A 57,671-nucleotide genomic window follows, 5' to 3' on the forward strand; every position below is an offset into this window, starting at 1 on the left:
AACGGCGGGGCGGAGCCCCGAGGCGGGAGATCCACGGCAACCACCGCCCCGGTCGCAGCGCCCAGACACTACCCTGGGCACGTGGGTGTGTTCGATGATCTTGTAGGTCAAGAGCGGGCTGCCGTCGTCCTGAGGCAGGCCGCCTCAGCCGCGGCCGAGGTGCTCGCCGGAGGCCGAGGGGCCGGCATGACCCACGCCTGGCTGTTCACCGGCCCACCAGGCTCAGGCAGATCCGCCGCCGCCAAGGCATTCGCGGCCGCGCTCCTCTGCCCCCACCAGGGCTGCGGCCACTGCGACTCCTGCCACCAGATCGAGGTCGGCTCCCACCCAGACCTCGAGTCGGTACGCCCCCAAGGCCTCTCCTATAGCGTCAAACAAACCCGCGAACTCATCCTGAGGGCAGCCGGTAGAGCCACCCTCGGCGGCTGGCGCATCGTCCTGTTCGAGGACGCCGACCGCGCCACCGAACAAGCCGCCAACGCCCTACTCAAAGCCATCGAAGAACCCCCACCCCGCACCGTCTGGCTCCTCTGCGCCCCCGCCGCCGACGACATGATCATCACCATCCGCTCCCGCTGCCGGGTGGTAACCCTGCGCACCCCCTCCACCCAGGCCGTCGCCCACGTCCTGACAACCCGCGACAACGTCCCCCACCCCATCGCCGAATCAGCGGCCCGCGCCTCCCAGGGCCACCTCGCCCGCGCCCGCCGCCTAGCCCTCGACGAATCGGTACGGCAACGCCGCGACGCCGTACTCTCCCTACCCAGAACCCTCACCGGCGTAGGCGAATGCATCACCGCCGCAGAACGCCTGGTCAAAACAGCCGACGAGGACGCCGCCGCCGCGACCACCGAACTCAACGAAACCGAGATCTCCGAACTCCGCGCCCTCTACGGCGAAGGATCATCCGGCAAAGGCCTCAACAAAGGCCTGATCCGCGGCGGCGCCGGCGCGTTGAAGGAATTGGAGAACGCGCAGAAATCCCGCGCCACCCGAATCAAACGCGAGTCACTCGACCTCGCCCTCCTCGATCTGATGGCGCTCTACCGCGACGTCCTCGCCGTACAGTTCGGCGCCCAAGTCGAACTCGCCAACGAGGATCGACGCTCCGACCTCGACGTTCTTGCCCGAGCCGGCACCCCAGAGGACACCCTGCGCCGCGTGGACGCGATCATGCTGTGCCGGGAACGCCTGGCCGCCAACGTCAATCCGCAGATGGCGGTCGAAGCGATGACCCTCTCCCTCAGAAACCCCCGAGGCTAACCGAGCAACCTCGGCCCGGTTTCCGCGTCTCTGGAACATGCAGGCCGAAATCATGGACCTCCACAAACCCCCCGGGGAGCACGATGAGGCGATCACCGGGCTCTACGCCGAGCACGCGGTCGGCCTGGCGCGGCTCGCTTTGCTCATGGTCGGGGACCGGGAGAGCGCCGAAGACGTGGTGCAGGATGCGTTTCTCGGGCTGCACCGGCGGTTTCGCCATCTCAAGGATCCCGATAAGGCACTGGTTTATCTGCGCAGTGCCGTACTGAACAATTCCAGGTCGGTGTTGCGGCGTCGGCGGCTGCCGTCGATGTTCGCCGGGACGTACGAACCGCCGGTCTGGTCGGCCGAGTCGGCGGCGCTGCTCGGGGCCGAGCGCCGCGAGGTCATGGCCGCCCTGCACCGGCTGCCCGCGCGGCAGCGCGAATCCCTCCTGCTGCGCTACTACGCGGAGCTGTCGGAGGAGGAGACCGCCCAGGTCATGGGGGTCAGCCGGGGCACCGTCAAGTCCACCACGTCCCGGGCGCTGGACGCGCTCGGACGGCTGCTGGGAGAACGCTCGTGAACGACATCATCGACCGGCTGCGCGACGCGACTCGGGCGACCGGAGCGACCATTGACAGTGTCCGTCCGCTGGAGCTGGGCGCAAGCCGTACCAGGACCTGGTTGGTGCCGGTCGCGGCGGCCACCGCGGTGACGGCGGCGATCGCGGGCGGCAGCATGTTCGTCGCCGGCGGCGGGCTCAACTCGGCCGCTTCGGCGCCGGTGCCGCCGAAGTTCCTCGTCGACGCGCGGGACGGCATCGTCGTCAGAACCGTCGACGGCGGCGTCGAAACCGATCGTTATGACGATCTGGGGAAAGAGGAATGGTTCACCACCGTTCAGGCCGCTCAGGACAATCGGCTCTTCTACGTCGCGAGCTCTAAACGCCTGTGCGGATCCAACCTGTATCGGCTGCTGCTGGACGAGAACGGCAAAATCCTTGAGTTCGGTACGGTTCCGAGCGTGCCGCCCGAAGGGAACAGGGTGAGCGGGCTGGCGGTGAGCGGGGACGGGACGAAGCTGGCGTACGCGCTGCAACCGTGTGCCCCCGGGCAGGTCGCCGGCCTCGTGGTCGCGGACACGGCGACGGGGGAGAGCCGGACGTGGAAGTCGCCGGACGGGTTTGGCGTGACGGATCTGTCCATGAGCGCCGATGGCAGTCATGTCGCCTTCCGACCGGGTCCTCCCGCGGCGCTGGCCATTGCCGAACCGCCCGTGGTCGTGGCGACGCCCGTGCCTAGTGCGGACATCGTGCTGCCGCTTCCGAGTGGTTCGGCGCTACCTCTCCCTGAGCCGGCGGTCACGATCACCTTGCTCCCGGGAGAGGCCACGTCCACCACTCTCCCCCCGCCGGATGCCAGGCCCACGGCCACGATCACGGTCATCCCCTCGGGGAACCCGGCGGACGCCATGGTCACGACCATCCCCACGCCGAACCCGGCGGACGCCATGGCCACAGCTGTCCCCACGCCGAACCCGGCGGACACCATGGCCACGGTTGTCCCCACGCCAAACCCGACCATTACGGTCACCGCTATCCCCACGCCGTCGGCAGGGGTCAACCAGGGCAGCGGAAGCCCCCCTCCGAGCGAGCTCCCGACACCCAAGCCGATGACGCCCTATCCGACCGATGGGTCGGTAACCGTGCGAAGCATGCCATCGGGGATGTCGTCGTGCCGGTTCGTCACCCTGCCGCAGACATCCGCGCAGTGGATGTGCTCCGAGCCCGGGAACATCAAGGTCCTGGACACCAACGCGCCTGGCGACAACCTGGACCAAGCGCGCACGATATCCCTGCCCGACTCCTACGAAGGACTCTCCGGCGGCCTGTTCGGAGTCCTTCTGTCCCCGGACGGCAGCCGCCTGCTCGGAATGATGGGATTCAACGCGGTTGAGGTGGTGGACGGCACAGTAAAACGGAAGGAAGGCATATCAGGAATCGTCGCCTTCAGCGCCGAGGACGGACATGCCGAGGAGGTCCTCTACCGGACAACGCAGACGGGCTTCGCGCAGCTCCTGGACCTGGACGGAACGGGTGAGAACCTGCTCATCCAGCAGGGCAGCAAGATCGGGGCCGTCACCGATGGCGTATACCGTCCGCTGACCACGGGCGAACCCGACCCTGTCCCCCAGTTCGCCGCGGAACTCGCATGGTGATCGGACTCCACGTAAGGTGGCCGTGAGGCGTACCAGATCGAGGAGGCCGGCTCGTTGGGCATGATGATGGCCGTGAGCTTCACCCGATATGGGCGGCTCTACTACCTGGATCCGGGTGAGCACAGCCCGAAGGTCGGCGACAAGGTGCTGGTGCCGACCGATGCCGGCAACGAGGTTGCCGAATGCATCTGGGCGCCCCAGTGGGTGAGCGAGGACGTCGGCGGACTGCCGGTCTGCGCCGGGATGGCCGGAGACGAGCATCTCAGCCGCGACGAGAGCAACCGCCGCCGCCGCGCCGAGGCCAGAAGCGTGTCCAAGCGCCTGATCAAACGCCACGAACTCCCGATGAAGGTGATCGGCGTCGATTATGTGGACGAGGAGAACGTCTACACCGTCTACTTTTCGGCGCCGCACCGGGTGGACTTCCGGGCACTTGTTCGCGATCTCGCGCGTAACCTCCGGGCCCGGGTCGAACTCCGGCAGATCGGCCCGCGGGACGAAGCACGCCTGCAGGGCGGAATCGGCCCGTGCGGGCGCGATCTGTGCTGCGCCACGTTCTTGAAAGACTTCGAGCCCGTTTCTGTACGGATGGCGAAGGATCAGGACCTTCCGGTAAATCCGCTGCGGATTGCCGGGGCTTGCGGGCGGTTGATGTGCTGCCTGAAATACGAGCACCCGTTGTACGGGGAGTTCCGGGCGACCGCGCCCCGCACCGGACTCGCGGTGGACACGCCCGAAGGACCTGGGGTGGTCGTCGGGCACAACGTGCCGTCGGATTCGGTGATCGTTCGATTGAACGATGGGGGACGGCGGTGTGCGTGCTCGAAGGCGAGCGTGTGCGCGCCGCGTCAGGCGTACGAGGCGGAGTACACACAGCCTGTGGATGACGCGGCCGAAGACTGAGCGGCCTGTGGATGACGGGGACGAGAACTGAGCGAGGCTGGGTAGTGTTCTGAGAGTGAAGCGTCCCCTCGTGGTTCTGGCTCTGGTCACTCTGGTGGGCTCCGGGTGCAGCGGCGGAGAGACACCGCGGGCGTCGAGTGCGCCCAGCTCCGGCCTGGCGGATTTCTACACCCAGCAGCCGGACTGGGAGGATTGCGACGACGATTTCGAGTGCGCACTCGTCATGGTGCCGCTCGATTATGACGACCCCCGCGGCGAGCGGATCGAGATCAGCGCCATCCGATTGCGGGCCACTGGCGACCGGATCGGGTCATTGCTCGTCAATCCCGGCGGCCCAGGCGGATCCGGCATCGAGTACGCCAGAGCGGCCCGAACCCAAGTGAGCGCGGACGTGCGAGCCCGCTTCGACGTCGTCGGCTTCGACCCTCGCGGAGTAGGCGAATCCACCGCCGTGCGGTGCATGACCGGCGGCGACCTCGACGCGTACATGAGCATCGACATGAGCCCCGACACCGCCGCGGAAATCACCAAAATCGAAGAAGGCTCCCGCACCTTCGCCACCAAATGCCAGGAAAAATCCGCAAAACTCCTCCCACACGTGGGTACGGCAGACGCCGCCCGCGACATGGACGTCCTCCGCGCCGTCCTCGGCGACGAAGGCCTGACCTTCCTCGGCAAGTCCTACGGCACCTACCTCGGCGCGACATATGCCGACCTGTTCCCCAAGAGGGTCCGTGCCCTCGTCCTCGATGGCGCCGTCGATCCCGCCGTATCCGCCATCAAAATGAGCGAAGTCCAGTCCAAAGGCTTCGAAGTCGCCCTGACCGCCTTCATCAAGGACTGCCTCAAAGCCACTGACTGCCCCTTCACCAGCACCACCGTCCAGGGCGCCCTCAACGAGATCACCGCCCTACTCCAGCGCGCCGACCGGCAACCCCTCCGCAACACCCTCAACGACGGCCGCAAAATCAACGACAGCTGGCTGGCCTGGGGTATCGCCACCCCCCTCTACGACCGGAAGTCCTGGGGGGTCTTCCGTGAAGCCCTGAAACTCGCCTTCCAGGGTGACGGCACCTACCTCCTCCGCTTCGCCGACCTCCTCGTCGGCCGCCGCGAAGACGGCACCTACACCAATCAGTCGGAAGCCAACGCAGCCGTCAACTGCATAGACCACGCCGTCCCATCCGGCACCCCCGCCTTCAACCGGGCCGCCGGCAAAGCCGCCAAACTGGCCCCCCGCTTCGGCGAGTTCATCACGTGGGGCGGCCTAACCTGCGCCTACTGGCCGGTCAAGGGCCCCGACCCCGACCGCAAACTCACCGCCCCCGGCGCACCCCCCATCGTCGTCGTAGGCACGCTACGCGACCCCGCCACGCCATACGAGTGGGCCGAAGGCCTAGCCACCCAACTCACCTCCGGCGTCCTCCTCACCTACGACGGCGACGGCCACACCGCCTACATGTCCGGCTCCACCTGCATCGACGCCGCCATAGACAACTACTTGATCAACCTCACACCCCCCGCCGCAGGCACCCGCTGCTAACCCAGGCGCGACAACCACTCCAAACCCTGTAGACTCGACCTCGCTGTCCACAGCACCGCCGCCTTAGCTCAGTCGGCCAGAGCGACGCACTCGTAATGCGTAGGTCTGGGGTTCGATTCCCCAAGGCGGCTCCACTTATGACCAGGGCGTTTCCCTTATGGGAGACGCCCTGCGATCGTTTTCCGTTGCAGTTCCCGTTGCAGTTTTGGTCCTGTCGGTAGCCACGTGGCATCGGCGAAGCGTTTCTCGGGCTGATCACTGAAACGGCGATCTATCCGAGCGTTGTTCAACGCCGCCTACTTCCGGCAAGATCAACGTCATCGTTCCTTCATGTAGGTTCCGTGTTTCGGTGTCACATGCTGGTCCTGTGAGCTGGGCGTTTTGGCGGTTCCGCGCTCCGGGTCACCTTGATCGTTCCGCGCTTGGTGTCATTTCCTCGGCATCCGGCGGAACGCTGAGTTTGCCGGTGAGTAGCAGCAGCGTTTGCCGGTCAGGCCTGACGCGCGGTTCGCCGTGTTCGCAGCTCCGCCTTGCCCTCATGCCAGCGGCGCATCATCGCGCGGGTCTCGTCCCTGAGGAACTGGATGAGTTCGAGTGTCTCGTTCAGCCGGTCGGCCGCCGGTGAGTCGCCGAGGATGGCGATGCCCTCTCGGAGGTCAGCCTCGCCTCTTTCGAGGAACGGGTTCGCGGTGACCGTGGCCTCATACCAGGAGCCGTCGACGACGTAGGCGTGTCGGCGGGTTCCGGGATCCCGCTCGGTGCGGATGAGGCGAATGTGAACCAGATAGCGGACGGCGCCCGAGACTCCGCCCGTGCTGGCGTGCAATTTCTCCGCGAGTTCGGCCGCGGTCATGCGCCCGCTCTCGCTGACCAGGAGGGTCGCGAACACCCGGGCGGCGAGACGTGGAAAGCCGGCATCAGCGAGAGTGGAGGCGAACCGCTCGATGAAGCCGCCGATCTCATCGATCTCGTCTTGGCGCACGGAATTCCCCTCGACTGTGTCGCGACGAGCTTACTCCTGTAGCATGAACTTTCAGTAATCACTGAAAGTTCATGCTACATCGATGACCGAGCACGTGTTGTAGGTGGAGGAGAGAGATGAACCAGCGAGCGAAGGATCGGACGTTGTGGCAACGGCTCGCCGACCTGCAGTGGTCGAAGTACGTTCGGCTTCCTGCTGCGACGAGCAGCTACACCGTGACCCGCGACTTACGGATCCCGATGAGGGACGGCGTCGAGCTGCTCGCCGATGTCTACGAGCCGAAGGGACCGGTGTCGGGAACGATTCTCCTCACCTCGCCTTACGGCTACAACTTGGTCGGCACGGCGATGACGGGTGGAGTGTTTGCCTGCCGTGGTTATCGGGTCGTGCTGGTCCGGTGCCGGGGGACGTTCGGATCGGGGGGAACCTTCGAACCGTTCATGCGGGAGGTCGACGATGCGGCCGACATCGTCGCTTGGATGCGCGAGCAGCCGTGGTTCGATGGGCGCTTTGCCACGCACGGCTATTCGTACCTCGGCTTCACCCAGTGGGCGTTGCTGATGGATCCGCCTCCAGAGCTGGTGACCGCGGTTATTGCGTGCGCGCCGTATAACTTCGGCGCATTTGTCTACACCGGCGGGGCGTTTTTGCTCAGCACGATGTTCGAATGGTCCTTCGTCACGACCAAGCAGGAGGAGCCCATCCTGCCTCGCGTCCTTGCGGTTCTCTCTTCCCGGGGCCGCGTCCGAGAGGCCTTGGCGGCCCTGCCGTTGACCGACGCCGCCGAAAAGCTGATGGACGGGAAGGCACCCTGGTACCACGAATGGGTCAGCAGGCGGGATTTGGGCGACCCATGGTGGAAGAGCGCCGATCTGACTGACGCGCTGCAACGGGTGCACGTCCCCGTGTTGCTGCAGGGCGGCTGGCAAGACGGTTTTCTCCGCCCGACCCTGGACGGGTACGCGCGGCTGGCCGATCGCGGCGTCGATGTCGGACTCACCGTCGGCCCATGGACGCATGCTGAGGGCGGCGCCGTAGGCAGCCGCGTCCTGCTTCCCGAAGCCCTCGTCTGGTTCGACGAGCATCTGGCCGGATCAAGCGACCGGTGCCGCGCCACGCCGGTCAAGGTGTTCGTCAGCGGCCCGGACGAGGGGTGGCGCGACCTTCCGGCCTGGCCGCCGGCGACGGATGAGCAGATTTTCTATCCCCGCTCCGGCAAGATCCTGGCCGCGCTACCGGCCCACCCGGGCGAAGTCGGCGAGTTCACCTATGACCCGGCGAACCCGACCCCCACGTACGGCGGCGCCTTCGTCACACAGATTTCCCCGGGAATAACCGCCGGCTACACGGATGACAGCGCGCTCGCCTCGCGTTCCGACGTGTTGGCATTCACGTCAGACCCGTTGACCACACGGCTTGAGGTCATCGGCAGCCCCGTCGTGGAGGTAGGGCACGGCTCCGACAACCCCTTCGCCGACCTGTTCGTGCGCCTTTCGGAAGTCGATGCCAACGGCCGCTCACGCAACATTAGCGACGGATTCGTCCGGCTCGACCCTGCGCAACCTCCGGGCGTGGTTCGGTTGGAACTCGACGCCGTCGCCCACTGTTTCGCGCCAGGTAACCGGATCCGGCTGATCATTGCCGGCGGATCTCATCCCCGCTGGGAACGCAACCTGGGAACCGGCGACGACCCAGCCACCTCAACTAGGATGCAACCGTCACGCCGGACAATCGACCTGTCGATCACGCGGGTCATCGTTCCGGTCGCCCACCCACGGCATAACGCAGGGTAAAAGCAAGTCAGCGGACCTTGTCGTTGGGCGCGCGAGGGCAACCCAGACCGCGTAGGCACGGCCTTCCACAGTCGATGAGCCGTGGTCATCGCTCAAGCACGCATCCCGCATCCGTGCTGACCTTTGCAGCGTCTTCGCTGCTCGTCCCGGGTTAAGATCGTTCGTCCTCGCGGCGCTGCGGGCGCTGCATCTTAACCCGCAGATGGCACCCGATCGAGTGAGCAAGCTGACCTGCCAGTCCGCGATTCATGTCGCAAGCGACAGACAGACGACACGGAAACGCGGACTACGACATCGAAACGCGGACCCTACACTTCACCAGGACTGATCTTGCGGCCGAGTACACGGGTGGCGTTATCTGGGGTTTTCAAGCGAACTTGCTGGTCAGCCGCATTAAGGTCATTAAGGCATGTCAGGCAAGTAGACTCCGGTTGCGCGGTGAACGGTACCGGAAGGCCGCCCAAGGAACAGTACCTCTGGCGGGTCAGAGGCCCGGCACAGACGAACAACAACGCCCGAGCCGGCATGCGATGCAACCGCTTATGGCCGGGATACCTCATCGTCAATCACGAATGCGATGAGTATCCGTTCGCGTCCGCGGGCAACCGGAGTGACGCCAGTGACAAGGAGCGGAACTTCTCGGTCTGCGCTATGCCCGGCGGCGCGGCCGGCCCTAATCAGACGGCCGGAAGGGCGCTCACCCGCCTCTACAACAAGACCGGGTCCTGTACGGGCGGGACGACGACCGGCGTCATTTCGCAACTTCAACGGAGGACGGCTTGGAATTTCAACATTTGACGGAGCACTACGAGGGTCTCCTCCGGTCGGGTTCGGCCTGGCTGGGCGACGGGCTGGCCTGGACCGCCGTCCTGCCCGTCGACGGCTCATTGCCGCTGGAGGAGACGGTGTCCCGCCTGGTCGACGGTGAGGGCCCGCCGCTCGTCGAAATGGATGGCGAGGATGCGTACGAGGAGGGCGGCGTCTGGCTGGAACAGGTGGGGAACGCGACGATGATCGTCCAGACCTTCGGGAAGAACTACGTCTGGGACGAGGAAGTTCTCGGTCGGCTCACCGTGAACGCGCGGGTCTGGCATCTGGCGTGGGAGATCACGGGGAGCTCCCGGCTGATCTACGCCGCGTACGGGCGGGTCCTGGCCGTGGTCCCGCACCTGGAGCCCGTCAACGTCATGGGAGAGGACCCTGCCGCCATCGAGGCCGAGCTGGCGGCCTTGGCGCAGGTCGTCGACGCGCCCTGGCTGGCCTCGAAGGCCACGGCGATGGCCATTGTGGAAGCCCGCACCGGCGCGCGCCTGGATGTGGACTGGTTCGAGCGCCCCCATCCGGCGGCGGTCATCGACGAGCCCGAGTGACCACACGACGCCAGCGGCAGAGGGGCGTGAGCACATCTCCCGCCCGCCGAAGATTCACATCGACAGGCTTTCAGGGCGGCCTGCTCCTGCTTCACAGTGGGTCGATGGCGCATGAGGTGATCGGGGAAGAAGCCAACGGACTGGGGATCGACAGCTACGAAGAGGACGGCGGAGAAGCAGGGGACGGGCCTTCACGGCACCCGCCGAAATGAACTGACCTTGCTACGGTTACCCGCATGCAGCCGAGGCGCCTGGACATCATTGACGCCGTTGAGGCGGTTGGTCTCGCGGGTGTGGGGACGGAGGTATTCAAGGCCGGCGGCGCCGAGGTCGCTGTCGGACCAGGCGGCACGGTGATCATTGCGGAGGCCGTGGACGATCTGGCCACCAGCGGGGTGTGGAACAGCGAGACGTTCAGGCTGCTCGGCCCCGTACCCAGGGCTATCGCTTACCGGTCCTTGGGCCCTGAGGTCCAGCTGATTCATCTGTTCGTCCGGTTGGAGCATGGCGTGCTCTACCTCGGCGAGGGACACCACATGGGCAGCCGCTGGACCGACGGCGAACTCGAGGACTGTGATCTGTGGATCGATCAGCCGCTGAGTGTCGAGGTGCTCGACCGGGTACGTCCGCCGAGCACGCCCACCGCCCTACCCAGGTTGGAGTGGCTTGAGCACGTGAACGGTGACCGCGCTACAGCGTTGCGGCTATTCGTCGAGGGCTGGCACCCTGCACCCGCCCCGGCTGCGGAATCGGTCGCGCCATCGGTCCCTGTCCCCGTGGCGCTGGCCGAGTTCTACCGGCTTGCCGAAGGTCGGCCGCAGGTCCTCGGTGTCCAGAATTTCATCTGCTCCGCGGCTGAGCTGCGCACCGACGATGAAGGCCTGCTGCCGTTCGGCTATGAGAATCAAGGTGGCTTCGAATGGTTCCTGGACCCGTCTGAGGACGACCCGATCGTGTGGACGGTCGAATGCAATGGGGAACGGCAGGCCGAACGTGAACGCTTGAGCGGCTTCCTGATCCAGTTCTCGTTGTTCGAAGCCGTGATGAGCGCGCCCTACAAGGCCTGGAGTGACCCCGTACCGGAGCCGATCGCCGACGAACTGACCCGCGGGCTGCGCCGGGTGCCGCTCAAGACCTGGATGTGGCCTCTCTATCAAATGTCTTTCTATGTCGCGCCGGGTCTGGTCGTCGCCGAGGGCAGGAACGAGGACGACGACGAGGAGTGTTACGTCTCGGTCGGCGCTGTGCACCGCAGCCTGCTGCGTCCACTCACCGACCTTGGCATCCAGTGGCGGCACTTCGAAGGCTGATGAGCTGCCCGGGCCGGTTGAGCCCTGTTCAGATGCAGGAGGGTTCTCCGGTCGTGGTGCGACTCGGACCCGGGACCGGTTCTTTCACCGACGCCATCCAGCGGGGCGGGCGGCACATCGCGTCGAGATCAATCCACTCATCGCGCGGCGGTTCTGGGCCAACCTGCCGTTGGCGCTGGTCTATTACTGCCGTCGTCCCAACATCTGATCGGCGCGGTGGACGAACAGGTGTGCCTCGCGTTCCAGGGACAGGGTCCGGGCCCGTTCGACTACGGCCTGGACGGCCGAGGCGGGCGCGCCCCTCTCCTCCATCAGCCGCGCCCGCATCAGGATCACGAAGCCCTCGGGATAGCGCTGGCCATAGGTGTCGAGACACACGTCGGCCCGGCCAAGGGCCTTCTCCGCGTCGTCGAGCCGCCCCGCCGCCAGCCACATCTCGCCGAGGAGCCCGTACCAGGTGGCCAGGCCCGAGCGCGGTGGATCGGACAGCGCCGCATTGATGATCGCCTGTGCCTCCACCGCCGCGCCGACCGGGTCGTCGCCGGTCACCGCGCGGGCCCAGCACCGCGCCAGTCGCTGGTAGCTGCCGAGGAAGACGAAGGAGAACTCGGGATCCAGCGCGATCCCCCGCTCCGCCACGCTGCGCGCCCACACGGGGTCGCCGGCCAGCGCCGCCACCGTGACGGCGAATGCGGCGCAGACCGTGACCACGTACGGATCGTCGTCCGCCGCGGCCTCCAGCCGGTCGAGCTGGGCGCGGGCGCCGTCGACGTCGCCGTGCAGCCCGGTCATCAGCGCGAGCATCACGGGTGAGAGCAGCTGCAGGTCGTGCCGGAGCGGGTCGTCCTGGCGCCGGACCATCTCATCGAGCATGGCCGGGGCCGACTGGCTCAGGTATCGAAGCGCTTCGCCGATGTTCCCCACATCCCACTGGTGGATGCCCCAGGCATGCAGCCCGTAGGTGCGCACGATTGGGTCGGCGGACGCCTCGCCCTGCACGAGCAGCCGGTGCGCCAGCCGACCGGCGCGGTCGAGCCGGATGCCCTGGGAGTACGCCGCCCAGCGGGAGAAGAGGAAGTCGGTGGCCTCCCGTTCCCGGCCAAGGTCACGGGCCAGGTGCTCGGCGCGTTCGAGCACCTCCAGCGCCGAGCCGACGTACCCGGCGCGCATCCCGTCGAGCGCGATGAGCAGCGCCAGGGCGGACAGTTCCAGTTCGGCCAGGCCCGCCGTCCGGGCCACTTGCGCGGCCGACCGAAGATGGCCGGAGGCCGCCTCGAGCGCGGACTTGTTGCCAGCGCAACGGCCCGCGCGGACCAGCGCCGCCGCTGTCCGGCTCGGATCGGCCAGCGGCCCGGCCGCCCACAGGTGATGCGCGAGGCGCTCGGCCACCGACTCATCGTCGGGGGACGTGCGCTCCAGCGCGTCCGCCACCCGCAGGTGGAGCCGGGTCAGCCGCCGCTGGGACGTGGTCCCGGCGACTGCCTCGCGGACCAGGTCGTGCGCGAACCGGAACGTGTAGGGGTCACCGGCGGACGGTTCCAGCAGGCCGAGCGCCTCCAGCGGTTCGAGGCCGTCGAGACATTCCGGTACGTCCAGATCAGCGGCCCGCGCCAGCAGTGTGAGGTCGACGTCGCGGCCGATCAGCGCCGCGAGCTGCAACAGTCGGTCGGTGTCGTCGTCCAGTCCGGCGATCCGGTCGCGCACGACGTCGCGCACCGTGGACGGCACCCCGTCACCGAGCACACCGTCGTCGGCGAGGAGCCGGGACAGTTCCCGGACGAAGAACGGATTCCCGGCGGTGCGGGCATGGATGTTGCGAGCGGCGTCCGGATCGGGGTCACGGCCGGTCTCTCTGCGGACCAGCTCGGTCACCTCGTCCGGACGGAGCAGGCCGAGCCCGATCCGGCGGTGACAGGGCAACCGGCTCGCTGCGGCCAACATCCGCGCCAGCTCCGAGCCTGGTACGGGCGCGCGGTCGCGGAGCGCGCCGATGACCACGGTGCCGCCCGGCAGCCGGTCCGCAAGGTGGGTGAACAGTTCCAGCGAGGTGACGTCGGCCCATTGGAGGTCGTCAACGACGAGCACGACCGGCCGCCGGGCCGAGACCTGGCCAATGAGGGCGACCGCTCCCTCGAACAGGCGGAACCGGGCACCGCTGTCGGGCAGCACCGGTATACCGGACACCGCCCGGTCGGGCACCACGAGGCGACCCAAGTCACCGGCCTGCCACTCTGCCCGCGTCGCCACCGGCAGGCAATCGAGCACCGCGCCGACGACCTGCACCCACGGCCACATCGACGGAGTGCCCTTTCCGTCCAGACAGCGCCCCCAGATGACGAGCGCGCCGCGCCGCTCCGCCTCGGCCCCGGCGTCCTCCAGCAGCCGGGTCTTGCCGACGCCGGGCTCTCCCTCGACGAGGACGAGCCCGGTACCTCCGCTGAGCGCCGCGCCGACCGCCTGCCGCAGCACCAAGAGCTCCTCGTCCCGTCCGACCAGGCGAGTGGCGACAGGGGGCGTCTCCCTGGCGTGTACGGGCCCAAGCACCCCTCGATGCGCGGCCACCAGCGCCGGGCCGGGATCGATGCCGAGATCCTCGGCAAGCCGGACCCGGACCACCGAGAACAGCGCAAGGGCGTCGGCCTGCTGTCCGGCGGCGGCCAGCACGGAGATGAGACTCGCCTGCACGTTCTCGTGCAGCGGAGCCATCCAGGCGGCGAGGCGCAGCGAATGGAGTATGCGGGCGGGCTGCCCCAGCGACAGCGCGAGTTCCGCCGCCGCCACGCACGCGCCGAAGAACTCATTGTCCAATGCGCCGAAGACGGGCGTGGACGCCGGCCCGCGGGCCGGCCCGTCTCCCGCGGGTCCGTGCCAGATCCCCAGCGCCTCCACATACCGGTTGAGCGCCACATCAGGCCGGTGCTCGGCGGTCGCGGCCCTGGCCGCCTCGACCAGCTCCCGGAACGCGACGACGTCGAGGACGCCGGGCCCGGCCGCGAAGAGGTACCCGTTGCCGCGCCGCTGCAGGTAGGAGCCGGTCCCTCGGGCAGGTAGCTCGGGTTCGAGGAGGCGCCGGAGCGCGCCGACGTATTTCTGCAGGATGTTAACGGCCGAGGCAGGGATGTCCTGGCCCCAGATCAGATCGATCAGCTCGCTGATGCTGATCGGCTCTCCGGCCCGGGCGAGCAGCAGGGCGAGCAGGTACGCCTGTTGACGGGGCCCGGCGTCCAATTCAACGCCGTCCCGCCAGAGCCGCAACGGACCCAGAATCTGCAGCCGCAGATGTCCGCCGGTGGAAGCCATCTCGGCGTCGATGGTAGGCGAAAGTCGGTGGTCAGGGAACTGCTTGATTATCCGATTTGAGCGGTTTCGGAGCAGGTAGAGCCCTATCCACGTCGGCGCATGATGGCGCGTATGGTCAGCAGGGCGACGACGGCGACGATCTGGCCGCCCAGGATGATCCTGTTGTAGTCGATCGCCGGGTGCCAACGGACGATTCCCTCCTTGATGACGTACACGCCGGTCGGCACGACTCCCACGCCGAAGCCGCCGCCCGAGCCCTCGCCGGGCTGGTCGCCGTCGACGTGGCCCCCACCGCCTCCGCCGCCCCCGCCGACCCAGGCTGTGGGTATGACTGTTACGCCGTCAACGGTGATCGGTTCGCCGAAGGCGCGCCGGACCGTGGTGGTGTCTCGTACTTTTTCGAGGATTTCCGCTACATCCATGTCAATCTCCCGCGAGTGCAGTGTGGACGGACGAGACCGCGCTCGCCCCTTCGCCGACGGCCGTGGCCACACGTTTGGTGGAGCCCGACCGAAGGTCGCCGACCGCGAAGACGCGGGGCGCGCTCGTCTGGAAGGGCAGGGCCGATTCGGTACGGATGAAGCCGTCGTCGGCCGTGGCGACGCCGGTCAGCCAGCCCGACTCCGGGCCGGCGCCCACCACGACGAGGTCGACCGGGCGGTCGCCGGGCCGGTAGGTGAGGCCGAGTGCTTGGGCGAGCGTGCCGGAGGTCGCGCGCCGCACGACCGAACCGTGGGCGATCGCCGCCGGGAGGTCGTCGGCCGTCAGTCCGGCCGAGGTCATCAGCGCGCTTTCGGGACGGCGGAAGGTGTGTGGGAGGAGCAGCTGTTCGACGTAGGCGCGCAGCTCCAGGGTCGCCGCGGTGTCCGGCTCGCCGACGATCTCCAGGGCGCCACCGGCGGACGCGCGGATGACCTCGCGTCGTTCCTGGAACGCCGCGAGGAGCACGTCGGCGATGTCCACCTGCTCTGCGATGGCCCGGCGGAGCTGCTCCGCGCCGATTCTCACGACCGTCCCGGCGGCGACCACCCGGGCTGTCAGGTAGACGTGCTGACCGGTCAGCAGGCTGAGCTCGCCGAGGAAGTCGCCGGGGCGGGTTCGGTAGATCACCCGTTCCGGCTCGATCGCCGTCGCTTCCCGGACGATGTCCACTTCCGCCGTCGTGAGCAGGAAGAAGTCGTAGGAGTCGTCGCCGGTGGCGTACAGGTCCTGGCCGGGTTCGACCTGCTCCGCCTCGCCGTAATCGGCGAGGCGGAGGAACTGCTCGTCGTCCAGGATCCGCCCGCGTTCAGCGGGCGGCATGTCTGATGAGGTCTGCCGCCGCGCTGGGCTGGGAGATCATCGCGACGTGGGAGGCGCCGACCTCGCGGACCTCTGACTTGGCCCGCTTGGCCATGAATCGCTGCGCGGCGGCGGGCAGGACCTGGTCGTTCTTGACGACGAGGTAGTAGGAGGGGATGGTCTTCCAGGCGGGGGCGCCCGACGGCTCGCCGAGCGTGCGGGCGTCGGCGGGTCGCTGGCCGGCGTGCATGAGGTCGGTGGTCGACTCCTTCACGTCGCCCGCGAAGACGTCGTGGAAGAACTCCTTCTTGATGTAGCCGTCGACGAGGCCCTCGGCGTAGGGGCGGAAGTCGAGGGCCGCCTCGTTGAGCTTGCTGCCGGGGAACTGTGTCTGCAGCTGGAGGAGGGACTCACCCTGGTCGGGGGCGAACGCGGCGACGTACACGAGCGCTTTGACGTTGGGGTTTCCGGTCGCGGCGTTGGTGACGACGATGCCGCCGTAGGAGTGGGCGGCCAGGACGATCGGGCCGGTCAGGGTGGTGAGGATGCTGGCCAGGTAGGCGGAGTCGGAGGCCACGCCGCGCAGCGGGTTGGCTGGGGCGATGACCGGGTAGCCGTCGCGGAGGAGCTTGGCGGCGACGTCGTTCCAGCCGGACGCGTCGGCGAACGCGCCGTGCACGAGCACGACCGTGGGTTTGGGCTTGTTTCCGGGACGGGGATGTGCCTGTGCCTCAGACGTTCCCAGGACCGCGCTGGTCGCGACCGCGGCGGATCCGGCCAGCACCGCTCGGCGAGTCGTCGTCATCATGTGTGCCTTTCAACTTGTCGTTTTCACGCGGCCAATGTAGATCCCGGGCACTTGACGATCACTGAACGAGTGATTCACAAGTCATCAACTGGGCCGATTTAACCTGCGGCCATGACCTATACGAAAAGCGAAAGCGCCAGGAAGTGGGGTCTGCGGATCCACGCGCTCTGCTACGTCCTGTCCAACCTGGCCCAGGTCGTGGTGTGGTGGGTGTGGGACTCCGACCACTTCTTCTGGCCCCTGTGGTCGATTGTCTCCTGGGGCATCGGACTGCTCATCCACTATTGGGCCGTCAAAGAGAAAAGCGGAAACTGAGCGTACGTCCCGCCCGCGCTGGTCTATTACTGCCGTCGTCCCAACAAATGATCGGCGCGCTGGACGAACAGGTGCGCCTCGCGTTCGAGTGACAGCGTCCGGGCCCGTTCGAGGGCGGCCCGGACGTCCGCCTCGGGGGCCAGGCGTGCCCGCAGCAGGAGCAGCAGGCCCTCGGGGTAGCGCTGGCCGTAGGTGCCGAGGTAGAGGTCGGTCAGGTCGAGTGCCTTGGCGGCGGTTTCGAGCCGCCCGGCCGCCAGCCACATCTCGGCGAGCCATCTCGGCGTCGATCGTAGGCGAAGGTCGGCGGTCAGGAAACTGCTTGATTATCGACGCGAAGGCCGCGGCCGGCCGCCGTCCTGGTGGCTGGAAGAGGCCTTCCGCGGCCACTGCGCCGGAGTCAGGCGACCAGACGGAAGCGCTGGTTGCGGGTGCCGGGGGCGAAGCATTCCCAGGTCTGCATGTACGCGCCATTGGCCGTGGACGCGCCGGTCACGTCCAGGCAGAGCTGGCCCACGTCGGCCTTGATGCGGTACGCGCCCATGCCAGCGTCCCAGGTCAGCCACCACTTCTGGTTGTACCCACCGGAGCAGGTCCACTGCTGTACTACGGCCCCGTTGCGCGGGTTGCCATCGCGCAGGTCGAGGCAGGCGCCGCTGTGCGCCGACACGATCGTGTACAGCTCGCCGCTGGGGTGGCCCGCGCTCCGGATGTACCACTTCTGCTGCGAGTTGCCGCTGCACGTCCACTGCTGGATCCGGGCGCCGTTGGCCCGGGACCCATTGACGACGTCCAGACACTTGCCGCTGTTCAGCGGCCGGAGCTCGTACTTGATCTCGGCCGCGCTTGCCGGTGTGGCGGCGAAGATGGAGACGAAGACGGTCACAGAGCTGATGAGGCGTTTCATCGAGGTCCCTCACTGTCCTTCGAATGGGCACTGGTGCCGATTGCCATATCCCTCGGGCTGAGTCTCGGACATGTCGGTATACGTGGGGTATAGGCCCTGCTAGGAACGCGCTTTGGCGCTGCGACGGCGGCCGCGCCAACGAGGCGACCGTGTCGGCCACAACCGCAGCGACCACCGCGCCCGATGCGGACACAGGTCTCCGGTAGCGCGACGTGTTTTCTTCCAGGCGTAGCGCCTTGCGCTAGCGGCCAAGACAAAAGAGTGTCCCGCGGATTCGGGGCCTTCCGCATATGACGGCCGCCCTGAAGACATCAAGAAAATGCCCATGTACGGCGAATGAACCCCCTATGTACGGCAAATATGCGGACCCTCGCTCACCATTGTCGGCATTGGGGGAGCGCGACGGGTGCGCCCCTCCGCGGCCGAAAGAGAGGAGACGGCATGCGAGGGATCGTGCGCAATTCCGAGGGAGGGACCGATGGTCGTTGTTAAGGGGAAACGACGGCTACGGCGGGTGATCCTGACTGCGGTTTCCGTGGTCGGTGTCCTTGTCGCCGGCGCTTTCGTGCGACTGCCTGCCCAGGCCGCCGCCGCTTACATCTACCTGCCCAGCGGTTCAGGAAAGAGCGCCTGCCCGCTCGGATATGTATGCCTGTGGGAACACTCGGAGTTCACCGGGAGAGGTGTCGGCTTCTACAACTCGCAAGCGTGGTACGAGGACCTCTCCGCCACGTACAAGTTCATTCAGAACGCCGCGTCGTCGGCGTACAACCACGGGCAGTACAACGACATCCGCTTCGGCCGCTTCGGCAGTCTCGACGGCGGGACCATAGTCCTGTGCAAGGGCGACGCGATCGCGTATCTGAACATCGGGCGTAACGACGGCGCGATCCCGGGCCTCGGCTGGAACGACGAAATCAGTTCGCATCAGTTCTTTGCCGCCCCCTATTGCTAGCGAGGAAATCGAATGAAACGCAGCAGAGTCATTGTCGCCGTCGTTTCGATGGCGGCCGTGGTCGCGATTCCCTCAGGTGCCCTGGGTTCGGTCAGGGACGAGCCGCCGACCGGCTGGCAGCCATCCGCCGTCGAGGCCGTAGCCCCCGGTGCGGCGCAACTCGCGGGTGTCATCGGGGATATGGCCCGGGATTACGGCATTACCCCGGAAGAGGCGAGAAGGCGGCTGGAACTCCAGGCAATGTTGCCTCAGCTCAGCAAAGACCTGGAGGGCCGCCACCCCGGCGTCTACGCCGGCCTCTGGGTGGATCAGGAGAACGGTGGGACGGTGGTCGTTCAGGCCACCGAACCCACGGCCCTCGCCACCGACCTGGCCGGTCTCCGCGTCCGCCACGCCGTACGGGCCGACAAGGCGCGGTGGTCCCTGGCCGAGCTTCGGGCGACACGCGAGAGGCTCGCGGGCACACTCGGCCATGACGCCGACGTCAGCGTGGACGTGCCCGGCAACCAGGTCGTCCTACTAAAGGAGCCGGCGGAAGCCCGCACGCGGTCGATGCCCGCCGACGCTCAACGCGTTATCGACGACGAGCCCGGGAAGGTGGTGGTCAAGCCGAGACCCGCGCGTGGCGAGTTGAAATCCGCCTACCCCAGCACCTACTGCTCCCCGCTGGCCTGCGATTCGCCGATGCGCGGCGGGATTCGTCTCGACATCCAGCGGGACAGCACCGGCGGCAGCACGTGGGGTGGATGCACCTCCGGCTTCAATGTCACCGACGGCGGGTGGATGTACGTGCTGACTGCGGGACACTGCATCCTCAACGACAAGCATGACGGCATCGCCGACATCACTGTCCACAACGGGCTACCGGTGGGGCAGGAGGTGCCCGGCTCGATCGCGGAGTGGTCCCCACCGCGGGACTACGCGATCATTCCCTATCGCACCAGCGGATCGGACAACTGGGTGACCTACTGGCATGCCGGAAGACTCGGCCAGAACCGCGTGGCCGAGTTCCGCAGCTGCACGCCGGGCACGTCGGCCATGCCCGGCCACTCCTGCACCTACACCGCACACGCGATCACTCGCATGTTCAGCGCGAGTGAGATCTACATCGGGCAGTACCTCTGCACCACCGGCACCGGGACCGGGGTCACGTCGAGCACGCAAGGGGGGTCTTCTGGCGCGCCCGCGAACCGTATGCCGGGAACGCGCTGTGGAGCGGTGGACATCGTCACTCCGCTGACGGTGAGCGCCAAAGTCTGCACTGCTCCGGGCGACAGCGGCGGGCCGCTCTGGGATCCGGTGAATCAGGCCGGAGTCGGCATCGTCATGGACGGCGGGACGAACACCTCCGGCGAGCAGTGCAACGGGATGTTCACGACCTTCGTGCCTCTGTCGGAAATCTTCCGTGCCGCCAAGGCGAAGTCCGGGAAGAGCATCGGCCTCGTCACCTGGTATTCCTAGCCCGCGCGTTCAACACGCCCCCGTCCCGACGACGTGGGGCGCGAACGAGGCGATGGCCGGGTGGGCCGCTCGAAGATCCGTTCCAACCCCGGAATGGAGGTTCGGCGGCGCACCCGGCCCAGCGCACGGCAACCAAGCGCCACCCTCTATTGGTGCGACGCCTGGTGGAGGCTCAGACGAAGGAGCAGGCGACTGGGGCGTACTGAGAGTTCGAAGGTTGGGTCGTAGCGCAGGGGCAGCTATTTGAGCCGCGCCGCTGGCGGGCTAAGGAGCCGCGTTGCTCCTGGTCGGGCCCGACCGGCACATTGCGTGGCGGGGTGAGCGCCCGCGTGGTCGGCGGGGCCGCCCAGTCTGACGGACAGGGTTCCCAATATCACGGACAAATGCCGGCCTATCGTGCACGCCTGGGCGTTCTCGGGAGGTGATCTGGTGTTCGCAACGTCCGCGATCGAAAGGGAGCAATCATGATCAGAAAGCTCGTCGCGACGACCGCCGCATTACTGGCAGGTGCGACGCTGTTCGTCGCTCCGGCGTCGGCCGGGGCCGCCGCGTTCGACCCGAATCCCACCATCGGAGGCAACGGCCAGGCCGTTCCGGCGCCGCACTACGCGACGGGAGCACGCGGAGTCAGCGCACCCTCCTACCTGCCGAGCTGCCCGTTCCAGCGGGTCTGCATCGCGGTCCTCGACTATCAGGACAACAACATCAACACCTGGAAGATCTACGACCTGTACCAGTGCGGCGACTACTCGTTCTACGACTGGCACGCCCGCGGCTGGATCCGCAACAACCAGTCGGGCGGGGCGGTGGCGGTCCGGCTGAACTCAACGTGGAGCGTGCTCAGCCCGACCCACCCGGTGGACAACCGGTGGCTGGACGTGAACTGGGAGCCCGCCTACCACTTCCGCCCTTGTTGATCTAACCCCCCTTCGCCGTGCCAGATAGGCGGCGACGTGCATCCGGTTCCCGCGCGTACGGCTGTCGCAGTGCACGCGGGACCGGTTGCGCGAATCGTCCGTGGCGGGGCCGTTACACCCTCTTCGAACTCGACTGGCCGCTTCTGAACCCGGACCGCCGAACCGGCGTGTACGACAGCGGCCGACTTCCGTCGTAGGCTGAATCTCGCGCGTGATGGACAGGAGGCTGAGGTGGCTGAGGCGACGCTGAGCGAGACGACGGTGGCCGAGGTGATGGCCGAGTTGGCCGGGCTCGAGGACCCGAGGGCGCGCGAGGTGAACGAGAAACACGGTGACGATCACGGTGTGAACCTCAGCAAGCTGCGGGCGGTCGCGAAGCGGCTGAAGACGCAGCAGGAACTCGCGTGCCAGCTCTGGGAGACCGGTGACACCGCGGCGAGACTGCTGGCGATCCTGATCTGCCGCCCGAAGGCGTTCGGGCGTGACGAGTTGGACGTCATGCTGCGCGAGGCGCGCAAACCCAAGGTGCACGACTGGCTCGTGAACTACGTGGTGAAGAAGAACCCGCACTCCGAAGAGCTGCGCCTGGCCTGGTTCGCCGATCCGGATCCAGTGGTCGCGAGTGCCGGCTGGGCGCTGACCACCGAATGCGTGACGAAGAAGCCCGAGAGCCTCGACCTCGCGGGGCTGCTCGACGTCATCGAGGCGGAGATGAAAGACGCCCCGGATCGGCTGCAGTGGGCGATGAACCATTGCCTGGCTCAGATCGGGATCGATCACGCCGAGCACCGCGTCCGTGCGCTCGACATCGGTGAGCGCCTGGAGGTGCTCAAGGACTACCCGACTCCCCCGGGCTGCACGTCTCCGTTCGCGCCTATCTGGATCACCGAGATGGTGCGCCGAGCACGGTGAGAGTCGGCGGTAGCAAATGAGGGCGGCGACGAAGGATGCGAAGTGGTCCGCACGGCGTTCGTAGCGCCGGTGTAAGCGGCGGCAGCCGGCCTTGAGGAGTACCCGCCGACCAGGCCGCCCGGGATATCGCGGACGCCTTCACCAAGGCGGAGGACGCTACTCACCGCTCATCATGAAAACATGAAGCTGAGGGCGCATCCGATCGTGCGTGGCGGTCTGGCCCTTTCGGGCCTGGCATTAATGGCGCTCGGCCTGCTCTGGTCGGCCGTGGTCCTGGGGGCAGAGGACAGCGCCTTACGGCTAGAGCATCTGGTACGGGCTTCGCCGGTCGAGTTGGGTGCGGTGGCGGTCGTCTCGGTGCCCTTGCTGGCGGTCGGTGTCGTACGCGTGGCACGGGCGCCTCTGTTCGGTATCACCTGCACCGACACAGAGGTCAGGGTGCACAAGGTGATGTGGACTCGTCGAGTCCCGACCGAGCGAATCACCGAGATTCGCCGTACCTGGACGGGCAAGATCGATCTGCGGTGGGAGACCACGGAGGGGTGGCCACGTTGGACTCGGGTTCCCGCGTTCTCTCTCCCCCTTACCACTCGCAGGGTTTTCCGGCAGTGGCTGGAGCCGTACAACGACCAGTGCGTCGCCACGCTGCGAGGGTGGATCGAACAGGAGACCCGCACCGGCCGGACTAACCCTCACCCGTAGAGCTGGTCACATTCACGACTCTCCCTGGCGAGGTTGGGTCGATAATTCCTGCCATGTGGGTGCGACTGACCATCGGGGACTTCTCCCGGATGACTCATTTGAGTGTGAAGGCGCTACGGCACTACCACGACATGGGGGTTCTTGAACCGGCCGAGGTCGACCCGGTCTCCAGCTACCGCTTCTATACGCCGAGTCAGGTGCCGACCGCGCAGGTGATCCGCAGATTGCGGGACCTCGGCATGCCACTGGACGAGATCAAGGAGGTGTTGCAGGCCGCGGATGTCGAGTCTCGGAACCGCGTAATGGTCGCGCACCTGCAGCGGATGGAGTCACAGCTTGCGCAGGCGCAGTCCGTCGTCGCTTCGTTGCGATCGTTGCTGGAACGGCCGCCCGCGCCCATCGCGGTTGAGCACCGGTCGGTGGGCCCGGTGCGGGCACTCGCGATCTCCGAGCATGTGTCGATGCCCGAACTGGACGCATGGTGGGACGGGGCCTTCCGGGAGCTGGATGCGGCGCTGGTAGCGGCGGTCGTGTCGCCGGCCGGACCTCGTGCCGCGTTGTACTCGGCTGAGTACTTCGCGTTCGAGGCCGGCGGCGAGGTCGTCGCGTACATCCCGATCACGGATGAGGTGAGCGCCGGCGGCCGGACCAGGATGCTGGAGATCCCTCCGGCGGAGCTGGCGGTGGCCGTGCACAAGGGCGACTTCGGCAGTCTGGACCAGACCTACGGCGCGCTCGGTACCTACGTGGCAGAGCGTGAGATCGGCGTGGACGGGCCGATTCGCGAGCACTACCTGGTCACCGCGTTCGACACCGATGACGAGTCCCGTCACCTGACCGAGGTCGGTTGGCCAATCTTCCGCACCACACGGGCTTGACCCTCCTGTAATGGGAGACCCGACGGTCGGTGCGTGGACGAGATCAACCGCATGCTCGCCAGACAGCGCCAGGCCGACCTCGTACGGGAGGCTCAACGCAGCCAACTGGCACACGCCGCAAGGGCCGCCGCCCGCCTAGGGCTTCCGCGCGAGCTGTGGCTCGTGGTGCTCGGGATCTTCTTGAACTACGTCGGCTACGGCGCAGTCCTACCCTTTGAGGTCATCTATCTCCACGACGGTCGCGGGTTCAGTCTCGGCGTCGCCGGTCTCGTGGTTGGCTTGATCACTGGTGTCGCGGTGGTGACCGCGCCGCTGGCCGGCCCGCTCATCGACCGTTTCGGGGCTCGTGCCGTGGCCGCGGGCGCCGGGGTTGTCCTGGCTGCCGGATATACCGGCCTGGCGTTCGTCTACTCGCCTGCCCAGGCGTTCGTGGCCGCCGCGATCGCGGGCGCGGGAAACGGCGCTCTGAACCCAAGCCAGTCAACGCTCGTCGCGACGCTCGCACCGGCGCAGCTGCGCCATCGCGCCAACGCGGTCTCGCGGGTTGCCGCCAACGTCGGCGTCGGGATCGGCGGCGGGGTCGGTGGCCTCGTCGCGGCGTACGGCTTGACCGGGTTCGTGGCGCTGTTCCTGGCCAACGGCGTGACCTACCTGATCTATGTGTGCGTGTTGATCGCCGTTGTGCGCGAGGACGCGCGACCGGAGCCGATCACGGGCGGGTACCGGCTCGTGGTTCGTGACCGCGCGTTCGTCCAGCTCGCGCTGACGAACGTGGCGATGATCGCGGTCGGTTGGGGCGTGTTCACCTGGCTCGTACCGCCGTACGCCAAGGACGAGGTGGGCATCAGCGCGCAGCTCATCGGGTTGTTGATGCTCGCCAACGCCGCCACGGTGGTCGTAGCCCAGGTGCCGATCGCCGTGTTCGCCGAGGGCCGCCGGCGGGCTGTGATGATGGCGCTGGCAGCGTGGATGTTCGTCGCCGCTTGCCTGCTCGTGCTCGCCGCGGGCACTGGCACGGACCTGGCGATCCCGGCACTGTTCGTGGCAGCGGTCCTGGTCGGCGCCGGCGAGTGCTTCCACACGACCGTGCTGATGCCGCTCGCCGCCGATCTCGCGCCAGCGGGTCTGCGGGGCAGGTACATGGCGTCGATGGGGCTCTCGTGGTGGATCGGCCTGGCCATCGCATCGGCGTTCGGCGCCCAGCTGCTCAGCGTCTCGCCGACCGCGGCGTTCCTCGCGGCCGCGGTTGTGGCACTGGTGGCCGGCGTCTCGGCACTGACGCTGGAGCGCCGGCTGCCCGACGCCTGCCGGCTGACCCCTCGCCCCCACCGATCGCCCGATAAGTAGTGAGGTGCCGGGTTTCCACGTGGTCGCCCGGCACCCCCTGGCCATGATCAGCTCTCGGACGTGCCGCCGTTCTCGGCGATCAGCGCGTCGGCGTCACGCAGGAGCAGGGTCCTGACCTGAGCGTCCGAGACGATCTTCGGGTCGTTGACCGTCTCCACGAACCGCTCAAGCTTCTTGACGATCTTCTTCTTGTCCCGTTCGCGTCCCCTGTCCTCCGACACCATGACCTTCGAGATCCGGTCCTGCAGCTTCGCGGCCCCGGTGGCGTTGAGCTTCCCAGCGGCCTCGAAGCGGTCGATCAGCGCGGAGATGTCGTCCGTCGAGGTCTCGACGGAGAACTTCACCGTCTGCACGGTCTGGTTGCCGGTGTTGTCGACGGCGGTGACGGTGAGCGTGTGCTCGCCCAGGGCCAGCTCGTACAGCTTGAGCGTGCCCGGCTCGAACGGCTGCCCATCCAGCGCGCCGGTCACCGTCTTCACTCCGGACCCGGAGTCGATGGCCTCCCAGCCGATCGGCAGGTCCAGGCTGTCGCCGTACCGGGTGCCGTCCGCGACACCGGTGATCAGCACGGTGGGTGCGACGCTGTCTTCGATCTTGACCGTGACGGCCTTGATCTCCTCGACGTTGCCGGCCTTGTCGGTCGACCGGTAGCGCAGCTCGTGCTCGCCCTCACCCGAGATGACCACCGTCTGGGTGTACGGCGTCCACGCGCCACCGTCCAGCGAATACTCGGTGCCCGCCACACCGGACGTCGCGTCCGCCGCGGAGAGGACCACCGACACGCCGCCGACCGGAGTGGTGTCGGCAGTGGTCACCGGCGCGGTCGCGTCCACCTTGACCGCGAGGGTCTTGGCGGCCTCGACATTGCCCGCCTTGTCGGCGGAACGGTAGGCCAGCGTGTGCGAGCCATCGCCGGTGATGACGACCGGCTCGGCGTAACCGGTCCAGGCGCCGCCGTCGAGCTGGTACTCGGTACGGTCGACCCCGCTGCCCTGGTCGGCCGCCGACAGCGTGACCAGCAGCGCGCTGGTGAACCAGCCGCTCGCCGGCTGGGCCGGGTCGGTCGTCGCGGTCGTCACCGGCGCGATCCCGTCAAGGGAAAGGGTCAGCACGGCCGGGTTGTGGTCGGCCACCTTGTGCCCGTCGGTGAACCGGTCAGCGTAGTCGGTGCTGATCGGCGCGTAGCGGAAGTCCGCCACCGCGCTGTCCAACCCGTCGGTGACCAGCACGTGGTCGAGCGTCTGCAGCACGCCCTGGTAGTGCGAGCTGTAGCGGAACTCGGCCGGAGCGCTGCCCCAGAGGTTGGTCAGGCTGCTGCCGGTCTGCAGCGCGGCCAGCGGCGCCTCGGTCTCGAACTGGTTGAGGTCACCCAGCACGATCACCTGACGGCCGGCCGCCTCCAGCGACGCCACCTGGTCGCGCAGCCGGTTGGCCTGCTGCAGCTGGCAGGCGCCGGACGCGCCGCTGCCGCCCTTGGACTTGAAGTGGTTGTTCACGATCGTGAACTCCCGGCCGTACACCTTGACGTCGAGAGCCAGCGGCGGCCGGTCGTAGGCGAGGCCCGAATCGTCGCACCCCGCGGTGGTCCGGTCGAACTGGCGCAGGTTCGACACCGTCACCCCGTCCTTCACCAGGTAGCCGACGTCGATGCTGCGGGAGTCGTTGCCCTCCAGCAGGTACGCGGTGTACCCACCGAGCGTGTTCGCCAGGTCCCTGAGCACCGCCAGGTTGTAGACCTCCTGCACGGCCACGATGTCGGGACGCTTCAGCAGGCGGTCGATCGCGTCGGCCAGGCGGGCCTTCTTCTCGTCGTACTCGGCCTGGCTGACCGGGGACAGGTCCAGCCCCACGCCGACCGGGAAGTAGTTCAGCACGTTGAACGACACCACCCGGACCTGACCCGGGGCGGCCTGCGTGACACCTGTGTACGGGTAGGCCACCGGACCGTCCACGACGGACGGCAGCGCGCCCGGCTGGGGCATCAGCTTGTAGTGGCTGTAGGAGAAGGAGAGCGGACCCGTCGCGTCACGCACCTCGTCGAAAAGGTCAGCCGTGACGTAGGTGGTGGACGGAGCCGACGGCTTGTACGGGTTCCCCGGGTTGCCCGCACCCGCGTCAGCGTCAAGCGCGAGGAGCGATGCCGGCAACGGCTCGCCCTCCAGGATCCGGTCGCGGGTGGTCCCCGGCGTGAGGAAGAGCTCGCCGAACTTGTTGGTGCCGCCCGAGTTCGCCGTACCCACGGGCAGTTTCACCAGCATGTTCTCCAGCGACTCGTAGTAAGGCTTGTCGGCGCCCTGCGACTCGGCCCGCGCCCGGTCGATGACGACCGGGGCCGGCACAGCCGCGGTGCCGACCTTCGTCGGCTCCTGGCCGATCTGCTCGGCGATCTCGGTGAGGCCGAACTTCTCCTTGACCTGGCCGGTCACCCGGACGACGTCACCGGGGCGGAACGAGGAGGCCGTGTCCACGTACCCGACGAAGATGCCCTCGGACGTGGCCGGGTTGCCGTCGTCGTCGGACGGCAGCGACTGCAGGAAGATGCCGCGGTCCTCCGGGTAGGTACGGTCGTAGTCGGCGCCCACCTCGTCGTCGATGCCGGTGACCACACCCTGCACGGTGACCGTTTTGCCGGAGCACGGTGACGCGGCGCCGGTGCCCTGGATGCCGTTGATCTTCGTACAGTCCCCAGCGGGCGGCGGGTCGCTCGGGCCCTCGTTCACCCCGCCCTTGGTCAGCTCGACGTCGTCCCAGTACGTCGTCATGTTGGGGAACGGGGAGACGGCCTTGCGGTCCTGCAGGTTGCCGACCCGTACCGAGGTCACGGTGAAGTCGGTGAATCCGAACTTGGTTCTGATGTCGGCGTCGAGATCCCGGGAGTTGGCGACCCAGTCGCCGTTGCCGGTGAACTGCTCGCCGATGATGTACTTGGTCGTGGCCGAGTCCTGCGGCGAGCCGGTGTAGTCGGTGCGCGAGTTGGGGTGGAAGTAGCGCAGGCTGTTGACCTGGCCGCCCGAGGTGAACTGCACCTCGGCCATCGCGCCGGCCCAGTTCGCGGAGCGTGAGTCGGGGTAGAAGGTCTGCGCGGCGTCGTAGCTGAAGAACAGGTCGTTCGCGCTCGGTACGTTGACGTTCTGCTGGGCGGCGATGCCCTGGACGCCAAGGTTTGCACCAATCTGCCAGAACATCTCAAGTGCGAACTGCCCATCCGGGATCGGATTGGGTGGCGGAAACTGACCGGACGCGTTGAAGGTCTGGACGACCCATCGGAATGGAGCGTTCTCATTCCCTAGCAGCACTGGCGTCCACCCGGTGGGGTTGGCCGCGTTGGCGCCAGGCTGCTCGAAGCTCGGGTTCTGCAGGTACTCGGTGGCGGTCTCGGCCTGAGCGACCGTACCCGACAGGGGTGCGGCGACCAGCGCGGCCACGATCACGGCAGTGATCCGCCGGCCGAGTCCTCTCTGGAGGGATCTCATGGCTTGGCTTTCCTCCTCGATACGCGCGGATTCATGATCCGGATCCGTAGCCAAGCGATCAGGGGTGGCCGAGCGCTGAACCCTGGTCGGCCATCAACCGTCGATTTGGCACGATCTACGACTTATGCGGCGAGTCCGCGGACAGCTGTCCGGTTTGCTCCTTGATGCCGGTGTCGCGGGGGCTGGCGAACAGGCGGGACAGCGGGGAGCAGGCGGCGGCGGCCGGCTCTGCCGGGCGGCACGGCGGATGCCCATTCATTGTGGGCGAAGGGTCCACTTAGCCGAGATTCCCGGCCGCCATTGGTCCTGGGGATGCGATTCCTCGCGGGTTTAAATGGACGAATCCAAGCGATTGTCGGTCCGAAAGGGCGACTATGAACAAGAAATCAAGGTTGACCAGGCTCGTCGCCGTTCTCACCGCAGCCAGCGTGATGGTCTGTGGTCTGGCGGTCACCCCCGCGCGCGCGGCTACTCCCATCGACATCCGCGATGGCCGGCTGACCATTCAGGAAATCTTGCAGATCAACGGAATGGACGACAGCACGCCGAAGTCCGCTGAGTTCGCCTCCGCCGGTCGGGAGTCGATGACCGAGGAGGAGTTCTACGCGCTGATCGAGAAAGGACAGTTCGACAAGTTCGAGAATTGGGTCATCGTCGACTATCCGGCACCGGAAACCACCATCAACGATGTCGCTCAGCGGCAATTCCCCGGTGGCTATGGCGACGAACACCTCATAGTCTTCTCGATCGACCTTGGAGGTTGGACTATCACTGTATCCTGCGTCAATTGGGGGGGTACCCCACCCACAATAGTGTGCTCGAGCAGTGGCCGCCCCTCGTAGCATGCGGCACTGTCGTAGTCGCCCAGTTCCTTGGCCAGCGATCCCGAGAACGGTCGGCCCGACTCGCATCATCCGGCTGCGGATAACGTCCGGGGACAAAGCCATCTATTCGCTTTAGGCAGTGCGTGGTACCGCCTTGCCGCGGATGATTCGCGGCAAGGCGGGATCAGGTAAGCGGCTTGACCGGGTCTCAGCGGGTCAGCCTTCTTTCTTCGGTTCTGCAGTACGGGCAGGCGGGTGCGGGGTCGACGCAGACCTTGACGCTGTCGCTGTTGTTGGACGGGTCGAGGTCCAGTTCCTTGCCGCTTGCGGTGGCGGTGTTGGTGGTTTCGGCGACCGTGGTGGCCTTGGCCTGGATGGTCAGCGTGGCGGTGGCGCCGGCGGCGAGCGTGCCGACGGTCCAGGTGTCGCCGGCGTACGTGCCGGTGGAGGGCGTTGCCGACAGGAGGGCGAGCCCGGCTGGCAGCGTGTCCTTGACCACGACGCCGGTGGCGTCGTTCGGCCCGGCGTTGCGGACGGCCACGTGGTAGCTGATCATCCCCCCGGCGGTGACCCGGGTTTGCTCGGCGGTTTTGACCACGCTCAGGTCGACGGCCGGGTTGATCTCGGTGACGATGTCGCCGCTGGTGGAGGTCAGCGGCTCAGGGTCGGGGCCGAGGCGGTTCTCGTAGTCGACCGTGCCCTGGTTGGTGGCCTGCTTACCTGCGATAGCCCGGCCGACCTTGACGCGGAACTCGACGGTGGTGCCGTCGGGCAGGGCGTCACTGTTGGGCAGCTGGCCCCCGGCCACGGCGGTCGCGCCGTTGCCCAGCATGATGGTGATCTTTCCGGTGGCGGGGTCGAATTCGGCCTGGTCGTCGCCGGCCTGGTCGGTCTTGGCGCCACTGTTGGGGCCATCGACGACCTGGAGCGAGCCGGGCACGAAGGTGGTGCCCGCCGGGACGGTGTCGGTGAGGCGGACGTTGTCCGCCTCACCGCCGCCCTTGTTGACCGCGGTCAGCCGGTAGGTGATCTCCTCGCCGACGTCCAGCGGCCCCTGCGGACTCGCGGTCTTGCTCACGACCACGCACGGCGCGGTGCCGAAGAAGACATCGTCGAGGAAGTTACCGACGGAGGGGTTCCCCCCGGCGGCGGAGATGGAGCGGAAGGCGAACCTGGTGGTCGTCATCCCGGCGGGCACGGTGTAGGTGCCGGAGTAGGTGCCCCACTTCGCGGTGCCGTCGGAGGCGATCGCCTGCTGGGCCGGGCCCGCGGGATCACCGATGTCCAGTGCCATCGTGTCGGTTCCGAGACGGCCGCGGTGGGACAGCCGCCAGTACAGCTTCTGCCCGGGTGTGGTCGGGCGGTCCTGGTACAGGGTCGCGACCTGGGTGGCGTTCAACTCGCCGAACTGCTTTCCCTCGGCGGGCGGGACGCCCATCCGGGTGCTCCAGATCTCGATCAGGTGATCGGTGGAGGTCGTCCGCCAGCCCGGCACCGCGTTCGGGCCGCCCCGCGAGGCATCGGGGAACGAAGCCCACGCCCCGCCGGTGACGACGGGCTGTTCGAAGCCGCCGTTGGCCAACGCCACTCGCTCCGGACAAGTAGCCGGATCCGGTGCGACCATGCGGGCTGGGCCGGCGTGCGCCTGGGTCGGCGCGGTGCCGGCCAGCACCGCATCGGACAGCGTCAGCGGCAGGGCCGTCGCCGCCAGGGCGGCGACTGGGTAAAGCATCCTGCGGATGTGCTTCATGATGATGTTCCCTCTCGATGGGCGGAACTGCGTCCGTCCACCAGCGCCGGAGGATCGGCGCTGGCACCACACCGCAGGTTCGCGTGAGGGGATCACCAGAGGGGATGTGACACGTACCGCTCCGCCAATATTTGACACGATCTTGTTTGTGAGGACTCCCAGCAGTGAAGATCTGGGTCCAGGCGGCGCCGCAGGGCAAGCATGCGGGTGACCATGCCACCTAAACCGTGGAGCCGCGTCCGTACACTTACCCGGTTTTGGTCGCACCGATAAATAGATACCGGTCTGGTCCGAATTTCCACGCTCCTGATCGTTGCTCCCCGTTGTGGTCTGCTGAAGCGGAAGGAGGAATCGTGGGGCTGGCCAAGAAATGGATGATGGAACTCGAGGAGCGGGGCTTCGGAGCCACCGGCGACCACGCGGTGTGCCTGACCTGTGTTCTCAGCGACGACCTGCGGAAACAGCTCTCCGAAATGGTGTCCGCCCCGAAGTGCTCCTTCTGCGGTGAGGAGTCGCCCTCGGTGGACCTCGAGGACCTCATGCCGCTGGTGATGGACGCGATCCGGTTCTTCTATGAACGCTCGGAGGAGAGCCTGTTCTGGAGCGATGACGTCACCCGTCGCTCCAGCACATGGGAAGTCGTCACCGATGTGTGCTCCGGCATGCTGAGCGACGGAGTTGTCGAGGCGATCACCGACATCATCCCCGAAGACGACTGGAACGAAGATCCGGGGCAAATGCGACCGGACAGGGCCCTCAGTCTCGCTTGGGAGATCTTCAAGGAGAAGGTCAAACACGAGACCAGGTTCGTCTTCCTGGCCCTTCCAGAAGAACCATCAGATCACCCGGACGACTTCACCACCACCGAACTCCTCGAAACGCTCGTGAAGATCATCAAGCGTCAGAACACGATCGTGGAACTGCCCGCAGGCCACGTGTTCTACCGCGGCCGCCTGATCGACAACCCAGAGCAGGTCGAACAGTACAACGCGGAGAACCTGGGCTCACCTCCACCGAGAAAGGCGTCGGCCAATCGGATGAGCCCGGCCGGGATCTCCATGTTCTACGGAAGCGACGACGCCGAGACCGTGGTCGCCGAGATCGGCGCGCACAGCACCAGCCGGTTCGCGGTCATCGGGGGGTTCGAGGCCGTACGGCCGCTGCGAATGGTCGACCTAGCCGGGTTGCCGGAGGTCCCGAACTACTTCAGCCCCAAAGGCCGTGAGCAGTTCTTCGACGTGATGTTCCTCCGCGCGTTCGCCGCTGATCTGCGGGAACCGGTCTCCTTCAACGGCGGCGAACACATCGAGTACGTTCCCACCCAGGTCGTCACCGAGTACCTGCGCTGGCTACCCCAGCTCGCCCTCGACGGTGTGCTGTTCACCAGTCCACATAACGGCGGCCGCTCGTGCGTACTGTTCTGCGGCCCCGACGCCTGCGCCGACAGCGGCGAGGAAACCGAGGAGACCGTACTGCGACTCAGGAAGGGGTTGATACGGGTCTTCCGTGTCGTGTCCGTCCCAGCAGACCTCTGATCCCTCCAGCCATCGATACCTGCCGTCTCGCTGGCCTGCGCAAGCTCCGCTGCTGCTCCAAACGAGCAGGTCAAAGCCAGACAGGCGCTAGCCGCGAAACACGATTAGGTGCGCTCACTACGGGGATGGCCGAGCTCATCTTTTCTCAGGAGATGGTCCAAGACGATCTGACTGATATCTCTGAGCTGGTCGATCTGTTCTCGGGTCAGCAGATCGATGAGGTTCTCGCGCACGCTTTCAAGATGGCGAGGGGCGGCGGCCTTGAGCGCGGCCAGCCCTTTGTCCGTGAGAACGGTCAGCCAGCCACGGCGATCGCCGGCGCAGTGCTCACGGCGGACCCAGCCGGCCTCACTTCGGTGGCATCCTGGTGCCGCCCGGCTACACCGACCCGGCGCACGGCAATCCTTATGGAACCTCCCATCACGACGCCTTCGGCACCGTCCCCGTGGGCGAGCCCACGCGCGCGGCAGCGCGCGCCCAAGCGCAGCGGGTTGTGCGGTTCGGCCGCGCGATCGAAGGCGTTCGCCTTGTCGCGTGACAGCACTGCGAGCGAACGAGGATGAAAAGGCTGATTGATTAAAGTAGGTATCCACAGCTCATCACACTGAGAACGGATATCACGTGCAGGATCTGCGTCGTCTGGCCGCTATTGCCTCTCGTCCAGACACGCTCCTGTTCATCGGATCTGGGGTGTCGGCATGGTCGGGCCTGCCGACGTGGCGCCGGCTTATTGAACGCCTCAGTGAATATCTGAGCCGTTCAGGCCGGCAGACGGAACTGGTCGACCGGGAGCTGGCCGGCAACGATCTGCTCCTGGCCGCCAGCTACGGATTCGATCAGCTGACACCGAATGAGAGATGCGCGTTCCTGAAATCGGAGCTGGACCCGGTTTCCGCTGAGCCTTCTCCCCTCCACGAGGCCATCGTCCGGCTCGGCAGCAAGTGCTATATCACGACGAACTATGACAAGCTTCTTGAGAAAGCATTGCTTCGGTATCGTCCGGACGAGAATTTCGATGTGGTCACCTCCCTGCAACGTACGGAGGTGGCCGCGATCGTCCAGGCCAGGTCTGAGGGCTTCATCTTCAAGTCCCATGGTGACATCCACAGCTGCGACTCCATCATCCTGACCCGGGAGGACTACCGCGCCCTGCACGGCCAGAGCCGCAACATCCTGCAGGCGATGCGCACACTGCTGGCCAGCCGTCCGGTCGTCTTCATCGGCTTCGGACTGCGGGACCCCGACTTCCTGCTCATCAAGGACCTGTTGTACGCCGACTTCGGCGCCAACCCGACCGACCACTACGCGATCATGTCCGATGTTTCCGCCCTGGAGGTCGACTACTGGCGGCGGAACTATGGCATCCACCTCGTCTCCTACTCGACGAGCAGCGAATTCCGTGGCCCGAACGGGCACGGCGAGCTGCTGCGCATCCTCGATCGCGTCGGCGAATTGATGCGGCAGGACACTGTGACCAGTAAGACGGAGGCCGACGACGCCAGCGGCAGGATCCTCGCGCTGGCACGACATGCGCGTCGGCTCAGAAGCGAGATTCGGGAAGCGGACGACCTGATCCCGCTTTCCTTACGGCAGCATTTCCGAGCCGGGCCGGTCAAAGGCGAGAGCAGAAGACACCTGCGAATCAATCTGCGTGACGCCCTGACCGGCCTCGCGGACACCACGGAAAGCGTCATCGTGGATGGATCGCCTGGCAGCGGGAAGTCTTTTATCGCGCACCAGGCCATGCGCGTCCTGTCTCAGCGACTGGAGGAAGCGTGCCTGGCCGATGACCTGCCGGATCTGGGGTCGCTTCGCGTACCTGTCCCGGTCTATCTGCGCGACTACCGTGGTGATCTGGAGGAGATGATAGAGGCGGCCCTGCCGCGGGCTGCCGCGGGACATCGGTCTCGACGTGCTGTTGCGCTCAGGAGCCGGCGTCTTCTTCCTGGACGGCGTCAACGAGGCTCCCTCCTCGTCAGCAGAGGACAATCAGCTGCTCTCACAACTGAACGCCTTTCTGGCGAAAGCGAATGCCTGTCCTTCGGTCATCACCACCCGCTTCAGCGACGAACTGCGCATGACCGGTCTGCCAACCGTCTCCTTGGACCACATCAGGGACGAGTACCTCACGGGGGCGTTGACAGCCGCCGGGATCGACATCAAGACGCTCTCCGCCGCGACCTATGAGGTTCTGCAGCGACCGCTGTACTTCAACGCGTGGCGTACGGGCCTTATCGCGATAGACGAGACGACGACCATCCACAGTGTCTATGAGCAGTTGATCGATGGGATCGAGCGCCGGATCGAAGAAGAGGCGGGGCAAACCGTCTCGCTGGGCGAGATCTTCGGTGGTATCGCATTCCGGATGATCGATACAGGCGAGTTGTCGGCGCCACTCGCTCAGATCCATGCCGAACTGCGGGCCGTGCTCGATGGCGGCGCCGATATCGGTGGCCTGGTGGAGCATCTGATGTCGGCGGGCGTTCTGCTGGCGACTCCGCTGCGGCGGGTCGCCTTCTTCCACCACACTGTCGCCGAATACTTCGCCGCACGGTACCTGGCAGCGCTTGTCGCGGTGGATCGGGCGGCGATCCAGCGCTGCCTACGGAACACCGACTGGGATCAGGCGTTGTTCCTGACCCTCGGGTTCTTGCCCGCGGATGAGGTCCGTCTGGTGTTCGACGAGGTATTGCGGACCGACATCGCCATGGCCTTGCGTAGCCTCAACTATGTTGAGCATGAACGTGGCGCATGGACGAACATGGCGCTGGAGTACCTCGCGCACGATTGGGCTGGATCGGCTGACGAACATCTCGTCCTCCGGGCGCTGCAGACGCTTCGGGTGGATGCGGGTCAGTGCGAGGCTCTGGTCCAGGTCATGGGTCGTGGGGGCAGCATAGGCGGTTCGGCCGCAGGGCTGCTGTGGACGGCGAATGAGTCGCTTCGCCCTTGGCTTCTGGACCATTTCCTCGACGCCACCAATGGCTACAATTTTCTTGCCCGCTTCGCAGAGGTCATCGCGCGGATGGTACCTCCCGATGATGCACTGCTACTTCTCGGGAAGCTGGAAGAAATCCCGATAGCGCCCGATGTGGCTGAGCTGCTTCGAGCCGGGGAGCCAACAGATGAATTCGTAGGTATCATTCACGCTACCGCCGAGTTGGTCGCGTTGGTTCCGGGGAGGGACCTTATCGAGTTGGCTCGGGCAAGCACGTCCGATCTCGTTAGGGTCATAGTCGCCGACGGTCTTACGAATAGCAAGGTACCAGAATCCTTCACCTATCTGCAGGAAATGATCATTGCGGGCCGAGCGCACGCGATATCTGATCTGTATTTTCTGCTGAGGCATGGGACGCGGTCGTGGTCTCCGCCCATGCCCGATCCGGAGCTAATTCGAACTCTTGCGCAGGCCATTACAATGGGTGATCAATCCTACTGGGCCATGGTGGATCTCAGGATCCTTTCCGATGAGTTTCCCGAGATCGGACGCATCATCAGGCGCGAGGGTCGGAGCCATTCGCCCCTTGGAAAGGCGCTGCTGGCCTACGCTGCCGGCGGCGACAGCGTCTTCCTGGAGGACATTCGGCGAATATCCTCTCAGGAGGCTCTTTTCCAAGGCGATGAGATAAAGGCGCTGCGGGGCGTCAAAATTGGCTGGGCCGGCTACGAGGACACGCTGATCGAACTCCTGAGATACCGGAAGCTGCTCCTGACGCGCAGCTTACTCGATGCGAAGATTCCCAGTCGCGACGACCCTGCGTGGGTGTTGAACATCCGACTCGCCGACGTGGAGTGGTGGGTCGACTCACTGCGACTATTTGAGTCAATGGATTGGCATGTCGTCGATAGGCTGGGCAGGTTCCTCGCCGTTGCGACCGATGACACGACCCGGCAGCGGATGATTCTCCTGTTCAACACAGCGCCCACATACCGCCAGCCTTTACATGATTATGTATTTCCTAGGTTAGATGAACTCTCGCTGGATTCGTTTGATACGGGTGCTCTGGAGTGGCTGCTGGGTCAGTTGTCGATACCAAGGCCTCCTTGGGAGCTACCACTTATCGCCACCATCGCCACGGAGTCCTTCATCCAGGATCGGATGTTGCCCTTGCTGCTGGACAATCCACCATCGCCGTTGCGGGAGAACCTGACCAGGGCACTGCACAACCTCGGCCGCCTCCATCGAAGGCGATACATCCGCGAAGATGGTGAGCCGATGGCCTGAGCCAGAGCAGGCCGTCGCTGCGGGCACGGCGACCAGCCATGGGAACCGGTAGGGCGGGCTGAGACATCCGATGGGCCGGGCCATCAACCCGAGGAGTCCTATGCGGCGGACAATAGGCTGATGAGCTGGGTCACCAACGTGATGGTGTCGATCGATTCGAATGACCGTCCGAACGTGGAGGCGTTGAGCGAGTGGCTGCGTACGGAAGCTCCACTGCGGGATAGGTCGGGGCGAGGCTGCGGCTTTCTCTGCGAGATCACTGCCGAGGACACGGCATGGGGTGGGTGGAAGTACCCCGAGTGCGATGTGTGGGCCGGTGCGCTCAACCATGCCGACCTGGAGGCAGTCCTTGATCACATTGCGCGGATGCCTTGGCGGTGCCCGAACGCGCTGCAGGTCTTCATGATGGATCAGGAGGAGGCGTTCTTCAGGGTGTCAATGTTGAGGGACGGCGAGCTGCGGCAGTATGCACCGGTCACGCCTGACGAAGAAGACCCGGACTTCTGTCCCGATGACCTCTGAAACATGGCCACGGGTCACTGTGGGGGGGCGGAGTCCGTGGGCGTTGGCCGGGATCCTCAGTCCCTCGCCAAGGTGGCGATCATCCTCCGCAGTGCAACAGGTGATCGAAATGCGGCTGATTGCGGTAGGAATGAAATGTGGATCCTGATTTAGCCTCGCGCATCCTGCACAGAGTCCGTTTCGTCGTCCGGCTGTTGCTTCTGCTGCTCCTCCTGTGTGGTGCGTTGGTCACTAGTGCGAGTTACATGCCTTCCCCGCGGACGGTCGAGCAGTTTCGCAGTGCGGTGATGGCCGGTGACGTCGACCGGGTGAGCTACCAGATCTTCGGCCCCGACGAGTTGGCGTCCCTGGTGTGGTCGGAGTCGCCGCTGGTATGGCACGAGGTGAGGGGCAGGATCGCCGATTCTGAGGGGCTGTACACGCCGGAGCGGCTCATGGCCGACGTGCGTCGCGCGTCCGTCCGCCCGTCCGTGGTGCAGCATCGTGGGCAAGAGCCCGCTGTGAACAATTCGATCTTTCCTGACTGGCCCTTCAAGCTTCCCGGCGGTTCGAATCTGTGGTGGGTCGCCGCCGTCTGGGTGGCCGCCTTCGTTGCCATGCTGGGTTCCACTCCTCGTCTGGCCAATCGATGGGCATGGTTCTGGCTGTTCACCGTCGGACAAGTCGGGGCACTTCTGTTCCTGATCATGGAACCGAGGCCTCTGTGGAAAGGCCCCGGCCCCGCCGAAGGGCTCACTCCGACCGAGCGGCTAGAAGGTGGCCGTGGCTGCCTGTACTCGATCCTCCTGGGCTTCGTCTCCGTGACCGTGGCTCTGGGCGTCGGTCAACTCGTCAAACTGCTCTTGGGCTGAGGTGTCGCGTTGTCAGAGGAGGCCTTCTATCCATGAGGGCGGGCTCCACCCAGAAACGAGGGGATGGGTCAGGCCGTCAAGGCGGGTGGCACGTCGGTCACCGAGGTCGCCGTGACCCCTGGCGGGGGTCACGGCCATCGGTCTTGGTCAGCCGCTTCCGAATTTGGTCACGAGCCACCAGCCCTTCACGTAGCGCACCCCGAAGTGGCAGGGCATTTCTTTCCGCTGTTTGCCGGGTTTACCAGCGGTTCGCGAGTTGGGGGGCGATCAGTTCGTTGTAAATGTGGTGTACGGCGCTGAGTGCTTCGTCCGATAGTGGGGGGAGGGCGGCTGCGGCCGCGTTGTCTTGGGCCTGCTTGGGGTTGCGGGCGCCGGGGATGACCACGCTTACTCCGGGTTGGTCGATGATCCAGCGGAGTGCGAACTGGGCCATGGTGGTGTTGGTGGGGACCAGTGGTGCCAGTTGGCGTACCGCCGTCAGGCCGGTGGTGAAGTCGACGCCGGAGAAGGTTTCTCCTACGTCGAATGCTTCGCCGTTTCTGTTGTAGTTGCGGTGGTCGTTTTCGGGGAACTCGGTGTGTTCGTCGTACCTGCCGGACAGCAGGCCGCTTGCGAGGGGTACTCGGGCGATGATGCCCACGCCGGCCTTCTGTGCTGCGGGGAGCACGTCCTCCAGTGGGCCGAGTCTCAGCATGTTCAGGATGATCTGCACGCTGGCCACGCCTGGCCGGGCGATCGCGGCCAGGGCTTCCGCTCGGGTCTCCACGCTGACTCCGTAGGCGGCGATGCGTTCTTCCTCGACGAGGGTGTCGAGCGCGTCGAAGACTTCGTCGGTGGAGTGCACGATCGTGGGCGGGCAGTGCAGTTGGACCAGGTCGAGGGTGTCGACGCCCAGGTTGGCCCGCGAGCGGTCGGTCCACGCGCGGAAATTGTCCAGCGTGTAGACCTCCGGGCGTTGCGGCACCCGGCGGCCCATCTTTGTGGCGACTGTGAGGCCCTCGGTGGGGCGCGACTTGAGGAAGGTGCCGATCAGCTGTTCGCTGCGGCCGTCGCCGTAGACGTCGGCGGTGTCAAAGAAGGTCACACCGCTGTCGAGGGCCGCGTCGAGTACGGCGAGCGCGGTGTCCTCGTCCACCTCACCCCAGTCGGCACCGAGTTGCCACGTGCCGAGCCCGATCACGGACACGTCCTGATTCAGCCGGGCAATCGTTCGCTGTTCCAACGTCTTCCTCCGTAGTGAGAGCTGTCCGCTACCAAGGATCGGGGCAGGTTTGGGCGGCGTCCAATCAGGGTCTTGAATCATGGAGTTGCGCGGGGCCAAGAGATCGGTCAGGAATCGAGAAGCGCCGCTGACCGGGCCGTACCTAGTGTGACCGGCATGGACATCAACTCACAGGACCAGCAGGCAGGCAAGCGCAAGCCCGGTACGCCCGGGGCGTTCTCACGGTGGATGCAGCGGACGATGAACGCTCGTATAAGCCGAAAAATCCGACGTGGCCGCGGCGAGCTCATGGGCATGGACGTACTGATCCTGAACACGGTGGGCCGCCGCAGCGGGCAGCCGCGGGAGACGCCGGTGGCGTGGTTCGCCGACGGTGCGGACGCGTGGCTGGTCGTCGCATCGGGCGGGGGGAGCCGGCACCCGGACTGGCACGCCAATCTGATGGCGCACCCCGACCGGGCGTCGATCGAACTGCCTGGCCGCGAGGCCATGCCGGTGACGCCGCACCGGCTCGATGGCGCCGACCGTGAGCGGGCATGGCAGCGCATCGCCGCCGCTCAGCCCCGCATCGCGAAGTACCAGAGCAAATCCGACCGGGTATACCCGGTGATCCGACTCACCCCGCGGTGACCGCATAGGCCTGCGGTCGCGGATCGCAGGCCTGGAGTGACCCCGTCCCGGAGCCGATCGCCGACCCTGCGTTACCGGGTGCACCACCAGCACAATGTTCTCGCCGAAAGGACACGCTCTCGCCGTCCCGTACTCCGTGACCTGGCCATCGGAAACGCCAGTCAACCAGGACAGTCCGGAAACATCCTGGAAAGTGATCCTTGACACACATGAAACAAGGATGCAACCTTTGCACTCTGAGTTCAATCAGTACAAAGGACGGGAGCCGGCGCGTGTTTGGACTTATCAAGGATGGGCGGGCCGGCAGCGCGCGCTCGGCTTCGACGATCGCGGCTGTCTTGACAGTCATGGCACTTACCGCATGCTCGGCGGGCACGCAGGAAGCCGCCACCAAGGACGACGCCGGCACCGGTGCGGCGACCAACGTCGGCGTCACCGACTCCGCCGTGACCATCGCCTACATCGGCGATCTGTCCGGTCCGGACGCCGCCGTCGAGCTGACCTACTACGAGGGGATCAAGCTGGCCATCGACCGGGCCAACGCGAGCGGCGGCATCAACGGCCGCACGATCGACCTCAAGGCCGGCGACACCCGCTTCGACACCGCTCAAGCGGTGACGCTCTTCAAGAAGTACACCAGCGAGCAGCCCTCCCTGGCCCTGCTGGGCATCAACGTCTCCTCCATGTTCGAGGCGCTCACCACGCGCATCTCCGCCGAGAAGGTGCCGGTCATCGGACCGACCGGCGTCACTAAGGTGACTCTCGCCAACCCGTACATCTACAACGCCCAGGCGGACCTGCCGACCAGCGCGGAGGCGATCACCAAGTTCATCTCCAGGCAGCTTGGCGCCAATGCCAAGGTGGGCGTCGCCCGCATCAGCACCGCCTCCGGCGACGAGTGGTTCGACCTGTTCCAGAAGGAAGCACCGAAGATCCAGGCCGAGGTCACCGGTCAGCAGAAGATCGAACCGGCGGCAGTGGAAGCCGCCGCCCAGGTCGCCCAGTTCAAGCGGGACAAGGTCGACGCTGTCACGCTCCACGCCGGCAGCGGCGGCGCGATCGCCCTGCTGAAGTCGATGCAGACGGGCGGGCTGAACGTCCCGGTCTTCTCGACCTTCGGCGCCAGCGGGCCGACCCTGTGGAAGAGCGCCGGCACGCTCGCCGCGAGCACCTACGCGTTCGACGCCTTCGCCCCGCCGGACAGCGACGTGCCCGGACGCGCGGACCTGGAGGCCGCGATGCGGACGGCGGGCAGCTGGGACAAGTTCCAGCAGGACAAGAACTACGCCGAGGGCTGGGTGATCGGCAACGTCGTGGTGGAGTCGCTGAAGCGGGCCGGAAAGGATCTCACCCGGGCGTCCTTCATCGAGGCGCTGCGCTCTCCGGAGGGATTCCAGACCGGCGGTTACAGCGCCGATGTCAACTGGAGCAAGAAGAACGGACTGGCTGACGCCTCGGCGGTGAAGGCGTTCACCTTCGACCCGGGCACGCAGCGAATCGTCGAAGTGACGAACCCTTGAGCGTCTCCGCGCCTGGAGCAGAACGATGACTGACTTCCTCAACGCCGTCTGGAGCGGTTCCGGATTCGGCTCGCTGTACGGACTCGTGGCGCTGGGCCTAGTCGTGATCTTCAAGAGCACCGGAATCCTGAACTTCTCGGGTGGTGCCCTGATGGCCGTGGGTGGCGTCGTGGCGGCTGGCCTCGGCGCCCAAGGGTTCTGGGTGGCCGCCGGAATCGCCGTCGTGGCGGTCGCGGGGGTGGGGGCGGTGGCCAACCTCACGGTGATGCGTCCGCTCCTGGGCCGCGGGCTGTTTCCCGGTGTCATGGTGACCATCGGTCTGGCCAGCGTCATCGAAGGCACCAGCGGCCTCCTCTTCGGACGCCAGCCACGCTTCCTCCCGGATCCGATCGGAGTCCCGACGTTCGATCTCCCCTTCGGGACCTCGATGTCCAGCACGCTGGCGGTCGCCCTCGGGTTGTCGGCCGCGGCGACCGTGCTGCTGGCGATCGCGTTCAACCGGACCTCGGTCGGCCTCCAGCTTCGGGCTGCGGCCGTTCGCCCGGAGGTGGCCTCGATGTTCGGCGCAAACCCCGGGCGAATTTTCACCTACGCGTGGGCGGTCGCCGGCGGTCTGGCCGCGCTGGCCGGTGCGCTGCTCGCCTCGCTGACCGTCGCGGACATCTCCATCGCGACATTCGCCCTGCGCGCCTTCGCCGCCATGATCGTGGGCGGTGTCGACAGCCTGGGCGGGGCGTTCCTGGGCGGCATCCTGGTGGGTGTCACCGAGATGCTGGCCGGGACGTACCTCGGGGATGACTTCCGGCTGCCCTCGACCATGGTCGTGCTCATGGTGTTCCTGATGGTCCGGCCCCAGGGACTGTTCGGCACCCCGGAGGTGGTCCGGCCATGACGCAGTCCATCGCTCCGCCCCATCTGGCGGACCCGGCGCAGCCGCGGGCGGGTGTGCGGCGGACGGGCCTTGCGGTGCTGGCCGTCGCGATCGTCGTCGCGTTGCCGCTGGTGGTCTCGCCGTACTGGACGACGGTCGCGACGAACGCCGTGCTCGCGTTCGCGATCGCGGCGCCGCTCAATCTGCTCACCGGCAATGCGGGGCAGTTCTCGCTGGGTAACGCGGCGTTCCTGGTCGTCGGCGCGTACACGGGCGCGTTCGTCACCTTCACGTTCGACATGGAGCTGCCGATCGCCATGCTGGTGGCGGCGGCGGCCGGCGCTCTGGTCGGATTCATCGTCGGACTTCCGTCGCTGCGCCTGCGCGGCGCCTATCTCCTCATGTCGACCCTGGCCGCGCATTACATCCTGGTGTTCGCGGCCCTGAAGTTCCAGACGAGCCAGTTCGGCGCCGCCGGAGCGATCTTTCCGCCGCTGCGCGTCGCCGGCGTGGACCTCAGCGGTGATCGGTCGATGTACTTCGTCATCGCGGCTTTCGCGGCGCTGATCGGATTGATCATCACCAATATCATGCGGAGCGGCCACGGCCGGGCGATCGAGGCGGTGAAGGCCCGGGACGTGGCCGCCGCGGCCTGCGGGATCTCGGTGGCACGCACGAAGTTGTGGGTGTGGTCGCTGTCCTCGGCCATGATCGCGGCTGCGGGAGTGCTGCAGGCGTACTACCTCGGCTCCGCCAGCGTGGAGTTCTACACGCTCAACCTGGCGATCACGTACGTCGCGATGATCCTGGTGGGTGGGCTCGGCAGCCTCGGCGGTTCGCTCCTCGGCGCGTGTTTTGTGACGCTCGTGCCGGTGGTCGTGAACCATCTCTCGGAGGCGTACGGCGGCGGGGGCGTCCTCGCTCATCCGCACGAGCTGCAGACCGTCATCTACGGGCTCATCATCATCGCCTTCGTCCTCCTCAAACCCGATGGGCTGATCGGTTTCGTCCGATCGGCGGCCCGCCGGCTACGGAATGGCGGGTGACGTGGTGGAGCAGCAGTTCCTTTCGGTTCGCGACCTCGACGTCGCCTACGCCAGCGGAGCACACGCCCTGCGGGGCGTGTCCATCGAGGTGGGCGCGGGGGAGCGAGTGGGAATCGTCGGAGCCAACGGCGCGGGCAAGACCACGGTGGCCCGGGCCGTGACGGGCCTGTCCGCTGTTTTCAGAGCCACCGTGCGCCAGGGCAGGATCTCGCTGGCCGGCAAGGACACGACGCGGTGGCCGGCGTGGCGGGTGCTCGCCGCGGGGGTGGTCACCATCCCCGAGGGCCGTGGCGTGATCAGCAATATGACGGTCGAGGACAACCTGCGGCTCGTGCTCGCGGCGATACCCCGTAGGCGTCGCCCCGCCGTCACCGAGGCCTACACGATGTACCCGGTGCTCGGAGAGCGTCGCCGCGCCATGGCGGGACTGCTGTCCGGCGGCGAGCAGCAGATGCTGGCCGTCGCCCGCGCTCTCCTGGTCAGACCCCGCCTGATCGTCGCCGACGAGTTGTCCCTCGGACTCGCGCCGCGAATCGTCACGGAGATCCTCGACGGGTTGGCGGCGCGGGCGGCGAACGAGGGAACCGCCGTGCTCCTGATCGAGCAAGCGGTCGTGATGTCCCTGCGGTTCGTGGACCGCGCGTACGTGCTCGACCAGGGCACGGTCGTCGCCCAGGGGACCAGCGACGAGCTGCGGCAGGCCGGCGACACGACGGCCCGCTACCTCGGGGTCGCGGACCTGAGCCGAGCGGAGGAACTGCTGTGACAGGCGAACTCGTGATCGACCGGCTCGGTCTGCGCTTCGGCGGAGTGGTCGCGCTGCGCGAGGTCTCCATCCGGCATCATCCGGACGAGGTGCTCGGCATCATCGGCCCCAACGGCGCCGGCAAGACCAGCCTGATCAACGCGGTCACCGGCATCTACCCGCCCAGCTCGGGTTCGGTCTCCTACCGGGGAACGCCGCTGACCGGCCGGTCACCGGAGTCGATCGTGGCCACCGGGATCGCCAGGACATTCCAGCACAACCAGCTCTGCGGCGACCTGACCGTACGCGAGAACGTGCTGCTCGGCTGCCATCCTCGGCTCGGGTACGGCATGGGCAAGGCCGCCCTGGGGTTCGGACCGGCACGGCGGGCCGAACGCCGGCTGCGTGGCGAGGTGGAGCCGCTGCTCGAACTGCTGAATCTCGGGCAGGTCGCGGCTGAGCAGGCCCATTCACTGCCCTATGGCCTGCAGAAGAGGGTCGAGATGGCCCGGGCGCTGGCCTTGCGCCCGACCACGCTGCTGCTCGACGAACCGGCCGCCGGGACCAGCGACGAGGACCGCGCCGCCCTCGTACGGATCATCAAGCACCTGCGCCAGGAGGGCGCCTGCTCGGTCGTGCTCATCGAGCACGACGTGGGCCTGGTGATGGAGGTCAGCGATCGCGTCGCCGTCCTCGACTGGGGCGAGTGCATCATGGTCGACACCCCGGAGGCAGTCGCGGCCGACGCCCGAGTCCTGGCCGCCTACCTCGGTGTCGATGACACCCCGAGAGACCTGGCGCCTTCCGATTCAATCTGAAATCGAGGTTCTATGTCCGACTTCCTGGACCGCACCCTGACCGGCATGCTGCGCAAGCAGGCGGAGGCGGCGCCCGAGAAGGTGGCCCTGACGATCGTCGGCGAGGATCTCACCTACGCCGACCTCGTACGCCGATCCGACGCCATGGCACGCGGCCTTCAGCAGCTCGGCGTCGGACATGGCTCCGTAGTCGCCGTGCTGGCGGAGAACTGCGCCGACCAGGTGGTCATCCAGTTCGCGACGGCCCGGCTGCGGGCCATCGAGGTGATGATCAACACCGCGTACCGTGGCGTGTTCCTGTCGCACCAGCTCCGGGTGAGCGGCGCCGAGGTGATCGTGGTCGATGACGCGCTGGTGCCGACCGTGCTGGAGATCCTCGGCGAGGTGCCCTCGCTCCGCCACCTCGTGGTGCGGGGTCACCAGAAGCCCGGCGTCCCCGGTGTGACGGTGAGCACCATCGCCGAGCTCCGGAACTGCGACGACGGGCCGCTGTCTCTGGTGGATCCCCGGTGGACCGACCCGTCGACGATCACCTTCACGTCCGGCACGACCGGCCCTTCCAAGGGCGCCACGATGACCCAGAACTACCTGTGCAACTTCGCGGAGATCGAAGCGCAGATCTGGTACCGAAGTCCCGAGGACACCTTCTACTCGTGCGGGCCGCTGTTCCACCTCGCGGCGAAGGGCATCGCCGTGCTGGGCGCGATGCGACGCGGCGTGCGCTGCGTCCAGGACGAGCGCCTGAGCGTTTCCGGGTTCTGGCGGCGGATCAGGGAGGAGAACTGCAACGCGACCCTCATGCTCGGCTCCGTGGCGATGCTGCTGTGGACCCGGGAGCCGTCCGACGACGAGGGCATCGACACCGTCGTGGGCGTGCCCGCGCCGCCTCCATCGCTGCAACCGGCGATGGAAGAACGCTGGAAATGCAAGTTCGAGAGCGTGTACGGCCTGAGCGAGGCGGCCCCACTCTCGCGCACGGGCCCGGACATCCCGTTGCGACCGGGATCGTCGGGAAAGATCGTGCGGGAGTACTTCGACGTGCGCATCTTCGACGACAACGACTTCGAGCTGCCGCGCGGCGAGATCGGCGAGGTGGTCGTCCGGCCGATGCAGCCCCACTCGATCTTCGAGGGCTACTACGGCGAACCCGAGGCGACGGCCCACAAGTTCAGAAACCTGTGGTTCCACACCGGTGACCTGGGCCGCATCGACGAGAACGACTACTTCTACTTCGAGGACCGCAAGGACGACTATCTGCGGCGGCGCGGCGAGAACATCTCGTCGTACGAAGTGGAGACGGCGATCATTCGCCACCCGGCGGTGTTGCAGGTCGGTGTGGTGGGCGTACAGAGCGAGATGGCCGAGCAGGAGGTCAAGGCCAGCGTCGTGCTGAGGGACGGGGCGACCCTCGGCTACGAGGAGTTCATCGAGCACTGCGTCGCGACCATGCCGTACTTCGCCGTCCCCCGGTACGTGGAGTTCGTCGGCGAACTGCCGTTCACGCCCAGCGGCAAGATGCAGAAGGAGAAGATCCGGGCGGCGGGCACGGCCGGATGCTGGGATCGGGAGCAGGCGGGGATCCGCCTCAGCGGGAAATCCCGAACGGTGACCGCATGAACGGGCCCCTGGCAGGGTTGCGTGTCGTCGAGATCGGTTCGATCGGCCCCGGGCCGTTCTGCGCCATGATGCTCGCCGACATGGGCGCCGAGGTGATCCGCGTCGACCGCCTGGACGGCGGCGGACCGGTGGGGCCGAGCAGTGACCATGCGCACGAGCTGATGAATCGCGGTCGGCGTTCGGCCGGCGTCAACCTGAAGCACCCACGTGGTCCCGGTGTCGTGCTGCGCCTCGTCGAGCAGGCCGATGTGTTGATCGAGGGTTTTCGCCCGAGGGTCGCCGAACGCCTGGGGATCGGACCGGAGGTGTGTCTCGCCCGCAATCCTCGGCTGGTTTACGGCCGGATGACCGGCTACGGCCAGGAGGGTCCTGGTGCGGATACGGTCGGCCATGACCTCAACTACATCGCCGCCAACGGTGTGCTCAGCATGATCGGCCGGCGTGGGCAGCCGCCGACGCCACCGCTGAACCTCGTCGGCGATATCGGCGGAGGCGGTCTCATCCTGGCGTTCGGCCTGCTGGCCGCGCTGTTCGAAAGAACAGAGTCAGGTCGGGGTCAGGTCGTCGACGCGGCCATGGTGGACGGCGCCGCCGTACTGGCGACGCAGTTCTTCGGCTGGGTGCAGACCGGCGAATGGTCGCCCGATCGGGGCACCAACATGATCGACAGCGGCGCGCCCTACTACGACGTTTACGAGACCGCTGACGGCCGCTGGCTCAGCGTCGCCGCCGTCGAGCCGCGCTTCTACGCCGCCCTGCTGAAGCTGTTCGAACTCGACGCCGCGGACCTGCCCGACCGGGACGATCCGGCGACCTGGCCGGTGCTGAAGGAGACCTTCGCCGCCACCGTCAGGAGCCGCACGCGCGCGGAGTGGTGCACTCTGGCCGTCGGCCTGGACGCGTGCGTGGCCCCCGTCCTGGGCCCTGAGGAGGTGGAGGCGGACGAGCACCTCAGCGCCCGGGGCACCTTCGTCCGCGCGGACGGTGTTCTGCAGCCTGCCCCCGCGCCCCGGTTCAGCCGTACCCCGGCCCGGTTGACCCGGCCGCCCGCCCGCCCCGGCGAGCACACCGCCGAAGCGCTGGCCGACTGGGGGTTCTCCGCCGCCGACGTCGCGGATCTGCAGGCAGACAAGGTCATCGGGAGAGGAAGAGACCAATGAGTGCTTTCGACGGCTTCGACCTCTACGACCCCGGCTACCTCGCCGACCCCGAGTCGATCTGGAAACCGATGCGGGACCGCTGCCCGGTGGCCCACACCGACAGTCGCGGCGGCGCGTGGATGCTCTCCCGGCACGGCGACATCTGCGCCGTCGCCCTCGACCCCGAGACGTTCTCGTCCCGAGCGGGCGAGGTCACCGGGCCGGTGCCGGCGCCCGGGCGGGAACTGAAGATCCCACCCGTCAGCTCCGACCCGCCGGACCACGCACGCGACCGCAAACTGCTGATGCCGCTGTTCAGCAAGGAGGCGGTCGCCGGGCTCGAACCGCTGACCCGGCGCACGGCGCGCGAGCTGGTGGCGTCGATCGTGACGTCCGGCGGGACGGTCGACGCGGTCGAGGAGTACGCCCGCGTGATCCCCGTCGTGGTGACCACGAAGATGCTCGACCTCCCCCCGGCCGACGAGGCGTTGTTCCGGCAGTGGACGCTCCGGATGCTCAAGGACGGCGCGCAGGATTACGCGATCAGGGCGGAGGCCGTCCGAGCCATCCAGGGCTACTTCAGGGACCGGCTGCGATCTTCGGCTTCGGGTGGAGTCATGGGCCACCTGCTCCGCAAGCGGGCCGAGGGCGAACCGCTGAGCGACGAGCGGATCGTCGGCATGTGCTTCCTCATGCTCATCGCCGGGATCGACACCACGTGGAGCGCCCTGGGCTCGGCGTTGTGGCACCTGGCCACCCACGCGGAGCATCGACGCCTCCTGGCCCGCGGGCCCGAGCTCATCCCCAACGCCGTCGAGGAGTTCCTGCGCGTGTACGCCCCCGTCACCATCGGCAGGGTGGTCACCAGGGACGCCACGCTCGGCGGCCGCACCCTCCGCACCGGCGACCGGGTGGTGCTGCCGTGGGCTGCGGCCAACCTGGACCCCGCGGTCCACCCGGCGTCGGGCGAGGTGCACATCACGGCAGAACGCCCGCGTCACCTCGCGTTCGGGCTGGGCATCCACCGCTGCCTGGGCGCCCAGCTCGCCCAGATGGAACTGCGCGTCGCGCTCGAGGAGTGGCTCACCCGGATCCCGGAGTTCGATCTGGTGTCACCCGAGGTGTCCTGGAGCGGCGGCAACACCCGCGGTCCTGAGTCCCTCCTGGTCCGGATCCCGTCGTCCGCGGCCGTGCGATGAGCGCTGCGGACGGCGTGCGCGAGCACTACAACCTGTGGCTCGGCCGGCGCCAGCCGCCCGGCACGGAGGATCCCGACTTCACCCGGCTGGCCGACGCGGTCCGCAGGCTCCAGGACCAGTTCACCGCGTCCCGCCCGCCACCGGCGCTGGCGGCCCACTCGGCGGACACCATCGAGGACCTGGTCGCCGCGCTGGCCGGGTACCAGGTCGGGGAGCCCGACCAGGTGGCCGGCCGCCAGTTCGCCGCGGTCGGGCGAGGCCAGACGTTCGTGCCACCGGTGGAGATCGACACGTTCGACGGCGACTCCGTCACGGCCCGGGTCTCCTTCGGACGGTTCTACCTGGGGAGCAACGGCGCAGTACACGGCGGGGCGATCTCGCTGCTGTTCGACGACCTGCTCGGCCAGGTGGCCAACGCGCCGGGGAAACCGCGCTCCCGGACGGCGTCGCTCAGCGTGGACTACCGGCGCGTCATTCCCCTCGAGACCGAGCTGACCGTCACCGCGCACACGAGCAGGGTCGAAGGGCGCAAGGTGTTCGTCAGCGGAGCCCTGCGATCCGACCGGCACCTGCTCGCCGAGGCGGAGGGCCTGTTCGTACGCCTCCTGGCCGACCAGCAGTAACTGTGACGGTTGACACATCTGAATTCACAATGCAAGGCTGCACCCACAGTACAAAGAAGGAAGTGATGCCCGATGGACGGCGATGTGCTGTGGACGCCGCCGGCGGACGCCAAGCAGCGGACCAGGATGGGTCAGCTGATGGAGCGCGTAGCCGAGCGCTACGGCGTCGACCTGGACACCTACGACGCCTTCTGGCAATGGTCGGTGGACAACGTCGGGACCTTCTACGCCGAGCTGGCCGAATTCGCCGGGGTCCGATTCGACACGCCTCCTGAGACCGTGCTCACGACCCTCCGGGTCCCTGACGCCGAATGGTTCGTCGGGGCCACCCTGAACTACGCCGAGCACGTGTTCCGCGGCATGCCGGAGGGCACGGTCATCCGCGCCGTGTCGGAGGCGCGCGGCAACCACGACGTGACCGCCGACGAGCTGCGCGCCATGGTCGGGCGCATCCGCCGGGGCCTGGTCGAGATGGGGGTGGGCAAGGGAGACAGGGTCGCCGGCTACCTGCCGCACATCCCGGAGACGATCGCCGCCTTCCTCGCCGTGGCCAGCCTGGGCGCGATCTGGTCGGTGTGCCCGCCGGAGTTCGGCGTGAACAGCGTCGTGGACCGGCTCAGCCAGGTGGCGCCGAAGGTCGTCATCGCCGTCGACGGCTATCGCTTCGGCGGCAAGGACTTCGACCGTGGCGACCTGGTGCGCGAGATCCTGGCCGCGCTGCCGAGCGTGGAGACGGTGGTGTGGCTGCCGTACCTGCGACCCGACCGCCGGCCGGAGGGCATCAGGACGTGGGACGATGTCTTCGCCGAGCCCGGTGAGGTCGAGTTCGAGAGCGTCCCCTTCGACCACCCGCTGTACGTACTGTTCACCTCCGGCACGACAGGCCTGCCCAAGGCGGTCCCCCATTCGCACGGCGGTCCGTTGCTGGAGCACCACAAGTGGCTGGGCCTGCACGCCGACGTCAGCCCCGGGGACCGGTTCTTCTGGTTCTCCACCACGGGCTGGGTGGTGTGGAACATCAGCATCTCCGCGCTGACGGCCGGCGCTTCCATCGTCGTGATGGACGGGAGCCCGACCCACGGCGGGCTCGACAAGCAGTGGCGGATGATCGGTGACCTCGGCATCACCCACTTCGGCGCGTCGACGGCGTTCGTACTGGCCTGCAAGGAAGCGGGCATGACGCCGGGCAAGGACTTCGACCTCGCGCCGATGCGGGTCGTGCTGGTCGGCGGATCGCCGTTCCCGCCCGAGGGCTGGGAATGGTTCTACCGCGAGGTCCGCGACGACATCCTGGTGGGCTGCTCCAGCGGAGGCACCGATGTGGCGGGGACGTTCATCGGGGGCTCCCCGTTGGTTCCGGTCCGGTCCGGGCGTCAAGCCTGCGTGTACCTCGGCGTCCGGGTCGAGGCGTGGGACGAGGCGGGCAAACCTGTCATCGGTGTGCCCGGCGAGCTCGTCGTGACGACACCGCTGCCGTCGATGCCCAAGGCGCTGTGGGGGGACGACGGGGCGACCCGGCTGCGGGAAACCTACTACCACAACTTCCCGGACGTCTGGGACCAGCAGGATTGGGCGATCTTCTACGAGGACGGCTCATGCGCGGTGATCGGCCGATCCGACGCCACCCTGAACAGAGCCGGGGTACGGCTCGGCCCCGCCGAGTACTACGCCGCGCTCGAACCGATGCCGGAGATCCATGAGAGCGTCGTGGTGCACGTCCAGACGCGCTCCAGCAAGGACGGCGAGCTCATGCTCTTCCTCGTCCTCGCGGACGGAGCCCGGCTCGACGAGTCTCTGGCAAAAAGGATCAAGGCCGAACTGGCCAGGCGACTGTCGCCGCGGCACGTGCCCGACGTCATCCAGGCCGTCCCGGACCTGCCCAAGACCCTCACAGGCAAGCGCCTGGAGGTCCCCATCCGCCGGATCCTGGAAGGCGCCGATCCGGACACAGTGACCAGTCGTGGCACCCTGGCCAACCCCGAGGCGCTCAGTCCGTTCGTGGAACTCGCCAGGCAGCGGGTAAGGACCTGACCCGGTGGACCAACTCGGGTTCGAGCCCTTGACCCCCGTGGCTTTCATTCAGCGCTCGATGCACGTGTACGGCGAGAACATCGCGATCGTCGACGGCGACCGCACCTTCACCTACGAGCAGTTCGGGGCACGCAGCCTCGCGCTGACCGGCGTGCTCGCGGCGTACGGCGTGCAGCCGGGCGATCGGGTGGCCGCGCTGTGCACCAACAGCCACGTGATGCTCGAACTACATAACGCCGTCCCGATGCGCGGCGCCGTGCTCGTGCCGCTGAACATCCGGCTCGCCGTGGACGAGCTGGTGTACATCATCGATCATTCCGGCGCGCGCCTGCTGGTCGCCACGGACGACCTGGCCGCCGTCGCGCGGGAGGTGTGCGAACGGACCGGCACCCGGCTGCTCGTCGCCGGCGAGACGCCGGACGAGTACGAATCCGCCCTGGCCGGCGCCGCGCCGGTGACGGTGCCCGTCGACGACGAACGGGCCCTGCTCGCCATCAACTACACCAGCGGCACGACCGGACGGCCCAAGGGCGTGATGTACCACCACCGCGGCGCGTACCTGCAGGCGCTGGCGATGGCATTCCACGCGGGGCTCAGTCCGGACAGCCGGTACCTGTGGACGCTGCCGATGTTCCACTGCAACGGGTGGTGCTTCACCTGGGCGGTCACGGCGTCGGGCGGCACGCACGTCTGCCTGCGTACCGTGGATCCGGCGGTCATCTGGCGCCGGCTGCGTGCCGACGGCATCACCCATCTGAGCGGGGCGCCCGCGGTGCTGCGGCTCATCGCCGACGCCGACGGAGCGGCCGGGCCGCGGCTCGCGGCGACGGTCAGCGTCGGCACCGGCGGCGCTCCGCCCTCTCCGGCGCTCCTGCGGCGGTTCGAGGCGCTGAACATGTCGGTGCAGCATCTCTACGGTCTCACCGAGACCTTCGGGCCCATCGTGGTGAACGACTGGCAGAGCCGGTGGGACACGGGCTCCCCGGAGACGGTGGCCAGGCTGAAGGCGCGGCAGGGCGTGGGGAACGTGATCGCCACGCCGGTCCGTGTCGTCGACGCCGAGGGACAGGACGTGCCGGCCGACGCCCGGACCTCGGGCGAGATCGCCGTGCGCGGCAACAACGTCATGCTCGGCTACTACCGGGACGCGGAGGCGACCGCCGCGGCGGTCCCGGACGGCTGGTTCCGGACCGGAGACCTCGCGGTCCGCCATCCCGACGGGTACATCGAGATCACCGACCGCCGCAAGGACGTGATCATCTCGGGCGGCGAGAACATCGCCTCCGTCGAGGTCGAGCGTGTCCTCGACGGCCATCCGGCGGTGCTCGAAAGCGCGGTCGTGGGGGTGCCGGACGAGCGCTGGGGCGAGGTACCGGTCGCCTACGTGAGCGTTCGTCCGGAATCCGCGGTGTCAGCCGAAGAGCTGGCGGCCTTCGTGCGTGCGCACCTGGCCGGGTTCAAGGTTCCGAAGGCCTTCGTCTTCGGCGAGATCCCCAAGACCTCGACCGGAAAGCTGCAGAAGCACCTCCTCCGAGGACGAGCACGCGATGATTTGCACTGACAGTACAAGTATTGTACTGTGAATGAATGCATACGGTGGAGAGAAACGTGCGACTGGAGGGGAGCGCCTTGGTCGAGCTGCTGGCTCGACCGGCCAGTGTCGCCGTGGTGGGCGCGTCAGCCGACCCTCAGCGGTTGTCCGGCCGGCCGCTGGACTACCTCAAGCGGCTCGGGTACGCCGGACGGCTCTACGCCGTCAACGCGCGGGCCGACCTCCCCGATGTCACCACGGTGCGGACCCTGCTCGATCTCGAGCCTGGCTCGGTCGACGTCGCCCTGGTGGCCCTGCCCGCGCCGGGAGTGGTCGCCGCGCTGCGGCAGGCCGAGGAGATCGGAGTCCGGGCCGCGGTCGTCATCGCCAGCGGCTTCGAGGACCGCGACGGGCCGGCTCGCCGGGACCTGGACCGCCTGGCCGCCTCGAGCAAGCTGCGGATCATCGGCCCCAACTGCGTCGGGACCGTGGGGGTCGCCGCGTCGTCGTACCTGACCTTTTCCAGCGTGCTGCTGCAGGACCTGCCGCGGCCGGGCAGGATCGGACTGGTCACCCAGAGCGGCGCCCTCGGTAACAGCCTCCTGCAGAGCCTGATCCGGCGGCACGTGGGTTTGAACCAGTGGTTCAGCACGGGCGACGAGACCGGCACCGGCGCCATCGAGCTCGCCACCGGGCTGCTGGAGCTCCAGGACGTGGACGCTGTCGGAATGTTCCTGGAGGGCGTGACAGACCGGCACTGGCTCGGCCCGCTCGAGTCCGCGCTCCGCTCGACGGGCAAACCGCTGTTCGTGCTCAAGGCGGCCCACAGCGAGAGCGGGCGCATGGCGGCGGCCGGGCACACCGGTCGCGTCGTCGGATCGGCGGACGCGTCGGAGGCCATCCTCGCGCACGCGGGCGTCCGGCAGGTCGCCAGCCTCGCGGAGCTGGCCGACGCGCTCGTGGTGGCCGGGGTGAACCCCGGACTGCCGCGTGCGGAGCGCCCGTCGGTGTCCCTGGTGTCGGTTTCTGGCGCCGCCGGTGTGATTGGCGCCGACCTGGTGGCTCAGGACCGTCGGCTGCGCATGGCCGAGGTCACCGGCGAGAACCTTCCGCTGGACGGGCGGTTGCACCCCCAGAACCCGCTCGACGTGCCGTTCATCAACGAGACCGGGGTCTTCACCGACGCCGTCACGACGATGAGCACCAGCCGGTCGGTGGACATCGTGGTCGGCGTGGAATCCTCGCTCGCGCACGACCGCGAGGAACTCGTCGCGAAGGTGGTCGCCGCCCCACCCGCCGCGCCGGTCGTCCTGACCTCGCTGTCCGAGGACGACACCATGCCCGCGCACCTGACCGAAGCGCTCCGCGGCGCGGGCATCGCCTACCTGCCGACGGTCGACCGGGCGGTACGCGCGATCGCGCTGTGCGCCGCCGAGAACACCGAGCCGGACACCGTCCATCCGAGTTCATCAGACCTTCGCGGGATCGAGTGGGTGGCCGGCCGTCTTCCCGACGACCTGCCCTGGGTTCGCTGGCGGATGCTCGCCGATGAACCGGCGGTGCCTCCCTACGTCGTCAAGGCCGCGGGCCGGACGATCCTGCACCGTACGGAGCTGGGAGCCGTGCGCATCGTGCGGACCGCCGAGGAGGCCGCCGAGGCGGTCGACGCGGTCCGGGCGGTGTGCCGCCAGTACGACGACGCCGTGATGGTGCAGGACATCGCGCCGGACGGCTTCGAAGTCATGGTCTCCGTGGCCGACGATCCGGAGTTCGGGCCGGTGGCCTTCGTCCGTCCCGGCGGGACCCTGGCCGAGCTGATGTCCGGCCAGGCGGTGATCTGGAGCGGCTGGCCGGAGCGGCGCCGGCTCGAGGTGTTGCGCGGCTCCCGGATCGGCGAGCTGCTGGTGTCGTACCGCGGCGGAAAGCGCTACGACGTCGAGGAACTGTCCCGCGTCGTGTCCCAGGCGCTCGCCGCGGTCGCGGGTGACCTGGAGTTCCTCGAGCTCAACCCGGTCATCGTGCACGAGACCGGGGTCAGTCTCGTGGACGCGGCCGGCCGGCCTCGCCCCAACAGCCCAGAAGGAGCGGCATCAGCATGACAGCTGCGGTCAACTTCGACCTGATCTCCGACCTCACGGAGGCGGAGATCGCGCGGGTCACCTCGCTCGAGGGAACGCCGATCAGGATCGAGCAGTGGAACCACGAGGCGTCCTGGGACTCGGTACGGCACTACACCTGGGGTCTCGGCGACGACAACCCCCTCTATTGCGACCCCGCGTACGCCGAGGCGACGCCGTACGGAACACTGATCGCGCCCCCGACCTTTCCGTACACCGCCTTCGACGGCGCCATCGGAGCGGGGCTGCCCGGCGTCCAGCCGGTGTACGCGGGCACCGACTGGACGTTCCACCGGCGGCTCAGGCGAGGCGATCGCATCATCGCGTCCGCCACCCTCGGCCCGGTCGTCCGCCGGTCCGGGCGCAACGCGGCCAGCATGGTCATCCAGTCGGCGCTCTGCCGCTACGAGAACCAGGACGGCGAGCTGATCGCCGAGTCCGTCGCGCGCACCTTCCGGATCCCGCGCCGTGCCGCGACCGACGGGCTGTCGTTCGAACCCCGCGACGAGACGGTGTGGTCCGACGCCGAACTCGACGCGATCCGGTCGGAGGCGGTGTCGGAGTACCGCCGGGGGCCCGAGGCGCTGAGCGGCGTGGCGGTGGGAGATAAGGTGCCCGCCGTCGTCAAGGGGCCCATCGGACGCATCGACATGACGGCGTACTACGCCGGATGCCCGGGGAGCCCTGGCTACAAATCCGTCGAGCTCGCCTGGAAGTACCGCGAATGGGCGCGCACCGATCCGCAGCGGCTGCCGTCCAACTATGACCCGTCGTACTTCTGGGAGCGGGTGCTCCCGAGCATCGGCCACCAGGACGCCACCGCGGCCCGTGAGCTCGGCATGCCGGGGGCCTACAACAACGGTCCGCAACGGGTCGGCTGGTTCGCCCACTGCGTGTCGAACTGGATGGGCGACGGTGCGTTCCTGGCCGGCCTGAACGTCAGGCTCACCCATCCGGAGATCTTCGGCGACGTGGTCCGCATCAGCGGTACGGTCACCGAAGTGGCCGGGACGACGTACACCCTGGACCTGACGGCGACCAACCACCTCGGCGAACGGACCGCGTCCGCGACCGCCGTGGTCGTCGCCGACGACTACGGCCGGGCGTGACGGCTCCCGATCCGGAAGGACGACCATGAAGGCGCTGCGCGTGACCCGGGGCGAGGCGGGCGCCCGCCTTGTCGATGTTCCCGTCCCCGTGCCGCGGGACGACGAGGTCCTCATCCAGGTCACCGCGGCCGGACTCTGCGGCACCGACGTGCAGGCCGCGTTCCGCCCCGAGGCACGGCTGATCACCAGGCCGGAGCTGACCCTGGGACACGAGCCCGCCGGCCGGATCGTCGCCCTGGGCGGGGCGGTGCGCGGCTGGGCCACCGGTGACCGGGTGGCCGTCTCCTCGATCGTCATCTGCGGGCGCTGCCACCTGTGCTCCCAGGGGATGAGCGAGATCTGCGCGCGCGGCTCGATCATCGGCCTGAACCACGACGGCGCGGTCGCCGAATACATGACCGCTCCGGCCGTCAACCTGGTCCGCCTGCCCGACGCCGTGACCGATGAGGTGGGCGCCATCCTGACCGACGCGATACCGACGCCGTTCCACGCGCTGTACCAGCGCGGGCGGCTGCAGCCCGGGGAGACCGTCGCCGTCTTCGGCGTCGGCGGGCTCGGCCAGCACGCCGTGCAACTGGCGAAGGCGTTCGGCGCGGCTCGGATCATCGCCGTCGACATCAGGGCGGAGCAGCTCGAGCACGCCCGGTCGCTGGGGGCCGACCATGCCTTCCGCGCCGACGACGAGCAGCTCGGCGACCGGATCCGGGAGGCCAACGGTGGCCGCGGCGTGGATCTGGCGGGCGTCTTCGTCGGCTCGTCGGCGGCGATCGCCGCGGCGTTCCGCTCGGTGGGCAAGGGGGGCCGCATGGTCGTCGTCGGGCTCACCGACGACGACCTCGTCCTGCCGCCCTCGGCGGCCTTGGCCCGCCGGGAGATTTCGATCATCGGCTCGGGCGGATTCCGGCTCGACACGATCGAGCAGCTGGTGGCGCTGGTGGCGGCCGGTCGGCTGGACTTCTCCCGCTCTGTCTCGCACGTGCTGGGGCTCGACGAGGCGGAATCGGCCCTCGACCTGCTCCGGGGCCACGACGGCTCGGTCCGGCGGGTGGTCGTGGCGCCGAAGGGGGAGGATTAGGGCCATGATGACTGGTACGACCGCCGGCGCGATCAAGGCGGGCATCGAGAGGTTC

The 57,671-nt window shown here is 67.4% G+C and carries 49 protein-coding genes, 1 tRNA gene and 1 pseudogene (1 of these 51 only partly in view); 39 read left to right on the plus strand and 12 right to left on the minus strand.

All coding sequences use genetic code 11. The annotated features are described in order from the left end of the window. Positions 1-81 precede the first annotated feature (81 nt). The 6 genes from Amac_RS23335 (at position 82) to Amac_RS23360 (ending at position 6,042) form a co-directional block, all read left to right on the plus strand. Positions 82-1,263 (plus strand): DNA polymerase III subunit delta', encoded by a 1,182-nt coding sequence (locus tag Amac_RS23335; RefSeq protein ID WP_155356522.1) that lies wholly within the window; start codon positions 82-84, stop codon positions 1,261-1,263. Positions 1,264-1,300: 37 nt separating this feature from the next. Further along, the gene (locus tag Amac_RS23340; protein WP_155350264.1) at positions 1,301-1,828 is read left to right on the plus strand and encodes a SigE family RNA polymerase sigma factor; all 528 of its coding nucleotides are present in this window, start codon (positions 1,301-1,303) and stop codon (positions 1,826-1,828) included. Next, positions 1,825-3,462, plus strand: coding sequence for a hypothetical protein (locus tag Amac_RS23345; protein ID WP_155356523.1), 1,638 nt, complete (start codon positions 1,825-1,827; stop codon positions 3,460-3,462). Before Amac_RS23340 ends, Amac_RS23345 begins: the two co-directional genes overlap by 4 nt. A gap of 60 nt (positions 3,463-3,522) precedes the next feature. Next, positions 3,523-4,365, plus strand: a complete 843-nt coding sequence (locus Amac_RS23350) for a PSP1 domain-containing protein (RefSeq protein WP_155356595.1) — start codon at positions 3,523-3,525, stop codon at positions 4,363-4,365. A 55-nt stretch (positions 4,366-4,420) separates the two neighbouring features. Next, positions 4,421-5,908: an alpha/beta hydrolase gene (locus tag Amac_RS23355; protein ID WP_246268604.1), complete on the plus strand. Its 1,488-nt coding sequence runs from the start codon at positions 4,421-4,423 to the stop codon at positions 5,906-5,908. 57 nt (positions 5,909-5,965) lie between these two features. Next, positions 5,966-6,042 (plus strand) — tRNA-Thr (locus tag Amac_RS23360). Positions 6,043-6,398: 356 nt separating this feature from the next. Here Amac_RS23360 and Amac_RS23365 read toward each other — a convergent pair. Beyond that, positions 6,399-6,890: a GbsR/MarR family transcriptional regulator gene (locus Amac_RS23365; protein ID WP_218041243.1), complete on the minus strand. Its 492-nt coding sequence runs from the start codon at positions 6,888-6,890 to the stop codon at positions 6,399-6,401. 116 nt (positions 6,891-7,006) lie between these two features. Here Amac_RS23365 and Amac_RS23370 point away from each other — a divergent pair, with 116 nt between their 5' ends. The 3 genes from Amac_RS23370 to Amac_RS23380 all read left to right on the plus strand — a co-directional run bounded on the left by Amac_RS23370 (position 7,007) and on the right by Amac_RS23380 (position 11,363). Beyond that, the gene (locus Amac_RS23370) at positions 7,007-8,683 is read left to right on the plus strand and encodes a CocE/NonD family hydrolase (RefSeq protein WP_155356525.1); all 1,677 of its coding nucleotides are present in this window, start codon (positions 7,007-7,009) and stop codon (positions 8,681-8,683) included. Between the two features lie 779 nt (positions 8,684-9,462). Beyond that, positions 9,463-10,053: a hypothetical protein gene (locus Amac_RS23375; protein WP_155356526.1), complete on the plus strand. Its 591-nt coding sequence runs from the start codon at positions 9,463-9,465 to the stop codon at positions 10,051-10,053. Positions 10,054-10,424: 371 nt separating this feature from the next. Beyond that, complete coding sequence (locus Amac_RS23380) at positions 10,425-11,363, plus strand: hypothetical protein (RefSeq protein ID WP_155356527.1); 939 nt, start codon at positions 10,425-10,427, stop codon at positions 11,361-11,363. 183 nt (positions 11,364-11,546) lie between these two features. Here Amac_RS23380 and Amac_RS23385 read toward each other — a convergent pair whose 3' ends face one another. The 4 genes from Amac_RS23385 to Amac_RS23400 all read right to left on the minus strand — a co-directional run bounded on the left by Amac_RS23385 (position 11,547) and on the right by Amac_RS23400 (position 16,752). Continuing rightward, the gene (locus Amac_RS23385) at positions 11,547-14,663 is read right to left on the minus strand and encodes an ATP-binding protein (RefSeq protein ID WP_155356528.1); all 3,117 of its coding nucleotides are present in this window, start codon (positions 14,661-14,663) and stop codon (positions 11,547-11,549) included. A gap of 83 nt (positions 14,664-14,746) precedes the next feature. Continuing rightward, complete coding sequence (locus Amac_RS23390) at positions 14,747-15,085, minus strand: spore germination protein GerW family protein (protein WP_155356529.1); 339 nt, start codon at positions 15,083-15,085, stop codon at positions 14,747-14,749. Between the two features lies 1 nt (position 15,086). Beyond that, positions 15,087-15,965, minus strand: a complete 879-nt coding sequence (locus tag Amac_RS23395; protein WP_155356530.1) for a cyclic nucleotide-binding domain-containing protein — start codon at positions 15,963-15,965, stop codon at positions 15,087-15,089. Further along, on the minus strand, positions 15,952-16,752 hold the full coding sequence (locus tag Amac_RS23400) for an alpha/beta fold hydrolase (RefSeq protein ID WP_218041244.1): 801 nt from the start codon (positions 16,750-16,752) through the stop codon (positions 15,952-15,954). Before Amac_RS23400 ends, Amac_RS23395 begins: the two co-directional genes overlap by 14 nt. 111 nt (positions 16,753-16,863) lie before the next feature. Here Amac_RS23400 and Amac_RS23405 point away from each other — a divergent pair, with 111 nt between their 5' ends. Further along, positions 16,864-17,067 carry a 2TM domain-containing protein gene (locus Amac_RS23405; RefSeq protein WP_155356531.1) on the plus strand — a complete coding sequence of 68 codons (204 nt, stop codon included), beginning with the start codon at positions 16,864-16,866 and terminating at the stop codon, positions 17,065-17,067. 26 nt (positions 17,068-17,093) lie between these two features. On the opposite strand, the gene Amac_RS23410 is transcribed toward Amac_RS23405, so the two are convergent. Further along, the gene (locus Amac_RS23410; protein WP_155356532.1) at positions 17,094-17,330 is read right to left on the minus strand and encodes a hypothetical protein; all 237 of its coding nucleotides are present in this window, start codon (positions 17,328-17,330) and stop codon (positions 17,094-17,096) included. 134 nt (positions 17,331-17,464) lie between these two features. After that, entirely contained in the window at positions 17,465-17,971 is a 507-nt protein-coding gene (locus Amac_RS23415; RefSeq protein WP_155356533.1) for an RICIN domain-containing protein, read from the minus strand. 478 nt (positions 17,972-18,449) lie between these two features. Here Amac_RS23415 and Amac_RS23420 point away from each other — a divergent pair, with 478 nt between their 5' ends. From Amac_RS23420 to Amac_RS23440, 4 genes are all read left to right on the plus strand, one after another. Further along, complete coding sequence (locus Amac_RS23420; RefSeq protein ID WP_155356534.1) at positions 18,450-18,926, plus strand: peptidase inhibitor family I36 protein; 477 nt, start codon at positions 18,450-18,452, stop codon at positions 18,924-18,926. 12 nt (positions 18,927-18,938) lie between these two features. Further along, on the plus strand, positions 18,939-20,387 hold the full coding sequence (locus tag Amac_RS23425; protein ID WP_155356535.1) for a trypsin-like peptidase domain-containing protein: 1,449 nt from the start codon (positions 18,939-18,941) through the stop codon (positions 20,385-20,387). Between the two features lie 464 nt (positions 20,388-20,851). Then, positions 20,852-21,304, plus strand: a complete 453-nt coding sequence (locus Amac_RS23430; protein WP_155356536.1) for a hypothetical protein — start codon at positions 20,852-20,854, stop codon at positions 21,302-21,304. A gap of 273 nt (positions 21,305-21,577) precedes the next feature. Then, on the plus strand, positions 21,578-22,216 hold the full coding sequence (locus tag Amac_RS23440) for a DNA alkylation repair protein (protein ID WP_218041250.1): 639 nt from the start codon (positions 21,578-21,580) through the stop codon (positions 22,214-22,216). On the opposite strand, the pseudogene Amac_RS54490 reads toward Amac_RS23440, so the two are convergent. Next, positions 22,214-22,324, minus strand: a pseudogene (locus Amac_RS54490) (IS5/IS1182 family transposase); the annotation flags it as partial. The gene Amac_RS23440 and the pseudogene Amac_RS54490 sit on opposite strands and share 3 nt — an antisense overlap. Before the next feature lie 72 nt (positions 22,325-22,396). Here Amac_RS54490 and Amac_RS23445 point away from each other — a divergent pair. Genes Amac_RS23445 through Amac_RS23455 form a run of 3 tightly spaced genes read left to right on the plus strand, consistent with a single transcriptional unit; the run spans position 22,397 to position 25,143 of the window. Further along, positions 22,397-22,918: a hypothetical protein gene (locus Amac_RS23445; protein ID WP_155356539.1), complete on the plus strand. Its 522-nt coding sequence runs from the start codon at positions 22,397-22,399 to the stop codon at positions 22,916-22,918. A gap of 53 nt (positions 22,919-22,971) precedes the next feature. Beyond that, positions 22,972-23,796 (plus strand): MerR family transcriptional regulator, encoded by an 825-nt coding sequence (locus Amac_RS23450; RefSeq protein WP_155356540.1) that lies wholly within the window; start codon positions 22,972-22,974, stop codon positions 23,794-23,796. A gap of 33 nt (positions 23,797-23,829) precedes the next feature. Continuing rightward, positions 23,830-25,143: an MFS transporter gene (locus Amac_RS23455; RefSeq protein WP_155356541.1), complete on the plus strand. Its 1,314-nt coding sequence runs from the start codon at positions 23,830-23,832 to the stop codon at positions 25,141-25,143. 47 nt (positions 25,144-25,190) lie between these two features. Here the strand turns inward: Amac_RS23455 and Amac_RS23460 are convergent, their stop codons facing one another. Together Amac_RS23460 and Amac_RS55300 are read right to left on the minus strand one after the other, a co-directional pair. Then, positions 25,191-28,616: an OmpL47-type beta-barrel domain-containing protein gene (locus Amac_RS23460; RefSeq protein WP_155356542.1), complete on the minus strand. Its 3,426-nt coding sequence runs from the start codon at positions 28,614-28,616 to the stop codon at positions 25,191-25,193. A 115-nt stretch (positions 28,617-28,731) separates the two neighbouring features. After that, positions 28,732-28,875, minus strand: a complete 144-nt coding sequence (locus tag Amac_RS55300; RefSeq protein ID WP_155356543.1) for a hypothetical protein — start codon at positions 28,873-28,875, stop codon at positions 28,732-28,734. 115 nt (positions 28,876-28,990) lie between these two features. Here Amac_RS55300 and Amac_RS23470 point away from each other — a divergent pair, with 115 nt between their 5' ends. Then, the gene (locus tag Amac_RS23470; protein ID WP_155356544.1) at positions 28,991-29,458 is read left to right on the plus strand and encodes a hypothetical protein; all 468 of its coding nucleotides are present in this window, start codon (positions 28,991-28,993) and stop codon (positions 29,456-29,458) included. Between the two features lie 190 nt (positions 29,459-29,648). Here Amac_RS23470 and Amac_RS23475 read toward each other — a convergent pair whose 3' ends face one another. After that, positions 29,649-31,190, minus strand: a complete 1,542-nt coding sequence (locus tag Amac_RS23475; RefSeq protein ID WP_218041245.1) for a CLIPPER-2 domain-containing protein — start codon at positions 31,188-31,190, stop codon at positions 29,649-29,651. Between the two features lie 353 nt (positions 31,191-31,543). Here Amac_RS23475 and Amac_RS23480 point away from each other — a divergent pair, with 353 nt between their 5' ends. The 5 genes from Amac_RS23480 to Amac_RS23500 all read left to right on the plus strand — a co-directional run bounded on the left by Amac_RS23480 (position 31,544) and on the right by Amac_RS23500 (position 38,323). Beyond that, positions 31,544-32,725, plus strand: coding sequence for a HEPN-associated N-terminal domain-containing protein (locus Amac_RS23480; protein ID WP_155356545.1), 1,182 nt, complete (start codon positions 31,544-31,546; stop codon positions 32,723-32,725). 125 nt (positions 32,726-32,850) lie between these two features. Next, positions 32,851-33,288, plus strand: coding sequence for a hypothetical protein (locus tag Amac_RS23485; RefSeq protein WP_155356546.1), 438 nt, complete (start codon positions 32,851-32,853; stop codon positions 33,286-33,288). A 58-nt stretch (positions 33,289-33,346) separates the two neighbouring features. Next, complete coding sequence (locus Amac_RS23490) at positions 33,347-34,912, plus strand: SIR2 family protein (RefSeq protein ID WP_155356547.1); 1,566 nt, start codon at positions 33,347-33,349, stop codon at positions 34,910-34,912. A gap of 2,158 nt (positions 34,913-37,070) precedes the next feature. Then, positions 37,071-37,472 carry a squamosa promoter-binding protein 15 gene (locus Amac_RS23495; protein ID WP_170322606.1) on the plus strand — a complete coding sequence of 134 codons (402 nt, stop codon included), beginning with the start codon at positions 37,071-37,073 and terminating at the stop codon, positions 37,470-37,472. Between the two features lie 137 nt (positions 37,473-37,609). Further along, positions 37,610-38,323 (plus strand): hypothetical protein, encoded by a 714-nt coding sequence (locus Amac_RS23500; RefSeq protein WP_155356548.1) that lies wholly within the window; start codon positions 37,610-37,612, stop codon positions 38,321-38,323. A gap of 238 nt (positions 38,324-38,561) precedes the next feature. On the opposite strand, the gene Amac_RS23505 is transcribed toward Amac_RS23500, so the two are convergent. Further along, on the minus strand, positions 38,562-39,545 hold the full coding sequence (locus Amac_RS23505) for an aldo/keto reductase (RefSeq protein ID WP_155356549.1): 984 nt from the start codon (positions 39,543-39,545) through the stop codon (positions 38,562-38,564). Positions 39,546-39,701: 156 nt separating this feature from the next. Here Amac_RS23505 and Amac_RS23510 point away from each other — a divergent pair, with 156 nt between their 5' ends. The 16 genes from Amac_RS23510 to Amac_RS23585 all read left to right on the plus strand — a co-directional run. Next, entirely contained in the window at positions 39,702-40,175 is a 474-nt protein-coding gene (locus Amac_RS23510; protein WP_155356550.1) for a nitroreductase family deazaflavin-dependent oxidoreductase, read from the plus strand. Positions 40,176-40,522: 347 nt separating this feature from the next. Beyond that, on the plus strand, positions 40,523-41,695 hold the full coding sequence (locus tag Amac_RS23515; RefSeq protein WP_170322607.1) for an ABC transporter substrate-binding protein: 1,173 nt from the start codon (positions 40,523-40,525) through the stop codon (positions 41,693-41,695). A 25-nt stretch (positions 41,696-41,720) separates the two neighbouring features. Next, on the plus strand, positions 41,721-42,587 hold the full coding sequence (locus Amac_RS23520; protein ID WP_155356552.1) for a branched-chain amino acid ABC transporter permease: 867 nt from the start codon (positions 41,721-41,723) through the stop codon (positions 42,585-42,587). Then, complete coding sequence (locus Amac_RS23525) at positions 42,584-43,612, plus strand: branched-chain amino acid ABC transporter permease (RefSeq protein WP_155356553.1); 1,029 nt, start codon at positions 42,584-42,586, stop codon at positions 43,610-43,612. The genes Amac_RS23520 and Amac_RS23525 overlap by 4 nt, the downstream gene beginning before the upstream one ends. Position 43,613: 1 nt before the next feature. Continuing rightward, a complete protein-coding gene (locus tag Amac_RS23530) occupies positions 43,614-44,378 on the plus strand; it encodes an ABC transporter ATP-binding protein (RefSeq protein WP_218041246.1) in 765 nt (254 codons plus the stop codon). Continuing rightward, positions 44,375-45,175, plus strand: a complete 801-nt coding sequence (locus Amac_RS23535) for an ABC transporter ATP-binding protein (protein WP_155356555.1) — start codon at positions 44,375-44,377, stop codon at positions 45,173-45,175. The genes Amac_RS23530 and Amac_RS23535 overlap by 4 nt, the downstream gene beginning before the upstream one ends. A 12-nt stretch (positions 45,176-45,187) precedes the next feature. After that, positions 45,188-46,792, plus strand: a complete 1,605-nt coding sequence (locus Amac_RS23540) for an AMP-binding protein (protein WP_155356556.1) — start codon at positions 45,188-45,190, stop codon at positions 46,790-46,792. Continuing rightward, entirely contained in the window at positions 46,789-47,952 is a 1,164-nt protein-coding gene (locus Amac_RS23545; protein WP_155356557.1) for a CaiB/BaiF CoA transferase family protein, read from the plus strand. Before Amac_RS23540 ends, Amac_RS23545 begins: the two co-directional genes overlap by 4 nt. Then, complete coding sequence (locus Amac_RS23550) at positions 47,949-49,130, plus strand: cytochrome P450 (protein WP_155356558.1); 1,182 nt, start codon at positions 47,949-47,951, stop codon at positions 49,128-49,130. Before Amac_RS23545 ends, Amac_RS23550 begins: the two co-directional genes overlap by 4 nt. After that, positions 49,127-49,753 carry a PaaI family thioesterase gene (locus Amac_RS57390; protein ID WP_155356559.1) on the plus strand — a complete coding sequence of 209 codons (627 nt, stop codon included), beginning with the start codon at positions 49,127-49,129 and terminating at the stop codon, positions 49,751-49,753. Before Amac_RS23550 ends, Amac_RS57390 begins: the two co-directional genes overlap by 4 nt. Before the next feature lie 72 nt (positions 49,754-49,825). After that, a complete protein-coding gene (locus tag Amac_RS23560) occupies positions 49,826-51,784 on the plus strand; it encodes an acetoacetate--CoA ligase (RefSeq protein WP_155356560.1) in 1,959 nt (652 codons plus the stop codon). Positions 51,785-51,821: 37 nt separating this feature from the next. After that, positions 51,822-53,345 (plus strand): AMP-binding protein, encoded by a 1,524-nt coding sequence (locus Amac_RS23565; protein WP_246268605.1) that lies wholly within the window; start codon positions 51,822-51,824, stop codon positions 53,343-53,345. A 47-nt stretch (positions 53,346-53,392) separates the two neighbouring features. Beyond that, entirely contained in the window at positions 53,393-55,414 is a 2,022-nt protein-coding gene (locus Amac_RS23570; protein ID WP_170322609.1) for an acetate--CoA ligase family protein, read from the plus strand. Further along, complete coding sequence (locus Amac_RS23575; protein ID WP_155356562.1) at positions 55,411-56,541, plus strand: FAS1-like dehydratase domain-containing protein; 1,131 nt, start codon at positions 55,411-55,413, stop codon at positions 56,539-56,541. Before Amac_RS23570 ends, Amac_RS23575 begins: the two co-directional genes overlap by 4 nt. Before the next feature lie 25 nt (positions 56,542-56,566). After that, entirely contained in the window at positions 56,567-57,616 is a 1,050-nt protein-coding gene (locus Amac_RS23580; protein ID WP_155356563.1) for a zinc-dependent alcohol dehydrogenase, read from the plus strand. A gap of 4 nt (positions 57,617-57,620) precedes the next feature. Then, positions 57,621-57,671 carry the start of an AlbA family DNA-binding domain-containing protein gene (locus Amac_RS23585; protein ID WP_155356564.1) on the plus strand. 1,014 nt of this gene lie beyond the right edge of the window, so the window shows 51 of its 1,065 coding nt (coding positions 1-51); its start codon is at positions 57,621-57,623; the stop codon falls past the right edge of the window.

The organism is Acrocarpospora macrocephala, assembly GCF_009687865.1.
In the GTDB taxonomy this organism is placed as follows: domain Bacteria; phylum Actinomycetota; class Actinomycetes; order Streptosporangiales; family Streptosporangiaceae; genus Acrocarpospora; species Acrocarpospora macrocephala.

What these genes read in the sequence shown, in the direction of transcription:
- Amac_RS23545 (WP_155356557.1), top strand. Translation starts at nt 46,789, where the DNA reads ATGAACGGGCCCCTGGCAGGGTTGCGTGTCGTCGAGATCGGTTCGATC.
- Amac_RS57390 (WP_155356559.1), top strand. Translation starts at nt 49,127, where the DNA reads ATGAGCGCTGCGGACGGCGTGCGCGAGCACTACAACCTGTGGCTCGGC.
- Amac_RS23445 (WP_155356539.1), top strand. Translation starts at nt 22,397, where the DNA reads ATGAAGCTGAGGGCGCATCCGATCGTGCGTGGCGGTCTGGCCCTTTCG.
- Amac_RS23390 (WP_155356529.1), bottom strand. Translation starts at nt 15,085, where the DNA reads ATGGATGTAGCGGAAATCCTCGAAAAAGTACGAGACACCACCACGGTC.
- Amac_RS23515 (WP_170322607.1), top strand. Translation starts at nt 40,523, where the DNA reads ATGGCACTTACCGCATGCTCGGCGGGCACGCAGGAAGCCGCCACCAAG.
- Amac_RS23420 (WP_155356534.1), top strand. Translation starts at nt 18,450, where the DNA reads ATGGTCGTTGTTAAGGGGAAACGACGGCTACGGCGGGTGATCCTGACT.
- Amac_RS23350 (WP_155356595.1), top strand. Translation starts at nt 3,523, where the DNA reads ATGATGATGGCCGTGAGCTTCACCCGATATGGGCGGCTCTACTACCTG.
- Amac_RS23575 (WP_155356562.1), top strand. Translation starts at nt 55,411, where the DNA reads ATGACAGCTGCGGTCAACTTCGACCTGATCTCCGACCTCACGGAGGCG.
- Amac_RS23340 (WP_155350264.1), top strand. Translation starts at nt 1,301, where the DNA reads ATGCAGGCCGAAATCATGGACCTCCACAAACCCCCCGGGGAGCACGAT.
- Amac_RS23370 (WP_155356525.1), top strand. Translation starts at nt 7,007, where the DNA reads ATGAACCAGCGAGCGAAGGATCGGACGTTGTGGCAACGGCTCGCCGAC.
- Amac_RS23510 (WP_155356550.1), top strand. Translation starts at nt 39,702, where the DNA reads ATGGACATCAACTCACAGGACCAGCAGGCAGGCAAGCGCAAGCCCGGT.
- Amac_RS23495 (WP_170322606.1), top strand. Translation starts at nt 37,071, where the DNA reads ATGAGCTGGGTCACCAACGTGATGGTGTCGATCGATTCGAATGACCGT.
- Amac_RS23410 (WP_155356532.1), bottom strand. Translation starts at nt 17,330, where the DNA reads ATGTGGCTGGCGGCCGGGCGGCTCGAAACCGCCGCCAAGGCACTCGAC.
- Amac_RS23400 (WP_218041244.1), bottom strand. Translation starts at nt 16,752, where the DNA reads ATGATGACGACGACTCGCCGAGCGGTGCTGGCCGGATCCGCCGCGGTC.
- Amac_RS23395 (WP_155356530.1), bottom strand. Translation starts at nt 15,965, where the DNA reads ATGCCGCCCGCTGAACGCGGGCGGATCCTGGACGACGAGCAGTTCCTC.
- Amac_RS23450 (WP_155356540.1), top strand. Translation starts at nt 22,972, where the DNA reads ATGTGGGTGCGACTGACCATCGGGGACTTCTCCCGGATGACTCATTTG.
- Amac_RS23550 (WP_155356558.1), top strand. Translation starts at nt 47,949, where the DNA reads ATGAGTGCTTTCGACGGCTTCGACCTCTACGACCCCGGCTACCTCGCC.
- Amac_RS23540 (WP_155356556.1), top strand. Translation starts at nt 45,188, where the DNA reads ATGTCCGACTTCCTGGACCGCACCCTGACCGGCATGCTGCGCAAGCAG.
- Amac_RS23470 (WP_155356544.1), top strand. Translation starts at nt 28,991, where the DNA reads ATGAACAAGAAATCAAGGTTGACCAGGCTCGTCGCCGTTCTCACCGCA.
- Amac_RS23460 (WP_155356542.1), bottom strand. Translation starts at nt 28,616, where the DNA reads ATGAGATCCCTCCAGAGAGGACTCGGCCGGCGGATCACTGCCGTGATC.
- Amac_RS55300 (WP_155356543.1), bottom strand. Translation starts at nt 28,875, where the DNA reads ATGAATGGGCATCCGCCGTGCCGCCCGGCAGAGCCGGCCGCCGCCGCC.
- Amac_RS23580 (WP_155356563.1), top strand. Translation starts at nt 56,567, where the DNA reads ATGAAGGCGCTGCGCGTGACCCGGGGCGAGGCGGGCGCCCGCCTTGTC.
- Amac_RS23520 (WP_155356552.1), top strand. Translation starts at nt 41,721, where the DNA reads ATGACTGACTTCCTCAACGCCGTCTGGAGCGGTTCCGGATTCGGCTCG.
- Amac_RS23525 (WP_155356553.1), top strand. Translation starts at nt 42,584, where the DNA reads ATGACGCAGTCCATCGCTCCGCCCCATCTGGCGGACCCGGCGCAGCCG.
- Amac_RS23475 (WP_218041245.1), bottom strand. Translation starts at nt 31,190, where the DNA reads ATGAAGCACATCCGCAGGATGCTTTACCCAGTCGCCGCCCTGGCGGCG.
- Amac_RS23485 (WP_155356546.1), top strand. Translation starts at nt 32,851, where the DNA reads ATGGCCGAGCTCATCTTTTCTCAGGAGATGGTCCAAGACGATCTGACT.
- Amac_RS23405 (WP_155356531.1), top strand. Translation starts at nt 16,864, where the DNA reads ATGACCTATACGAAAAGCGAAAGCGCCAGGAAGTGGGGTCTGCGGATC.
- Amac_RS23425 (WP_155356535.1), top strand. Translation starts at nt 18,939, where the DNA reads ATGAAACGCAGCAGAGTCATTGTCGCCGTCGTTTCGATGGCGGCCGTG.
- Amac_RS23560 (WP_155356560.1), top strand. Translation starts at nt 49,826, where the DNA reads ATGGACGGCGATGTGCTGTGGACGCCGCCGGCGGACGCCAAGCAGCGG.
- Amac_RS23440 (WP_218041250.1), top strand. Translation starts at nt 21,578, where the DNA reads ATGGCCGAGTTGGCCGGGCTCGAGGACCCGAGGGCGCGCGAGGTGAAC.
- Amac_RS23430 (WP_155356536.1), top strand. Translation starts at nt 20,852, where the DNA reads ATGATCAGAAAGCTCGTCGCGACGACCGCCGCATTACTGGCAGGTGCG.
- Amac_RS23385 (WP_155356528.1), bottom strand. Translation starts at nt 14,663, where the DNA reads ATGGCTTCCACCGGCGGACATCTGCGGCTGCAGATTCTGGGTCCGTTG.
- Amac_RS23415 (WP_155356533.1), bottom strand. Translation starts at nt 17,971, where the DNA reads ATGAAACGCCTCATCAGCTCTGTGACCGTCTTCGTCTCCATCTTCGCC.